Source organism: Vibrio sp. Vb1337 (genome assembly GCF_033338715.1).
In the GTDB taxonomy this organism is placed as follows: Bacteria; Pseudomonadota; Gammaproteobacteria; order Enterobacterales; family Vibrionaceae; genus Vibrio; species Vibrio alginolyticus.
Genome location: NZ_JAWOTD010000003.1, coordinates 114,119 through 171,789, shown reverse-complemented (window position 1 = coordinate 171,789; position 57,671 = coordinate 114,119). Strand labels below are relative to the sequence as shown.

Below are 57,671 nucleotides of genomic sequence, written 5' to 3'. Positions count from 1 at the left end.
GTTACGTGTTCCTCACTAATGAACAAGGCCAGATTCAAATACACCGCCAACAAGGTAAGAACCAAACTTCTATCACTAAACTATTTGGTAGTGACGCAAGTGCGCTGTTGAACAAAAATAGCTTCAACCTAATTAATGTGGAGTTTGAAGGGCAGGATACTTTTGTTTCTAGTTTGTATGTTCCTTCAATGAACTGGTTTGTTATTGGCGTGGTTCCCGTTGATGAAGTATTCGCAGACCTGAATGCGACAGCTAAAAAAATGCTGTTTACGACCATCATTGTTGCCGTTGTATTCATCCTCATGGGCGTATGGTTGGCAAACAGCATTACGAAACCAATCCGACTGATTGCCGATCGTTTTACCGACCTTGGGCAAGGTGAAGGCGATTTGGCGCAGCGTATTGAAATTAAGGGTAATGATGAAATTGCTCAGCTTTCAAAAGGCTTTAATGGATTTATTGAGAAGATTCATGCCACGATGAAAGAGGTTGCTTTAACCAGTGGCTCATTAAGTCAAGCGGCAGAAAGTGTGTCAACGAAAGCAACATCCACACACGACAACAGCCAAGAGCAGCGTGATCAAACCATTCAAGTAGTTGCAGCTATCAACCAAATGGGTGCGACCATCAGTGAAATTGCATCGAACGCTGCTACCGCTGCTGATACGGCAAATCAGGCTTCAGATAACACTCAAACTGGTCGAGAAGTTGTGATGAAAGCAAAAGAGGTGATCAGCCGCCTAGCCGATGATGTTGAAACAACCAATATTGTTGTTACGCAGTTGGCATCGACAACCAAAGATATTGGCTCGATTCTGGGTGTAATTCGTGACATCTCTGAACAAACGAATTTACTTGCGCTAAACGCTGCAATTGAAGCTGCTCGTGCTGGTGAGCAGGGACGTGGTTTTGCGGTTGTTGCTGATGAGGTAAGAAACCTAGCTTCACGCACGGCTGATTCTACAGAAGAGATTCAGCGCATGATCAATCAGCTTCAAAGTGACGCACAAGACGCGGTAAGTGCTATGGAAGCGGGCAAAGCGGTCACCATAGAGGGGGTTACTTCTACCGATGAAGCAGTCGAGGTATTAATCAGTATTTCTGAACGAATCACCGACATCTCTGATCGTAATACACAAGTTGCAACGGCGACGGAAGAGCAATCCACGGTGGTGCATACCATTAATCAAAATATCGAAGAAATCAACGCGATAAATGAAATGACAACCGCGACAGCAGAAGAGTTGGCGGATGCAAGTCGCGATCTTCAAGCGCTCTCTTCTCGTTTAGACAAGATGGTTGGTAGCTTCAAGTTATAGAGTTGGATAGAATAGGCGAAGTTTAAAAGTTCAATCATTAATTTTAGGTAAGTACTATGAATGACTTCGAAAAAGAACTAGAGCAAATTTCTCAAGAAACCGCTCAGGAGCCAGAAGTAAAACTGCCGTCGCTAGAAGAGCAAAAAGCGATCGTCGCTGAGCTGAAAAAGCTGGAAGCGGAAGGTAAGCTGACGCCAGAAGTGTTAGAACAACACTTTGGTAAGTTTAACCAAAAAAACGCAGTTCCAATCCACTAAGTTAGGTGGTGTTTTGCCTCTAACGTGCGTGATTAAATCACCTGCTCAAACACAAAAAGGGAGTTTATACTCCCTTTTTTAATGTCTGAAAAATGCTAATACCTCTCACATACTTGCCACTTAAAAATTATTGACACTTCAATGAGTTATTAATTAGTACTAGTGATTTTCATACTTGACAATACTACCGCTCTATCTAAATCTATTGCGTATTTCAATAAAAACGACCAAGGGAATGCGATCAGGATGGAGCAGCAAAAAAAAAGAAACGTTATTTTAATCACGGAGGGAAGTCTACAGTCATCTCTGTTGAAAGATGTATTGGAGACCAAACTCGGTATTAGTGTTGCTCTAATCACGCCAGATAATCTGATTCACGGAGTGTTACATGAGTCTCTTGCATCAGCCATTATTGTTGATTGCAGCGTGATCACGGATGAAATTTTTCGCCGTTATGCGGAGTTTAAAGCGGCCAAGCAGAAAGACACGCTTGAAATCTTAATTAATTGTGAGCAATCCATATCGACAGAAGATCTCTTTGCTTGGCGTACTTTGGCCGGTATTTTCTATACCTCTGATGATATAAAAACGTTGCAAGTTGGTATTGGTAAGGTGCTTCAAGGAGATATGTGGTTCAGCCGTAAGTTTTCTCAGCAGTACATTACTTACCTTCGTCGACATTGCAAACCTATAAATAAGAATGTTTCCGCTATTCTGACCAAACGAGAGCAACAAATAATTACCTTTCTTTCCATGGGGGCGTCCAATCAACAAATCGCCGAACAATTATTTGTCAGCGAGAATACGGTAAAAACGCATTTACATAATATTTTCAAGAAGATTGATGTGAAAAATAGAGTTCAAGCACTTATTTGGGCAAAGGAAAATATTTCAGACAACTCGTTAACGGTGTAATGCTATTGCAATATTAGGTTGCCTAATTTAGTAAACTCTTAATAATTTCTGTGACCTGAATGTGTTAAAAGTGTTTCTTTTATGAGAAACACTTTTTTTGATTCTCTTTTTAATAACTTTAGAATTTAAAAAAGTAGCAAATAACTTTACTCTGTGAACTAGCACTTACATATCAAACTAAGTGCTGACGATTAACTACTAATTTAAGAATGTTAAGTCACTGAAAGTATGAGAAACATTATGGAACAGTATATGGAAAAGCCTGAAATCCTAATGCTCACTCAACAAAGTTTACAGAGTGAAAACTTTAAGGAAATGCTTTCTAAAAATACAGAAACTAAAATAACGATCATTGATACTAAAAACCCTAGCTATCATGAACTCATTCCGGAACGCTACTTTTTGCTTGTTGATTTTTCAGTTGAGATTCCTTCCGAAACTTTAGTTTATTTAAAAGATAGTAATAAAGTGCTAGGAACCATAATGCTTAATCTAGGTTATGACTTAGACACAGAAGAACTCGCTTCTTGGCCTCATGTAAAAGGTATATTTGGTCCAGGAGATTCAATGGACAAGGTTTGTCAGGGATTAAAAGCAATAATAAAAGGGGATAACTGGCTGTCTCGAAGATTACTTGATCAGCTAGTAAATTATTATCGAGGTAGAGAAGCAAATAACATTATCGAACCTGCTATTGAGGTTGAGCTTACTCGGCGTGAAGTTCAGGTTTTAAAAATGTTGAAAGAAGGTGGTTCAAATATGGAAATCGCTGATTCTTTATTTATCAGCGAGCATACTATTAAATCACATCTATACAATATTTTTAGAAAGTTAGAAGTAAAGAACCGTACGCAAGCTACAAGTTGGGCTAAGAGAAACCTGTAGTACTAGTATTAACTTGCTGTAATAAAAAGAAAATACTCTATAAAGTACTAAATTTTATATTTATTATTAAAATGTCAGTCTGAAATATCATCCCATATTCAAACTTATTCCTATTCAGTTGACTATTAGACTTCTCATGTCGTGACGAATCTAGTCAGACGTGGAACAGAAGGTCTATTCAATTAATAAGCTAAGAGGGAATAAAAATGAGCGCAAGTGACAATGACACGTATTTAGGTGATGCAGGTGTAAATAACCAATTTGCTGATTTCGATGGCGGCGATGATTTGTTTATCGGTTTTGGTGGTAATGACTCGTTTGTTGGCGGTGGCGGTAATGATTATGTGATCGGCGGCGACGGCGATGATCGCCTAACTGGTGGTGCAGGAGATGACATCCTTAGGGCTGGTACAGGAAACGACTACCTCGGCGGTGGTACCGGTAATGACTTGCTGTTGGGTTTGCTGGGCGACAATAAATTAAATGGTGGTGTCGGTGAAGATATTCTTGTTGCTGGTTCTGGTGACAACGTTTTAGTTGGCGGCAGCAATGGCGATAAGTTTGTGTTCACGGATAAGTTTGGTGGCCATGGCGAAGCCAAAGTTGTTGACTTCACCATTGGTGAAGACTCTTTGCACATCATTAGCGACTCTGTCACTGACTTTGGTGATTTAAGCTTTAGCTACGATGCAGTTGGGAATGCAGTGTTTACCGATGGGGCTGATCTAACAGTGAAACTTATTGGCGTGACTGAAACTGACATCAACACCTATGGTGCAGATCTGTTCGTAATCTAAACGACTGAAAATAACTCTGGATGGGAATTAGTTTGCGTGGCTCTGCCATGCTGAGGTGAACTAATCGGACACTCTAGAGCGATTTGAGGTTACCTTAAGCTAGGCGCTAGTATTTCTGGCGCCTACAATTTTCACGTTAAACGGAAGTAGTCGTGCAAAAAACGGTTTTCAAAGAAGTGAAACAAAAACTATGCACGCTTGCGGGCTTGCTGATCGTTTTTAGCCTTTTAATCAACTTATTGGTTCTCTCGATTCCGTTGTACATGCTTCAAGTGTACAACCGAGTGATATCCTCCTACTCAACCGATACTTTATTCTTGCTCACTGTCATCGTAATTGTCGCGCTGTTAACCATGTCCATCATCGACATTGCACGAGCACAAATGAGTAAATCTTTTGGTTATTGGATGGATACAAAACTCTCCGCTTTCATGCTCAAGCGCACGATTCAATATCAATCACATACCGGGAAGAGTTATACCTCGCAAACTCTGAGAGACATTCAGAACATCAAAAGCTTTTTGAGCAGTCAAGCACCTTATCCACTGTTGGATGCGCCCTGGACACCGCTGTTTATTTTATTTGTGTATTTATTGCACCCGATACTAGGTCACATCGCGTTACTTGGATCTATCGTATTGTTTAGCCTAGGTCTACTCAATGAGCTGATGACGCGTAAAACAATGCAAGAGAGCGAAGTCAGAGCGATTTCTCATATCAACAACGCAGAATTAGCCACGCAAAACTCCAATTCAATTCTCGCAATGGGGATGATGAATGCATTTTTAGAGAAGTGGCAGTCGCGCGTGAGTGAAGTGAATGTGCTTGAAGAGCGAGTTGCAGGTAAGTCCATCTACATGGCTAACTTTTCTAAGTTTGTACGTGGCTCATTACAGATATTTTTACTGGGAGGTGGTGCATGGTTAGTTATCCAACATGAGATAACGGCAGGGGCGATGATCGCGAGCTCCATATTAATGAGTCGGGCATTATCGCCGATGGAGCAGGCGATAGGCACGTGGCGAAGCGCGATGTCTGCTAAAGGCGCCTATAAAAGGTTGAAAGAAATCGATGCGATCGTGCGCCAAGATGAATCAGATATGCCACTGCCTAAACCAAAAGGACACTATGAGCTTTCCGGACTGGCCTATCGCCATCCTGGAGCAACTGAACCAGTGCTCTCATCGCTCAGCTTATCGATTCCTCCGGGTGTTGCTGTTGGGGTGATTGGCCCTTCTGGTACGGGTAAATCGACGTTTGCTCGGCTGCTATTAGGTACGGTTAAGCCGTTAGCGGGTAAAGTGACTCTTGATGGAATGGAAGTCTCCGTATGGGCATCTGAAGATCGCGGCGTGCATTTTGGGTATCTCGCTCAAGAGGTGGAGTTATTTCCTGGCACAATTCGAGAGAACATCGCGCGCTTTAAAGAAGAAGACCCGGCTAAAGTCATCAAGGCGGCGCAACTAGCAGGATGTCATGAATTAATACTCAAGAAAAACAAAGGCTATGATTGCATTATTGGTGAAAATGGCCGTGGTTTATCTGGGGGGGAAAGGCAGAGAATCGCTCTTGCAAGAGCCGTTTATGGCGACCCATCTATTGTGATTTTCGATGAAGCGAATGCCAACCTCGATGGTGAGGGAGAGGCTGCGTATCAACGTTTGATTGGCCATTTAAAAGCACAGAGTACAACGATTATCGTCATAGCCCACAATCCGAGTACGTTACGACAAATGGATAGGCTGTTGTATTTGGCTGACGGCCGAGTCAAGTTATACGGCGCTAAAGATGAAGTATTAAAACGTTTGATGGGCGAAGAAAGAACAGATATCCCAAGGGTAAGAAATGAGCAATCAACTGCCAACCGTTAATCAGAGTTCTACCGAGATCGTACATCGTTTTAGCCCCAAAGCGAGACTAAGCTTTCGAAAACCAATTTTACTCGGTGTGGTGACCTTAAGTGTTTTTCTTGGAGGTCTTGGCTACTGGGCTGCAACAGCCAAATTAGAAAGTGCAGCGATTGCTTATGGTGATTTGTCAGTTCTCACTAAGCGACAAGAAATCCAGCATTTAGAAGGCGGTATTATTGAAAAGCTATATGTACAGGAAGGGGATTTAGTCGAAAAAGGTCAGTTATTAATTCAACTTTCTAAGCGTCAAGCTATGGCTAAGTTGGATTCGTTAAGTGGTCGTTTTATCCATACTCTAGCAAAGGAAAACCGTTTAAGTGCGGAGCTTGATGAGCTTCCAACGATTGTATGGTCTGATGATCTTGAGAGCATTCCCCGTGTCGATATCGTCCAAGAAGCACAACTGGTTCAAAACAAGATCTTTGAAGCGAGAAAGCGATTCTTTGATAGTAAACTGAGTATCATTGAGCAGAGTATTTCCGGAGCAAACTTAGAGCTTGAAAACCTTCAGCAAACCAAAGTGATTGAGACGGAACGGCTCAACTTTATTGCTGAAGAAATAGACAGCAACCAAGCCTTGGTGCAAAAAGGTTTCTCGGGAAAATCTACCTTACTTCAACTCAAGCGCCTAGCAGCGGAGGTGAGAAGTACCTTAAGCCAGTTAGACAGGCAATCGCTCACCGTTAGAAAAAGGTTAGATGAGAACCTAGCGCAAATTGAAGAGTTGAAGCTTGAAAGGCTGAATGAGATTGTCGAGGAACTACGAAATACCAAAACGGAAATTGTCGCAATTCGGGAAGAATATCGCTCCGCTCAAGATATTGTCGCAAGAACAACGATCAACGCACCTATTTCTGGTCGCGTAGTCAACATGCAAGTGTTTACCGAAAAAGGTGTGATTGGCTCGGGTGAAACGTTACTAGAACTGGTCCCGCAAGACGATAAGTTGTTAGTCGAGGCTCGTGTTAATCCTCAGGATATTGATTTAGTGAATCCAGGCCAGCAAGCGCATGTTCGTCTGACCGCTCTGAATGCACGGACGTTGGCACCTTTAGACGGTACAGTGCTGACGATTTCTGCCGATAAGCTCTCGCAAGAAAACCAAGAAGATTTTTATCTCGCTAGAATTGCAATTTCACCGGAAGATGTGACAAAACATCGTTTAACCTCAGGTATGAATGCCGAAGTGCTTATTTTATCTGAGCCACGAACGCCATTGAGCTACCTAATAAAGCCAATTACAGAAAGCATGAATCGCGCCTTCAGAGAGGAGTAATTTCAAAAAGACTTGAGTGAGCACGGACAACAGACAAAATAATTTGTTATCGTTAGCTTTTACTGGGCCGTATTTTTATTCGAGGGAGCCGTGGAATGGAGAAAGTGCAGTTAGTTGTCGATTTTCTTCTCACTCATAAATTGATTTTTACCGCACTGATCTTTGCGATTATGTGGTTAATTCGTCGTGCAATTTTATCGATGATTCGTGGTGATCACGCTTTTCTCTCAGAAGATCAGCGTAGTTGGATGTCCAGAACTAAAAATGGCACCTTTGCTGTTACATTACTGATTTTATTTATTTTATGGCAATCAGAAATTAACGAGTTTGCTCTGAGTGTAACGGCGATTGCCGTTGCCATTGTAGTGGCATCCAAAGAAATCATTTTGTGTTTTACGGGTTCGATTCAAAGAGCAAGTTCACGTTCTTTTCGCGTTGGGGACTGGATTGAGGTCGGGAAGTTATGCGGTGAAGTGATTGAGCACAATATGATGGCGACGGTGATTCAAGAGATCGACCTGCATCATGGGCAATATCATTACACCGGCAAAACAGCGACATTGCCTAATAGTATGTTCTTTACCTATCCAGTAAAGAACCTCAACTTCATGAAGCGGTACGTTTACCACAACTTTTCTGTAGTGGTGAAAGACTTCGTCAATTTGTATCCACTGCTACCGATTTTAACTGATAAAATTGAAGAACATTGCAGTTACTTTGCTGATGTTGCACATCGTTACAATGCGATGATTGAAAAACATGCCGGTGTTGACCTTCCTGGTTCTGAGCCACATATGCATATTTCTAGTAACATTAATGGTGAACAAATTCTGCACGTGATGATTTTCTGCCCAACCGATAAAGCGAACCACTTAGAGCACTTAATTCGTAAGGACTTTATGGAACTTTATGAGCAACGTTTTCCTGTAGTGCGAGAAGAATAGAGCATCGTACTTCGCCTTTAATTTCAAACCCCGCTATCAAAATAGCGGGGTTTGTTTTTCTTAGCGTATTTTTAGGCTGTAACAATATTCCCAACTTAGCTGAATTTACTCTTCAGCATTAAAAATAGGAAGTAAGTGCTGCCTATAATAGCGACCAACGTGCCAGCTGCGACCTGACTTGGATAAATAGCGATTTGTCCTAGCCAATCTGCCCACAACATTAGGGTTGCGCCAATTAAGGCACCGACACACAGTTGCTCTTTCACTTTTCTTGCTCCTAACATCATCGCCATATGGGGAGCGACCAAGCCAACAAAAGATATTGGACCAACTGTAGCGGTAGAAAAGGCGCATAACAAAGCAACGATGGTGAGCATAAGCGTATTGGCTACGGTAGGGTTAAGCCCTCGTGCATTTGAGAATTGTCGCCCGATGGAAATTAGTGTTAGCCAACGAGAAATCGAGAATACAGCGGCAAGCAGAGCTATTATGGCCAAACATAGCATCAGTGCGGTGTCGGCTGTGACTCGATAAATAGAACCAGTTAGCCACAATAAAATTTTGTAACTGTCACCTGAGCCTTGAGCTAGCGAAAATTGAACGAGGGCTTCTAATAGTGCCGTTAGTGCGATGCCGGACAACACGAAGTTAGATGGATTAAAATGGCTTCGTTTTCCGATAATCAGCAATAACATCAATACGGACATACTTCCGAAAAAAGCGATACCCCAGCTAAATGCGGAGAGAAGCGACCCAGCGATGACTCCTGTCGTAATAATGGCAAACGTGGCTCCGGAAGACACACCGAGAATATCGGGACTTGCCAGAGGGTTATAAACAATGCGTTGCAAAATGATTCCGGCAACGGATAGCGCAATACCGACAGAAAGTGCGGTTAACATTCGCGGCCAACGCAATTGCCATTGGAACTCACCTGGCACAGACCATTGAATTCCGTTTATACCATGGGTAACGAATGAGTAAGCTAGAATCCCAACCAGACTGAATAGCGCAATGCTGCATACCGCGCGTTTAGAAAGCGCCGTTTTTCCTTGGCTCATTGAAAGGTTAAGTTGATCGGTTGCCGTCAGCTTTTTACGAGTAAACCAAATTAAAGCGGGAGCGCCAATAGCTGCAGCCGCTACGCCGCTAGGAATGGTTTCCTCTAACCATAAGCTCAGCGAGATAGCGGCAGAGTCTGTGATGATTAGTAGCATTGCGCCCAAAAGCATGCTGCTGATCAATTCGTCGCGCGGTGTTCTTGCCCCCATCGCTCTGGCAATATTGGGTGTCAGTAATCCGATGAAGCTGATAATGCCAACTGCGGTGATTGAGGCAGATACCAGCCAAATACCCATCACCATTAACGCACCAAACGCGGGTAATACCGCTAAGCCTCGGGCTGCTGCGCCTTCTTGTCCTAGTTTCATTAAGGTCAGAATACGTGGTGCGACGATCAAAATTACGATTGCGATAGCGCAGCGAGGCAATAACCACTCAAACCAATCCCAGCTGTATTGAGAAAGGTCTCCGGCTCCCCACATAAAAATATTCTGTGCGAACTGGGCGTTTAAAATAATAATGGCTGTGGCGATAGAACCGAGCAAGATATTGATCACCATCCCCGAAACGACCAACGGCAAACCTGTCATATTACGCACACCGGCAATTGATACGATCAGGCCAAACGCCACTAAAGCCCCAACCATTGCGGCTAATGCAGAGTAATCGGCGACCCAATCGACGAACCAAATGTTTACCACGACTAATGCAAGCCAAGCACCAGAAGAGGTGCCAAGAGTCAACGGCGAGGTGAGGTTATTCTGCGTTAATTGCTGCATTAAGCTGCCGGTGAGACCAAGCATGGCACCAACAAGCAGGGTCATACTTAACCTAGGAAGCTGCGCTTGCGTAAAGAATACGTCACGAAACTCGGTTGCTACCTCTGGTTTTGTTAATAATTGCCATTGTTCGAAAAGTGATAAATTAGTATCAATTTGTAGGCTAAAGACGCTAAGTAACGTAATCAGCGCCAGATAACCAATATAATGTTTCGTTCTCATTGTTCTGGTGCCAACTCTATTAGACTGTCGGTAATCGCTTCAGCGGTGTATTGCAAAGACATGGCACCGCCATACGCCCACACTGCTCTGACTGAATTTACCCGCTGCTTTTTCACAAACGGCATCGCTTGCCAAAGTGGCGACTCTTTCAGTTTTCGTTCTTCTGGGAAAGGTTGTACGTAGAGAACGTAGCTGTTTTGAAGGCTCTGAAGTCGATTGATTCGATCTTGCTTTACTCCCCACGCACGTGGGTCCTCTTTAATTGGAGCCTGTAATCCCAGTTTTCTAACCACGTAGTCAGTGGTGGAGTTTTCGGTTGCAAGTAATACAGTATTCGGGGTTGAAAATCGCATCACAAGAACGCTGAGTGGAGCAGAGTAATAATGGCGAATTCGCTGGCGCATCTGCGCAAATGAAGCATCTAATTTTGCCAATTTCTGTTCAGCAAGTGCCTCTTTATTGAATAGCTTGCCGAGCGTACGAAAGTGACGAATGGCCGTTTCAGCTGCGGCCTCATTTTCAGAAAAATTAGGTAAATAGATTACCGGAGCAATTTGTTTGAGTAACGGAATCAAGTCTTGCTGTGGAGACGCAGCAAGGATGACATCTGGTTTCAAACTGGCTATTTTTTCTAAGTTGGGTTCTGCTCGGGTCCCAATATCTTCAATTGACTCTGGTGCGGTTGGATTGACGACCCATTGGCGGTAGCCTGGTAAATTTGGGGCTGCGATTGGTTCTACGTTTAGCGCCAAAACTTGTTCTAAGATGTCCCAGTTTAAGGCAACAACGCGTTGAGGCGCATGCTCAAAACTATGCTCACCATATTCATCGGTAACGGTGATGACTGCATGTGCATTGGTCATAAAAAATACGAGGAGAAAAGCAGATTGTGTAACCACAGTAAGTAAACGAGCTATTATGCGCATACAACAGCCACCTTTTGGCTCGCTAATGTGTTAGCCGGGCTTGGGTGTTCAATCAGCTTAATTGGTGACTCATATAGTTTAGAAAGGCGTGCCTCGTCTAACAACATGTCGGCGTTGCCTTCAAAGGCAATCTTACCTTTTTTGAGCGCAACAATGTGGGTGGCGTAGCGCAGTGCTAAGTTCAGATCGTGCAGGATCACGATAATGCCTACATTCTCGGTTCGATTCAGTTCTGCCAGCAGCGCCATTAGTTGAAACTGATGGTGAACATCGAGCGCCGAGGTTGGCTCATCGAGAATTAAAATTGGCGATTGTTGAGCCAGTAGCATAGACACCCAAGCACGTTGGCGCTCACCGCCCGATAAGTCATCCGCCAAAGCTTGAGCAAAAGGTGTAACCCCTGTTCGTTCCATAGCCTGCGTGATGATCTGTTTGTCTTCGGTTTTCCAACGACCAAGTGCCCCACGCCACGGAAAGCGACCTAAGCGCACTAGCTCTTCTACCGTTAAACCAGCCGAAGAGGGCAGCTTTTGTGGCAAATAGGCGATCTGTTTTGCCAACTCTTTGGTTTTAAGTGATGAAAGGGAAGTATCGTTTAGTGTTACCGTACCTTTATCTGGCGACATTTGACCAGAAAGCAGGTTCACCAGTGTCGACTTACCTGAACCGTTATGGCCCAAAACGACAGTCAGTTCATTCGTTGGGATGTTAAGTTGGTCGATGCCGAGGATCTGACGTCCACCTCGCACGATCTCAATATTAGACAGTTGAAACATGGATGGCTCTTAGGAGAAAACTCCCCTCAATAGAGGGGAGTAGAAGTACAATTACCAGCGGTAGTTTGCGTTTAGCATAACAGAGCGAGACTGGCCGTAGTAACACCAGTAATCGCAACCTGAAACAAACTCTTTATCTAGGATGTTGTTCACGTTTAGCTGTGCTTGCCACTGTGAAGTGATGTCGTAAGTGACTGACGCATCCCAAAGAGTGACTGAAGGAACCGTTAGGTTCGAGCTCTTAGGGTTATCTTTTGACTCACCTACGTAGCGCACACCAGTACCGATATTGAGGCCTGGAATCAGGCTGTAGGCGCTGTAGTCTACCCATGCAGAAGCTTGGTGCTCAGGAATAAGTGCGGCTTGTTTTTTACCTTGGCCAAAGCTCTCATCTGTTTTCGCTTTAGTGTAGGTGTAGCTTGCCATCAGTTTTAGATCGTCGGTTAGCTGCGCCGTGCTTTCTAGCTCAACACCTTGAGATGTCACTTCACCTGTTTGTGTCGCAATCCATGTTGATGGGTTTGTGACCAATGCATTCTTTTGCGTGATGTCGAACCATGCAAGGTTGATAAAGCCATCCATAAAGCTTGGCTCATACTTCACCCCCACTTCTACTTGCTCGCCTTCCAGCGGTTTGTAAAGTTCATTGGTTGCCGTATCAATAGTGCTGATCACTTCAAACGACTGAGAGTAGTTTGCGTAAGGTGACAGGCCATTGTTTGCAAGGTACATCACACCCGCACTTAGAGATAGCTGACCATCATCACGAGATTCACTTTGATCAACGGTAGCGCCTTTGCCAGAGTTTTCTGTTTTCACCCAGTCGTAACGAGCACCGATGTTACCAATCCACTGTTCATGCAGTTTCAATTGGTATTGTGAATAGAGACTTGCTTGAGATTTCTCAATCTCACGTTTCACGTTGTTGGCAGGATCAAGAGGGGTGAAGTTGCCGTAAACTGGGTTCCACGGATTGATGGTGCCAAATGCATAGTTGTCCTGCTCGTCGCCATCGGTTTTGTGGAATTGCAGATCCATACCGATAAGCACTGTGTGCTCTGCGTTGTCTGTCATCCAGTTGCCGACAGCATTGTTATCGAACGTGATGCTCTGGTTTTTTCCGTCACGGAATACGATGCCTTGCGTTAACTCTTCTTTCGCTGGATCGTTGTTTGAGAACGCGTAAGAGCTGCGCAAGTACAACTCATTCGAACCGTAGTTGAGGTTTTGCGAGAGTGACCACGTGTCATTGATGTCGTGCTCTAGTAAGTAACCTAGAGAAAACTGCGTGCGTTCGTATTTATCGTAGTTTGGCTGACCAAGGTTAGTCGAAGGATCGATTTTGCCAAAGTTAGAACCAATCAGAGTACCTGCTGCCGGGAAGAATGGGTTAGTTGGTACACCGTCATCATGAAGGTAAGTTGCCAAAACGGTCAGCATTGTACGGTCAGAAATGTCGAACTCGACACTTGGCGCTAGGTAGAAACGCTCGTTATTTGTGCCGTCCAGTTCACCATCTTGGCTTGTTATCAAGCCAACCAAACGATAGCGCACAGTGCCTGCGTCGTTTGCTTCGTCAGCAATGTCAAAACCTACGGATTGGTGTTGGTTGTTGCCAACTTCGACTTTTACTTCGCCTTGAGGCGTAAACGTTGGTTTTTTCTGAACAGCATTCACGATACCGCCTGGTGCCGATTCACCAAACAGAATAGCCGATGGACCTTTAACGACTTCTACACTTTCTAGGCCGTAAGGTTCGACCAACCATGTGTAGTAACCATCGCGGAATAGGCGGTTGCCGTTTAGGTAAGTCGCTGCATCAAATCCACGAACTTTGAACCAATCAGTGTCGTTGTCTGCGCCATAAGGCTGAGCGGTTACACCAGACGTGTAGCGTAATGCTTCATCTAGCTTTTTCGGTGCACGAACACGAAGTTCATCTTCAGAAATGATAGATACGCTGCGCGGCGTTTCTGCTGCCGGGGTTTCTACTTTAAGTGCTTGCGCGGTGACCGTTATGGTCTCCATGGCAATCACGTCATCTTGTACGACGTCTTCTTGAGCTTGTGCTGTGAATGCAACCACTGCTGTAGGTGCTAAAGCACAAACCAACGCGTTGCGGATAGCGATGGTCAGTGAGTTATTCTTTTGCATAAATCTATTCCCGATAATTATGATTAACGCTAAGCTTAATTGTAATTATTATCATTTGAGCTTTTGTTTCGGTATTTTACTGACTTTTGTATCAAAAGATAGTAAAACGTTCGCAAATTCATTCGCGGTACCTAAAGTCATTGTTATGTTCAATTGGTTTGAAAAGCTGACCCAACCCTTTCCCCAGATGGAAACCGAAAAGCCACCGAAGACGCTATTTGGCTTTTGTCGTTTTTACACTCGTGGCTTTGAAGCCCCTTTACTCGTTATGGCTGTGTTCAGTGCGCTTATTGCCATTACTGAGGTGACGCTGTTGCGTTATATGGGCGAGCTCGTCGATATTCTCTCTAATCAAGATCGCGCAACATTCTGGCAAGACCAGGGTGAGCGCATGCTAATGATGCTGTTCTTAGTGGCGGTTGTGATGCCAGCTCTCGGTTTTGTCCACTCAATGGTGATGCACCAAACGTTATTGGGTAACTACCCGATGTCTATCCGTTGGTTGATTCACCGTTACTTGCTAAAACAAGCGGTTGGATTTTTCCAGCGTGACTTTGCAGGCCGAGTTGCGACCAAAGTGATGCAAAGTGCGTTAGCGGTACGAGAAACGGTCATGAAGCTGGTGGATGTACTGGTTTATATCAGCGTTTATTTTCTTTCGATGCTTTGGATGATGGGCGAAGCCGATGGTTTGCTAATGCTACCTATTGTGATTTGGATAGGAATGTACGCGGTTATCCAGTTCTACTTTATCCCTAAAATGAAACAAGTAGCGACGGAGCAAGCGGATGCTCGTTCTGTAATGACTGGGCGCATTGTCGATTCTTACACCAACATATCTACCGTAAAGCTATTCGCGCACTCGCAACGAGAGTTGGAATACGCAGAAAGCAGCATGAAGCAATTTTTGGTGACGGTTTACCGCCAAATGCGCATGGTGACTTGTTTACTGTTTAGTGTGGATGCCATCAACTATTTGCTGCTGATGTCTATTAGTGCCATTTCGGTTTATCTATGGCTAGATCACGCTGTAACAATTGGTGCTATTGCGATTGCCATCAGTATTGCATTGCGCGTACAAGGTATGTCGAAGTGGATCATGTGGGAAGTTAGCGCGCTGTTTGAAAACATTGGCACGGTAGTGGACGGCATCAATACGATTTCAAACGATGTTGAAGTGAAAGATGTACCAAATGCTAAGCCTTTGCAAATCTCCCAAGGTGAGATCTGCTTTGATCACGTAGGTTTTAACTACAGTGATGAAAAGGCAGTATTTGAGAACTTGAATCTGACCATTAAACCGGACGAAAAAGTCGGCATTGTCGGTCGCTCTGGGGCAGGTAAATCCACGTTGGTTAACTTGTTGCTGCGTTTTTACGATGTGAATACGGGTAAGATTTGTATTGATGGACAGGACATTTCTCAAGTTGAACAAGAGTCTCTTCGCCAACACATCGGTATGATCACGCAAGACACCTCTTTGCTGCATCGTTCAATTAAAGAGAACATTCTTTACGGTGATCCAGATGCTTCAATGGATGCCGTTATCGCAGCTGCTGAGAAAGCACATGCTCATGATTTCATTCAATCTCTACGAGACGAGCAAGGTAACGTTGGCTATGACGTTGAAGTGGGTGAACGCGGTGTGAAGCTGTCTGGTGGTCAGCGTCAACGTGTGGCGATTGCTCGCGTTCTGCTGAAAAACGCGCCAATTTTGATCATGGATGAAGCAACGTCTGCACTTGATTCAGAAGTAGAATCGGCAATTCAAGAAAACCTTGAAGTTCTGATGGAAGGAAAAACAGTGATTGCGATTGCTCACCGTTTATCAACGATTGCCGCGATGGATCGTTTGATTGTAATGGATGACGGCAAAATCATTGAGCAAGGCTCGCATTACGAGCTGCTGCAATTGGGTGGTGTTTACGCTCAGTTGTGGAAGCATCAAACCGGCGGATTTTTGTCTGAGCAAGGTGATGCTAAACTGCAAGTCATCTAATATGACGCTACACGAAAGAGGAGCAAATGCTCCTCTTTTTTGTGTCTGTCGTTTATACCGAGTAAGTAGGCGTTAATGGGCAACGTTAACTTGTGATTATTCATTGAGTTAGGCCAACTTAATGATGATTATGTTTATAACTCACTGTCGTTATTGAATTTTTTACGCTTTTTTTACGCGAACTCCGAATGGGCTTTTGCTAAAGTTTTCTACATCGAATTTTGGTTGATGTATTTTATGTTTGTTCAATGGCGAGATAACACCTTTCTCTTTTCTACTACCGTGATTGTTGGCGCGGTTGTCGTCTCATGGTTGTTAGACCAACTGTTTGGCTCTACAGCCGCAGTCCTGCTGATTTTACAGTTAGCGGTCGTGGTGGTGGCGTTTCAATGCAACTCGCGATTCGCTTATGCGGCGGCGGTGATCGAAGCGTTGAGCTTCAACTTCTTTTTCACGACGCCTCGTTACTCTTTGCAGATGTTTCGTCCGGAAGACATTTTTAATTTAGTCGTGTTTATGGTGGTGGCATTGATCACCAGCACCTTTGCGGATCTTTATCGTCGCCAGCAGGGCGAGTTAAAACAAACCAAGCTGCAAAACAGCATCCTGCTATCGGTGTCCCATGACCTACGCACGCCGCTGGCAACCATTATTGGAACATTGACCACACTCAACGAGTACATGCCCAAGCTCAATGACTTAGAGCGCAAAGAATTGCTCGACAGTGCGACTTCAGAAAGCCACCGTTTGCACCAATATATCGAGAACCTTTTACAGGCGACTAAGCTCCAGCATGGCACATTAAAAATTACCAAAAAAGATGAGCTGATTGCAGATATTGTGCGGGATGCGGTTTCTCGTTTGCCGAATTACACCGAGAAAGTGTCCATGAATATGGATGATTCCGTTGGTTATTTATCCGTAAGTCGTTCGCTCATCGAACAAGCTATTTTTAATGTGTTGGATAATGCCATGCGATTTTCACCAGAGAATGAATCTGTTGAGGTTTCTCTTTCTAAGCAGGGTTCGTCGTGCGTGATTGATGTTCGGGACATCGGGATTGGCATCAAAGCTGAAGATGCGGAAAAAATATTCAACCTTTTCTATTCCGGTGTGAACAACAAATCGGCCGATTCAGGCACCGGAATGGGACTCGCGGTTGCCAAAGGCATCATCACCGCACACCGAGGATATATTCAATCTATGCCAGTATCAGAAGGGACGCTGATCCGCATTCGACTTCCACTCAATCAAGGAGCAGAGCAGGCGTGAGTTACAAAGTTTTAGTCGTGGACGATGAGCCTCGCATTCATACCTTTATTCGAATTTCGCTGTCTGCTGAAGGGTTTGATTACATTGGCGCGAGTACCATTGCAGAAGCCAAAGCGTGTTTCGAAGCGTATTCGCCGCACGTCATTCTGCTAGATTTAGGCTTGCCCGACGGCGATGGGGCGGAGTTTCTCACTACGCTTCGTCAGACGTATAAAACGCCAGTGCTAGTGCTGACAGCTCGCGATCAAGAAGAGGAAAAAATCCGCCTTTTAGAAGCGGGCGCAAATGATTACTTGAGCAAGCCTTTTGGCGTAAAAGAGCTCATCGCGCGCATCAAAGTGTTGGTTCGAGATTTGGTGGATGAGCAATCCATCGCTGATGAGCTGGTGGCTGGCCGAGTCAAAATCATCAAAAGTACTCACCAATTTTGGTTAGATCAGAGGGAAATTCCACTCACCAAGAAAGAGTTTTCATTCATTGAACAGTTGATTCTCAAACCGGGAAAACTCATTGAGCAAACTCATTTGCTAGCGGTGATTTGGGGAAAAAGTCATGTCGAAGATACTCACTACTTACGCGTGTTAGTGAGTCAACTACGCAAAAAACTGAACGATAGTGCTGACGAACAGCGGCTCTTAAAAACCGAGCCGGGGCTGGGTTATCGTTTAGTGCTAGAGGCGTCCAAGCACCACTAAATTCCAAATTTAATCAACGTTAATGCCAAGGTTTAGTGCTGGTTATCGGCACTCGAACAGGATTCGTGTTGCCTATTTTCCGTGACGGAAAATCAGTCTAGCCCTTAACGCATTAGCATTTTCTATACATAAAACACAGTTAGGTATTGATATGGCTCACTTTACAGTAATTGGTCTAGGGCGATTTGGCGTTGCCGCCAGCTTAGAACTTATTCATCTTGGACACACCGTAACGGGGGTGGATAGCGACCCGAAAATCGTCGAAAAATACGTCGAGGAGTTAACGCAAGCGGTCATATGTGACGCAACAGACGAAGGTGCACTCAGAGAATTAGCGTTAGCGAACAGTGATGTGGTGTTGGTGGCGATTGGCGAAGACATGCAAGCCAGTTTGTTGTGTACGCTGGCGCTGAAAAATCTGGGTGTGAAATCCATTTGGGTCAAAGCGAGCACCAAAGCGCACCACACCATCGTGTCTAAGCTTGGTGTACAACGCATTATTCATCCGGAAGAGGAGATGGGCGTAAGAGTCGCGCAGGCACTCAACTATCCGATGGTGAACAACTATTTGGAAATGGGTCATGGTTTGTATGTGGTGGAAATCCACGTTAAATCCAATCTGCACGATACACCGCTTTCTAAGTTGATCAGCCGAGGCAGTTACAACATTCAGCCTATCTTGGTGAAGCGCGAAGAAGCCGTCTACACCAATATCAATGATGAGTTTGTGCTTAATGAGTTCGACACGCTGTTGCTTTGTGGTAGTCGCGCTGAGCTGAAATACGTCGCTCCAAGGTTGGTGTAACATGGTTTTGTGGCATCCCTCTATTATCCCGATCGAGCGAAAACCCAAAGCGGGCAAAAAATTGTTGGGCGCACCGCCGCTGATACTTAGCCTCAGCTTTGCGTGCTTGATCATGCTCGGCACGATCTTACTCAAACTGCCGATTGCCACCACAGAGCCCATCACTTGGATTCAAAGCCTGTTTACTGCGACATCGGCCATTACGGTGACGGGATTAGTTGTGGTGGACACGGGCACGGCGTTTACGCCTTTTGGGCAAGTGGTTATTGCTTTCCTGATTCAATGTGGTGGCCTAGGTTTGATGACGTTTGCCATCGTGACCTTGCTGGCTCTGGGCGGAAAAATTGGCTTTTTGGAGCGAGCCGTCGCGAGAGAGGCGTTCAACCAAACTGACTCGTCGACACTCATTGCCACTGCTAAATCTGTATTGATGTTCGCTCTGCTCGTTGAACTTATTGGTTTCACTATTTTGAGCGTTTATTGGAGTGAAGAGCTGGGCTGGGAAACCAGTTTGTTCCATGGTTTCTTCTACACCATCAGTGCGTTTAACAATGCAGGTTTTGCGTTGAGTGCCGATAGCTTAATGCCTTACGTGGACGACCCGGTCGTTAACTTCACCATTACCAGTTTGTTCATTATTGGTGGTTTAGGCTTCTCGGTTTGGATTGACTTAAAACGCAATCGCCGTTGGCATCGACTCACCGTTTACAGTCGAATGATGATCTTAGGCACGATGATCATTAACGTGGTGGCACTTATCGCGATTTATCTGATTGAATATGACAACCCCAACACGCTTGCCCCGTTGAGCGAAGCAGGGAAATGGTGGGCATCGTGGTTTCAAGCGGTGACGCCAAGAACGGCAGGGTTCAACACTTTAGCTATCGATCAGTTGGAAGATGCCACAACGGCGATCATTCTGGTGTTGATGTTTATCGGCGGTGGTTCATTGAGTACGGCAAGTGGCATTAAAGTTGTGACATTTATGGTATTGGTCTTGGCAACTTACAGCTATTTGCGTCGCGATGAAGCAACCTATGCATTTCAACGCGAGATTCCCAAAGAGACCATCAGCAAGGCATTGGCGCTGACTCTGATCTCGGTGGGGGTGACTTGGTTTGCCATATTCACGCTGTTACTGACAGAGAAAGCGTCTATGTTAGATATTATGTTCGAAGCGGTCTCGGCACTGGGTACGGTTGGGTTATCGCGAGGCTTAACGGGCAGTTTGTCCGAACCAGGTGAGTTAGTGATCATCTTCATGATGTTTATGGGACGATTAGGGCCTCTTACATTAGCGTACTTCTTAGCCAGTCCAAGAAAGAAAAAAGCGCGTTACGCGAGTACTAAACTGGCAATAGGGTAAATGGGCTAACTCGTACAAAGTGAGCAAAAGGCTAGGCAAAAGAGGAGTAACTGCTCCTCTTTTTGTGCTTGTTGTAGCCACGAAACTGTATACGGCAGTCTCTCTCACAACAATTTATGATTCATCTCTATTTTTTATCATTTATAAATTGTCGTTTTTGAGGTGTTGTCCAGAATGGCATTATCCACGTGCAACATAAGATTGCCGGGAATAAAAATAATTACAATACTGCCTTACTGGAAGATACATGAAAATCAAACCTCTCCCACCTTTAAATAGCCTCGTTGCGTTTGAAGCGTCGGCGCGGCACTTGAGTTTTACGTTAGCCGCTGACGAGCTAAACGTGACCCAAGGTGCTATCAGTCGCCAAATTAGACAATTAGAAGAATACTTAGGCAAGGCTATGTTCACGCGAGCCAATCGAAGCATTAATTTAACGCCTACAGGTCTTCAATATTATCAAGCTGTCAGCCAATCTTTGCTCGATATTGCTCAAATCACGGGTGAAGTGAAGAAGTGGCAGGGCGAACAAAAGATCACGGTTGCGACGACAAATGCAATGGCAGCCTTGTGGTTGTTGCCTAAGGTTGCTCAATTTCAAAATGAACATGATGACATCGATATAAGAATATTGGCCTCAGATAATGTGTTGGACTTACGCCGATTAGATTGCGATATAGCCTTGTTTTATTGTCGCACTCCACCTGCGGAAATGGACGTGACAACGCTATTTTCAGAAGAGGTATTCCCTGTGTGTAGCCCGCTTTATTTAGAGAAAATCGGCCAGCCTAGTGAGCCAGAAGAAATCTTCAATAAAACGTTACTCTATCTGGAAGAGTCTCAAAGAGATTGGGTGAATTGGGAGCAGTGGTTTGCGAGTGTAGGATTGCCAAATATTTCGCCTCGTAATCGCATGAACATCAATAACTATCCAATGCTGTTACAAGCGGCAATTAATGGTCAGGGCATCGCGTTAGCCTGGGGGTCATTAGTGGACGACTATTTACAAAGCGGTGCTTTGGTTAGGCCAGTCGAACACGTGCTTTCAACACCTTCCAATTTCTCTATGCTTGAACCTAAAAATAGAGGTTTAATCCCAGCAAGCGTCAAGCGTTTTAGAGAGTGGCTTTTGCAACAGTTGCCAGATGAGGTAGGTGATCGAGGTTTAGCCTAAATCAGTAAGCAGAGAAAATAACAGAGTTTGGTCATGTTAAAAAAGCGGGAGTACTAGTTCCCGCTTTGTTTTTATTGATTTATGAAACGACGCACTAAGTGAGTGCTGGTCCTTGATTGAGTGTGGAATCATCTTTCAGCGAGGATGTTGAAGCGATAGGCTCGGAAGCCACAGTTTTGCTTTCAACAAGCGGTTCAACAGGACCATCAAGTTTCTCTTGCTCTGGGTGAACATGCTCAGGAAGCATTGCCCATGGCTTAGGTTCGCGTCGAATACTATGGAACAGCGTTAAGCTCATCACCGCGATAAAAATCGCGATAGGGAAACCGGCAATAATGGAGGCCGTTTGCATTGCTTTTAACCCTCCGGCGTATAGAAGCACTCCCGCAATGGCGGCGATCATGATCCCCCACAATACGCGTATAGAGGTAGGAGGCTCACTGTGCCCAGCGGCATCGAGGGTACATAGAACCAAGGTACCCGAGTCTGCGGAGGTAATGAAATAAGTACCGAGCAATAGACACGCAAGCACGCTAAGGAGTTTACCAAACATACCTGTATCTAGATTGTCGAATAGCGTAAACAAAGCGCGCGTCGTATCGGCTTTAGTCGCTTCAAGAATCGGGCCGCCAGAAAAATCCGCAGGTGGTATTTGTTTGGCTTCTTGTGCCGCAGTGACTTGCTCTTGATGAGCAAAACGAGCGTCTTGCTCTACCTTCAACGCTGCACCACCAAATACTGAAATCCATAAAAACGTGATTAGCGTAGGTACGATTAATGCGCCACCGATAAGTTCACGTATTGTGCGTCCTTTAGAGATACGAGCCACAAACATGCCAACGAAAGGTGCCCAAGTCATCCACCAAGGCCAGTAATAAGCCGTCCACCAGTTTTGCCAGCCAGAGTCATTCTGTGCATCGCTCCATAAGCTCATACCGACAATGTTTTGTGCATAAAGCCCCGTACTTTCGAGTAGCGTATTTAAGATATAGCGAGTTGGACCAATGTAAAGTACGACTAGCACGAGTGCGAGTGAGAGCAGCATGTTCCATTCTGATAAACGGCGAATACCTTTTCCTACACCAGATAGCACCGACGCAACCGCACAAGTACAAAGGGAAACGATAATAAAGAGTTGAATCCCCAAACTAATATCTAGACCAAAGGCTTGATTCAAACCAGAGTTTATTTGGATAACTCCCATCCCCAAGGTTTGAGAGATACCGAAAGCAGTCACCGCGACTGTTAGGATATCAACCGTGTGTCCGATAGGCCCATAAATACGATCACCAATCAAAGGGTACAAGATAGAGCGTAGGGTAAAAGGCAGATCTTTACGGTAGGAAAAGTAAGCTAATGCGAGTGCAACAATGATAAAGACAGACCAAGGATGTAGACCCCAGTGAAAGAATGTCAGTTTCATTGATGTTGTTGCGGCTTCATTGGTCAGGCCTTGAGTAAATGGGTTGTCAGCGTAATGCCACATCGGTTCGGCGACCGACCAGAAAATTAAGCCTATCCCCATGCCTCCGGAAAAAAGCATGGATACCCAAGACAAATAACTAAACTCTGGTTTTTCGTCATCTTTACTCAAACGAATATGCCCATATCGACTAACCATAAGGTAAAGAAGAAAACCGACAACGAGTGAAACAAGTCCGATGTAAAACCACTTCATATTCTGTAGCAAAATACCGGAAATCGTTTCGAAGTATTGGCCCGCTTGATTGGCGAGAATGGCGCAGAAAAGTACAAAACCGATAACGACGATCTTTGATGCGATTGTCACAGTCGGATTGAGTCCTTTCAATATCCCAGATGTTGCTCTCATAGGCATCCCTCACAGTGCGTTTGTTTTAGCGTTATTGTTTGTTGCGTTATTGTTAATTTTTGAAAGAGAGTAGAGAGAGGGCTTTTGTGTTTCAACTGATTAATACTCATCGGTTAATGAGTATTAATCATGACAAGAAGATTATTGTTAATTAAAAGGTTATTTTTTGTTTGAGATCAATGCATGAATGACAAAAACTCATCCAAGCCCGGCGAAAAAGTCGTTTGTTTGTTGCCGGGTTGTTAATCAAAATCATCTCCACTAACACAACACGATGTTGTACGCACTGGATGCAACTCGACTCTCGGAGATAAGAATATGAGCAATGTCAACCAAACCATTATTCCTGTTGAACTTGTTGATAATGTACTGAACCCAATCAGTGAAGCAACAGGAATGCCGAATCAGGCCTACACCAGCGAAGAGTATTTTACTTTTGAGCGTGATCAGGTGTTTGGTAACACTTGGGTATGTATTGGTTTTGCATCAGACCTGCTTAAAAATGGTTATGTGATGCCACTTGATTTCATGAATCTTCCACTACTCATGATGAGAAATCGCCAAGGTGAAGTCCAAGTTTTCCACAACGTATGTAGTCATCGTGGTATGAAGCTGGTTCATGAGGCAGGCGAAGTTCAAGGCATGATTCGCTGTCCTTACCATTCATGGACGTACGATCTTGACGGCAATCTAAAAGGCACACCACACATTGGTGGTATCGCAAAACATAAAGATGATCGATTTAAGTGTGAAAAGCACGGCCTTAAGCCACTTCGTTCAGCCATTTGGATGGACATGGTATTCGTCAACTTATCGGGCAATGCAGACAGCTTTGAAGACCATATCGCGCCGCTAGAGCAACGTTGGCAGCAATTCTTAGGTGAAGAAGGATTAGGGCTTCTTCGCCGCGTGAACATGGGTGGCAACTTAGAGATAGAAGTGAAAAGTAACTGGAAGCTTGCCGTAGAAAACTACTGTGAAGCTTACCACTTACCTTGGGTGCATCCGAGTTTGAATAGTTATTCTCGCCTAGAGGATCACTACAACATCATGTTTGCAGAGCGTTTTGCTGGCCAAGGTAGTCTCGCATACAACCTCTCTGATACTGCAGGAACACACTTACCTAAATTTCCAAGCTGGCCAGAAGATAAACTGCGTCATGCAGAATACGTTGCACTCTTTCCAAACGTGTTGCTTGGTATTCAAGCCGATCATGCCTTTGCGATGATGATTGAACCAATCACTGCGAATAAGAGTGTTGAGCACCTACGTGTTTTCTATGTGGGTGATGAAGCAACGAAAGATGAGTTCGCTGCGTGCCGTACTGCTACCGTTGAGTCATGGCGAGTCGTATTCGGCGAAGATATTGGAGCGGTCGAGGGCATGCAGGAAGGTCGTTACTCACCTGGCTTTGGTGGTGGTGTGTTCTCACCAGAAATGGATGTTCCGACGCATTTCTTCCAAACCTGGTTGGCAAAGCAAGTGAAAGCGGCACTGGAGCAGTAAGATGATGCATTACCTTAATTATATTGATGGTGAGTGGTGCGATTCAGAGCAAGCGCTGACCGTCATGAACCCTGGAACAGCCGAAGCGTATGCGACGATTGCAGAAGCCACTATCATCGATGCAGATCGCGCAATGGCAGCGGCACGTCGAGTAGTCAATCAAGGTCTTCTTTCGGACGTTCGTCCAGCCGTCAGAACCGAGTGGATGTTAAAAGCCGCCGCGGCTATTCGTGAAATGGTTGATGAAGGTGGGTTAGTTGCCTGCCGTGAAAATGGGAAATCTTTGCAAGATGCCAAAGATGAGTTTTTAGAATCGGCACGTTACTTCGAATACTACGCTGGCATGGCCGACAAGCTGGAAGGCTCGTCAATTCCGTTGGGTAAAGATTATGTCGATTTCACCCAATATGTGCCGGTTGGTGTGTCAGTGCAGATTGTGCCGTGGAATTTCCCAGTTTCTATTTGTGCACGCTCATTAGCTCCTGCATTAGCTGCTGGTAACGCAGTGGTGATCAAATCGCCAGAGATTTCCCCACTCGCTATGACGTTGTTGATTAAAGCGATTGAAAAAGCGGGCTTCCCAAAAGGCACGATTAACTTGCTATGTGGCAAAGGCTCAGTCGTTGGCAGTCATTTGGTGCAGCACCAAGAGGTCGATCAAATTGTCTTTACGGGTTCTGTTCCAACTGGCCAACGCATCCTGCAAGATTCAGCGCAACGCGCCACACCATCTGTGATGGAGCTGGGTGGTAAATCGGCCGCTATCGCACTGAAAGATGTGAGCCTCGAAACACTTTTGAAAAGCGTCCAGGTCGGTATTTTCTTTAACGCTGGTCAAGTGTGCTCGGCAATGTCTCGTTTGCTGATTCAAAAAGAGCGTTATGAAGAAGTAAAAGCGGCGGTAGTGGAAATGGCAAAAAGCCTAACTATTGGTCAAGGCGAAAGCCAGCCGGACATCACACCCTTGGTATCGGCTGATCAACAAGCGCGCGTGCTTGAAATGATAGAACAAGCAAAAGCCGACGGCGCGAATATCCTAACGGGTGGCTACGCACCTGATTTATCGGGTTACTTTGTGGCACCAACGGTGATTGAAGCCTCACCAGATATGCGTATTGCTCAAGAAGAAGTGTTTGGTCCTGTACTGGTAATTACACCGTTTGAAACCGATCAAGAGGCTGTTGAAATCGCGAATGGCACCGATTTTGGCCTAGTCGCTGGTGTCTTTGGTGAAAGCCTAAACCAAACATTGCGTGTGGCACAGCAACTGCGTGGTGGACAAGTGTTCATCAATGAATGGTTTGCTGGTGGCATCGAAACACCATTTGGTGGCGTGGGCTTGTCCGGGTTTGGGCGAGAAAAAGGACAAGAAGCGATTTATAGCTACGTCCAGACACGCAATATTGCCATTCGTTTGCAGCAAGACAGCAACGTATAGCTACCGTGTAACTGTATTTTCATCACCTCGTACCGGCTTGGATTTCAGACCACAAGCTAGGGCGAGGTTGATGGAATCACAACAAATCTGACAGCGGTTTGTAAACACGGAAATTCTGAACAAGGTAGTTGGAGTATAAGTGATGAGAAAGTGGCTCTGTATTATTTGCGGCTTAATCTATGATGAAGCACAAGGTTGGCCATCCGATGGCATTGCACCAGGAACAGCATGGGAAGATGTACCGGATGACTGGTTATGTCCTGACTGTTTAGTGGGTAAGGCCGATTTTGAAATGATCGAAATTACCGACGATGCGCCACTAGAAGAGGTTGCAGCGGTGTCTTCGGTGTCGGTAGAAGCGTCTGTTCAGCCAAATACGGCTCAGCCTCTTCCATCTGAAGTTACTCAACCTGTATTCTCAAATGACCCTATCGTTATCATCGGTAGTGGCCACAGTGGTTACCAGTTGGCGGCGGCACTTAGAGCACAATCCGAGACGGTTGCTATCACCATCTTTACCGCTGATGATGGCGCTTTGTACAGCAAACCAGCATTGTCTAATGCACTGGTCATGAATAAAGACGGCGACGCGCTACAAAGTGAGAGCGCGTTGGAGTGGGAAAGCCGTCTCAATATCCGAGTTTACCCGCATACCCGTGTTGAACAGATCGATCGTGCCAATTCAACGTTACATACCTCCATCGGTAAATACGCCTACAGCCGCTTGGTACTGGCAACAGGTGCATCACCGATTGAAATCCCAATTGAGGGCGATCGCTCTTGGGTTATGAGTGTGAACGACTTAGTTGATTACCGCCGTTTCAGAGCGGAGCTGCAAGACAAAAAGCGCATCGCGATCCTAGGTGATGGCTTAATTGGCTGTGAGTTCGCAAATGATCTGATCGAAAGCGGTTATGAAGTAACAGTTATCGGGTTGGGTCAATGGCCAATGGAGCGTTTGATCCCGCAACAGTTGGGTGAATCATTACAAAGCGCACTTGCCGATCGAGGCGTGCAATGGGCTCTACAAGACAGTATCACCAGAATCGAACCAAGGTCGGAATCTAGTGCGGTTTTACATCTAAACAGTGGCAAGCAGATTGAAGCAGATCTAGTGCTGAGCGCGGTTGGACTCAAGCCAAATGTTTCTCTGGCTGAGCAAGCAGGGCTCGAAGTGGGCCGTGGCATTAAAGTGAATCAATTCGGCCAGACGAGTGATGAGAATATTTACTCGCTAGGTGACTGTGTTGAAACTGAGCAAGGTTGGCAGCCCTATATTGCACCGATTAATCAAATGATCCCTTCTGTAGCGAAAAGCTTGCTAGGCGATGTCGCCCCTATCTCGTTAACACCAACTCCAGTGATTGTAAAAACGCCGATTCTTCCACTCACGATTTTCCCGGTAGCCGCTGAAGAACAGGGACAATGGTACATCGAGAACCAAGCAGATGAATTGACCGCTGCGTTTTATTCACCAGAAGGAGCAATGCTCGGTTTTGCGTTGCTAGGAAGAAAAGTACAGTCATTACGCGGCCCTTGGCTAGATCAATTGTCATTGAAACTGTCAGCAGCGTAGCGGAGAAAAAAGATGATTCATTTACCCAATGATGACGTGACGTGTGGTTGGTACCATGCGTTGCCAAGTATTCCAGAAAAATCGGCGTTAAAAGGTAAACAAAGTGCTGACTATGCCGTGTTAGGTGCCGGTTTCGCAGGCCTAGCTATGGCAAGACGTATAGCTGAACTTATGCCTAATGCACGAATTATACTGATTGATGCGCAACGTATCGGCCAAGGGGCTTCAGGAAGAAATTCGGGCTTTGTTATCGATTTGCCTCATAAGTTTTCACTTGAGCATCCCGACCCTGAGCACAAGCAAAAGTTATTATCACTCAACCGTTCTGCGATTGCTCAGCTAAACACTTTAGTGTCGAAGCACAGTATTTCTTGTCAGTGGTCAGCAAAGGGCAAATATCAAGGAGCCGTAGGGGCGCGCGGTGAAGCGTATCTCGATCACTTTGAGCACCTAATGAAAGACCTTGGCGAACCATACTTCCATGTTAATGGCAGTGAGCTGGCGAGAGTCTTGGGAACAAACTACTACAGCCGCGCAATTTACACGCCAGGTGGTTATTTAATGCAACCTGCTGCTTTGGTGCGTGGGCTAGGGGAAAGCCTTCCAGAGAACGTCGAGGTGTTAGAGAACTCGCCAATCCGCAAGCTCAGTAAAGAAAACGGTTGCTGGGTATTACATGGAGATAGTGGCTCTGTTGAAGCCCCTGAACTGCTGCTTGGGACCAGCATTTTTACTCGGGAGTTTGGTTATCTTAAAAACAGACTACTTCCAGTGATGACGTTTGCAAGCTGGACGCGTCCATTAACCGACGCAGAAATGCAACGATACGGAGGTGAGTTGAATTGGGGGTTAACTCCAGCTGATCATGCGGGAACGACGTTACGTATGACCGCCGATCGACGTATTTTGATCCGCAATACTTACAAACACGTGCCGAAATATGGCTCAAGCTTGAACGATAAAGTCAGAGAACAAATTCGCGACGATCATCGTCAGGTCTTTCTGGCGCGTTATCCCGAGCTGGCCGACGTACCATTTACTCACACATGGGGTGGGGTGTATGCAATCTCTCGTAACTTTACTAACTTTTTCGGTCAATTAGATGAAGGTGTTTATGCCAGCGCTTGTGACAATGGTGTTGGTGCTGCGTGGGGAACCATTTCTGGAACACTGTTAGCTGACTATGTCGTTGGTGCGACATCTAAATCATTGGATGACATACAGCAAGTGACAGGAATGCCTTGTTTGAATCCGCCAGAGCCTTTTTTAGGTTTGGGAGTAAAAACGCGTATCCAATTAGCAAAATGGCAAAGCCGGAGTGAATTATGAAGCCAGTCAAACTTGTTGATAGTAAAAGTCTAGATTTCAATGTTCGTGGTGATACGCCAGGAATGGCGTATGTTGCCAGGGCGTTAAGCCCAGAAATTTCACCAAACATAGGCGTAGGCTTTGCTAAATGGGAAGGCGCTAAAGTGGCTTGGACAGTGCTTTATGATGAGGTTATTTTCGTGATTGAAGGCTGTTTCGAGCTGACCGCAAATGGTGAAACACATTTTGTGCACCCAGGTCAGATGCTGTGGATACCGGAAGGGACTGAATTGGTTTATGGTGGGCATGCTCTGTTCGGCTATGTGGTTCATCCAGGAAACTGGAAAGAGTTACATGGTATTAAATGACTTTTATCATTTAGTTGTGTTTCGGAAAGGCAAAATAAAAATCTGATTTTTAACCATAACTTTTCGCAAAAGAACTTAATCTCAATGGAGCAAGGGTTTCATACTTGCTATGTTTCTTGGTCACGTTTCCAGACGTGTTAGACCTTTCTCAATTGCTATTTTATCTATCAAAAAGGGAAGCCTTGGCTTCCCTATAATGAGTCTTCTTTTGGCTTGGCTAAATCTTTCATTTTAGCTCAAATTTACCCTGCATGATTGCCCAGTGACCCGGGAACGAACAGAAGAATGAATAGTCACCGCCGGCTTTCATTTTCTCAGTACTGAACGTAATGCTGGTGCTTTCACCGCCACCAATTACTTTTGTGTGAGCGTAGACGCGATCATCATTTGGTTTTACGTAGTTATTTTCTGCTCCAGCTGCCATGCCATCAGTACCGACTGCTTGTAGGTTGGCTGTGTCAGAGATGACCACGTTGTGACCCATCGATTGCGCTGGCATCTTACCTGTGTGATTCAGCGTTAGTTTTACCTCTTTACAAGTGGCTGGTACGCTCAATGTTTTAGTAGAAAACTGCATCATATCGTTAGCATCTAATGACACTTCACACTCGGCACTGGCTTGGGCACCAAAGCTCATTCCTACTAATGCGAAGGTTGTTGCTAATAAACGTAAAGACATATAACACTCTCCATTTTGTATTTTAGGCTGACTTGGATTGATCTTATCCAATAGTTCTCATTATCAGCCAATTTTCACTCCAAAAACGTGCTTCAATCGGTATATTGACGTTTTGTTGCAAGCTTGTACTGGTCAGTTCCGCTATTTGATCACTCAAATGCCTTATTTCATGCGATTGCGTGAGTTAAATCAAAAGTCGTGATTAGCCAGAGTTAAGGTGAAAATAATCTCTCTAAACGGGTGGCAGAATTGTTTGGTTTTACGGTATTGGAGAGGTTTCAAGAAAGAAGCTCAGCTAAATTGCTGAGCTTCTAGATAACAGACGACAAGTAGGCCTAGCGAGTTTGCTTTAACGTGTGCAACACATCATGCAGTGAAGGTGCGACAGTATGGCCTAATTGCTTTATTTCGTCACAAGGCTCAACCAAATCAGGAATTTGATAAGTGATCATGTTCGCTGCTACCGCAGCACGTACGCCATTATTTGAATCTTCAAAGGCGAGACATTTGGTTGGATCTACGCTTAGACGACTTGCTGCAAGCAGGTAGATCTCTGGATCAGGTTTGCCGTGTGACACTTCACAGCCTGTCGTTAAGTTGTCGAAATACTTGCTTAGGCCCGCTAACTCCAACTTCTTCTGTGCCACTTCTTTTGCTGTAGAAGTGGCGACTGCAATTGGCAACCCTTGGCCTTTCAACCACTCAAGCAGCTCAATCACCCCTTCTTTTACCGGTATCGCTTGGTGCTTAACCACAGCGTCGTAACGGTCGCGCCACTCTTGGTGTAAGCGGTCAAGATCATCCCCATAAGCTTTACGAAAAATCACTTCAATGCCCGCTGCATTGCGACCAATGATTGAAAGGTAAACATCTTTATAGAAGGGTAGGTTCTGGGCTTCACATGCTTCTTGGAAAATATGCATACAGACGCGCTCAGTATCAAGGAGCAAACCATCCATATCAAAAATAGCAGCTTGGTAGTTCATTACATTAAGACTTTTTGGTTGGGATGGCGCATTTTGACACAAGCAGATCGGTTTTTCTTCTAAAAATTAGAACTTGATTTTGATCCTATGAGTTCACATTGCCTCTGAACACACTATACACAGAGTCTATAAACTAGGTGTGAAATATAATGTTTTTAAAATTAGAAAAATTTCAGTTAAATAGATAAAACTCTATCTTAATATAAGCTAGAGTTTTATTAATATTCTATTGTTATTTTAACTATTGGATAATTTATTAATAGTTGAAATTAATAATAAAATAATACCAAGTCACGATTGTTTACGACTGCATGAGTGTACCAGCTCTTGACTTCAGATATTTGTTGCTCTGATAAGCCTCCGAAGTCAACGTTATCTTGGTGAATATCTTGATTTTTTATCATAAAAACAACAGGGAAATCGTCAGGGAATGGGAATTTTATAGGATAATCGGTATTAGTGAATGGAATATCGCAGAAATCGTTTACATCGCAAGGATACCAAGAGTTATTGGATAAGTAATAACCAGTTATCTTACATATAGCTTCAAGCAAGTAAGCATAGGCGTAACCTAAGTGACTGTATTTTATCTCTTCAGACAACATTTGCATAAGAAGCTCTTCAGCTCGGATGCTTTCGCCACTACTTTCCAGCATTTCATTAATCACTTTAAAGGAGTCTTGACACCTTTCCATGATGGCTTTTTCTAGCTCTGGATTACGCTCATTCTTTAGTACGTTAAAAACCTTTTCAGTATCTAATGAATATACTGTCGCCCCATATCCCATATTTTATTCTCCTCACTTTTATACAGTTAAATTCATTTAAGTGTTTTTATCGAAGGGATTATATTTTGATGTTTTTTGAAGGTAAAGTGTATATATAGAGGTTGTATTTATTATGATGAACTTTGAAAGTTTAAATTCTTAAAATAAATACTATATATTTAATTTTATTAGATCTAGCTCATAAAAATACCTTAACTATTATTGTGTTTATTGTTAAGGGTTATTAAATCTGTGAGGTGGTTCAAGACAATAAAATTTAGAAGAAAATACCGTCAAACTTAGGTGGCTATTCTATCTGAGCACTCAGCTCACTACTTATGGTGGGCTGAGTGCGCGGTTGGGCATCAGGCACATTATTTGGCGATGAATATGCCATATTAGGTGATATTCGTTAGTGTCTATTTTATCCCTAGGCGTTTTGCTAACCGGTGTAAATTACCGTTATCTAATTCAAGCTGACGTGCCGTTGCTGCCCAGTTGCCTTGGTTTTCTTCCAGTGCTCGAACAATCATCGCTTTTTGGAAGGCGTCTGTGGCAGGCTTTAATCCACCTTCTGGTAGCTCAAGCCGAGAGTTTTGCTCCGTTTCTTCAACGTTCTTGATGTTCTGATTCGGCGTTCGAATATCAAAATCTTGCTCAACCAACTCAATGTCCATGGCGTGAGTACGTGCTTTTGCCAAAACACCGGCACGTTTAATTACATGCTCAAGCTCTCGCACGTTGCCTGGCCATGAATAGTCTTTGAGTGCTTGCACTAAAGTGGGGGACAAACGAATGCTGTTCAATCCCAATTTGCTTCTTAAGCGTTCGGCAAAAAAGCCTGCGAGTAATACCACATCGTCTTCACGTTCACGAAGAGGTGGAACATGAAGCGGGAAGACACTTAAACGATGATACAAGTCGGCTCGGAAGCGACCAGCAGTCACTTCTTCATGCAATATACGGTTTGTGGCGGCGACGATGCGTGTGTTGACTCGAATATGGCGGTCATCACCCACACGTTGAATGTCTCCATATTGTAGAGCTCGAAGTAACTTGGCTTGCAGCTCTAACGACAGTTCGCCGACTTCATCCAAAAATAGTGTGCCGCCATCGGCTTGTTCGAACTTACCTTTACGATTGCTGATTGCGCCCGTAAATGCGCCTTTGATATGTCCGAACAACTCGCTTTCCGCGACCGATTCGGGCAGCGCTGCACAGTTGAGGTAAACCAAGGTATTGTTCGAGCGGCTAGAACGATGGTGAATAGCGCTGGCAACCAACTCTTTACCTACGCCCGTTTCGCCCATGACCAGCACGGACAATTCCGTATCGGCGACTGCATCAATCTGCTCTTGAAGATTCTTCATTCCCTGAGAGTTGCCAATGATTTCGTTGCTCAAGGTGCGTTTCTCAGCGTAAGAGTCACGTGGCAGGCTCGCTTGTGTCTCTAGTTGTTCTAGTAGGAGTGCAGTGTGTAGGCCACCTGCTGCCAACGCGCTGACAAAACGTAACTCTTGGTTGCGTAGCCCATCAAATTGATTGGGGTCGAAGGCGTCAATCGTAATGGCACCAATCAGTTGATCGTCGATCAGCAGAGGTAAACCAATGCAGGAATGGACATGCAGTTTGTCATCGTGGTTTGGAATCAAGCCATCGTATGGATCAGGTAAGTCGCTGTCGGAGGGAAAGCGCACGATATCGCCTGCTCGGGCAATGGCTTCTAATCTTGGGTGCTGCTCAATGGAAAAACGGCGTCCAAGCACTTCTTTCGCCAATCCATTGATCGCTAAAGGTTTAAAGTGCTGGTCTTCATACAAAAGAAGGGCAGAAGAGTCACACTTCAATACATCTCGAATCGTGGTTAATAACGTATCGAAGCGAGCCTGTTGAGTGAGCGCCGAGTTAAGGTCTTGCGTGATGTGTAGCCATTGTGCGATTAAAGAAGTCATAGCCAATACCAGTTGTGTCAATATGACTATTGTAGTGTCTTAATGACAATTTTCAACTGTGTCTAAATGACACTTGTTAAAGTTGATTTTTAATTAAGGTTTTGAAATATATAGTAATTAAAAGTTGGCACGCCCAGTGCAATACAAGAAGAAATTATTTTTGTTTATCCCGTCATTCAAGGTAGTAATTATGACAATTCACGTAAAAAACAACATTCACTGGGTAGGTCAACGCGATTGGGAAGTTCAAGACTTCCACGGTACAGAATACAAAATGACAAAAGGTACCAGCTACAACAGTTATCTAATTCGTGAAGAGAAAACCGTATTGGTTGATACGGTCGATCATCGATTCAGTCAACAATTCATCCAAAATTTAGAAATGGAAATCGACCTTAAGTCTATCGACTTTATCGTAGTAAACCATGCTGAAGAAGATCACTCAGGCGCATTGTCGGCATTGATGGAGAAGATTCCGAACACGCCAATTTACTGTACAGAAGCGGCGATTGATTCGATTGTGGGTCATCATCACCATCCTGAGTGGAACTTCAAAACCGTAAAAACGGGCGATAGCATTGATATTGGTAACGGTAAGCAATTGGTCTTCGTGGAAGCGCCGATGCTGCATTGGCCGGACAGTATGATGACTTACCTAACGGGCGATGCAGTGTTATTCAGTAACGACGCATTTGGTCAGCACTACTGCGATGAACGCTTATTCAATGATGAAGTGGATCAAAATGAGTTGATGGAACAGTGTTTGCGTTACTACTCAAACATCTTAACGCCATTCAGCAGCTTGGTAACCGCTAAAATCAAAGAAGTGCTGAGCTTCAATTTGCCTGTCGACATGATCGCCACGTCACACGGTATTGTATGGCGCGATAATCCGGTTCAAATCATCGAGCAATACTTAGCATGGGCAGACAATTATCAAGAAGATCGCATTACGATTTTCTACGATTCAATGTCAAACAACACTCGAATGATGGCCGATGCCATTGCGCAAGGCATTCACGATGTCGACCCTGGCGTGGCGGTCAAAGTCTTTAATGTCTCTAAGCATGATAAGAATGAAATTCTCGCCAACGTATTCCGCTCAAAAGGCATCTTGGTTGGTTCTTCTACCATGAATAACGTCATGATGCCGAAGATCGCAGGCATGCTAGAAGAAATTACCGGTCTGCGCTTTAAGGCGAAGAAAGCCGCTGCGTTCGGTAGCTACGGTTGGAACGGTGGTGCGGTGGATCGTATCCATGCTCGATTGACTGACGCAGGCTTTGAAACCGCAGTGAGCTTGAAAACAAAATGGCGACCAGATGGTAAAGCGATGCGTGAATGTCGCGAACATGGTCAGAACATCGCGAAATTGTGGGCAAAGCATGACCTGACTAGTCCTGTTCTTGCTCCGGCGATTGCTGCGTCTGCACCACAAGTTCAATCACAACCCGCTGCACAAGTAGCAACACAAGCGGTAGTAGATGCTGCTCCTAGCAACCCTAGTGCCGAGGCGCATCCTGCAGATTGCCAATGCATGGTTTGCACCGTTTGTAATTGGGTATACGACCCAGCTAAAGGCGAGCCTAATCAAGGCGTTGAACCGGGTACGGCATGGTCTGAAGTGCCAGATTACTTCTTGTGCCCAGAATGTCACTTGGGTAAAGACGTCTTTGTCGAATACAACGGGTAAGGGGGCGAATATGCAAGCACCTATTGTGATTATTGGTAGCGGCTTTGCGGCTTACCAATTGGTGAAAACAGTGCGTCGAATGGACGCACATATTCCGCTGCAAGTGTTTACTGCTGATGATGGCGCGGAATACAACAAGCCTGATTTGAGTCATGTATTCAGCAACAAGCAAACCGCCCAAGACTTGGTAGTTAAAAGTGGTGAGGCGTTCGCACAGGAACACAACATCGAACTGCTCGCCCATACCATGATTGAGCATGTCGACGTGCAAGCTCAGCAAGTGGTCGCCAACGGCCAAACCTATCCTTACTCCAAACTGGTGTTTGCGACAGGCGCGAAAGCTTTTGTGCCGCCAATATCTGGCGATGCAGCACCTGAGGTGATAACGCTGAACTCGCTACAAGAATATCAATTAGCGGAAGAGCAAATCAGCCGTGCGGAACGAATTCTAGTAATGGGTGGTGGTTTGATCGGCGTCGAGATCGCCATGGATCTCGCAACCAGTGGTAAAGCGGTTACGGTGGTTGAGCCAAATTCCCGTTTGCTCGCTAACTTGATTCCTGAATTCATCGCATTGCCGCTCGAAAACCAACTTAAGCAGCAAGGTATTCAACTTGCCTTGGAGACTGGGGTAGTTGCGATCAATCACTCAGATGATTCGCTGGTGGCAAGCTTGAGCAAAGGTAAAGCAATCGAAGCCGATGTAGTGATTTCAGCGGCGGGTTTACGTGCTAACACTTGGTTAGCGAAGGCTTGTGGGGTGAGCGTGAACAAAGGCATCGAGGTGGATGCTCGATTACAGACATCAGTAGCTAATGTATTTGCATTAGGCGATTGTGCTGAGATCCAAGGTCGAATGATGCCGTACCTCCAACCGATCGTGCTAAGTGCCAATGCTTTGGGCAAACAGCTACTAGGGCAAGAAGCAGAGCTGAAACTACCGCCTATGATGGTAAAGGTGAAAACGCCGAGCTACCCAATTCAATTGGCAGGCGATTTTAGTTCGGTGACGAACTGGATCGTGCAGATTTCTCAAACAGGCATTGCCGCTAAGGCAGAAGATGAAAATAGCCGACTTATGGGCTTCGTCGTGACGGGAGAGCAAGTTACGCAAGCATTTCCATTACTTCGAGAGTTGTCTCAAGCCGCGCAGGCTTAACCGATTTAAACGAAAAGAATTGTAATTAGAGAGGGTATCATTATGTCGCATCTACGAATTCCCAAAGACTGGACTGTTCAACGTTCAACGCCTTTCTTCACTAAAGACAATGTGCCAGCAGCGCTGCTGACTCATCACAATACCGCTGAGGGAGTGTTTGGACAGCTGTGCGTCATGGAAGGGCAAGTGACCTACTACGGCTTTGCTGATGAACACGCAACAGAAGCAGAAGTAGTGGTGGTGATTAATGCAGGCCAGTTTGCTACCAGCCCACCGCAGTACTGGCACCGTATTGAGATGAGCGATGATGCTCAGTTCAACATCAATTTCTGGTCGAATAAAGACAAGAGTGGGCAAGCGATGTTCCACGCTAAGCAGTAGTGAACCTTTGTAAGTGCTTTGACTGTTACGCTAATCGTCAAGTAAAGGGGTGTAGAAGGCGCAATAAACGGACTGCAATGCAGGATCATCGAGACCGAGGAAAGAGAAATCACGAGTAATGATTTCAATTCTTTAGTAGCATGTTACGAAACATTTCAGTCAGGTGAACTAAGGGAAGCGTGCAATGGAAAAACAACGAGTAGCATTTATTGGTCTGGGTGTGATGGGATACCCAATGGCTGGTTACCTAAGTAAAGCGGGCTTTGAAACCAAAGTATACAACCGCACAAAAGCGAAAGCCGACAAATGGGCTGAAGAATACCAAGGCGTAGCTTGTGAAACACCACGTGAAGCGGCAGAAGGCTGTGACATCGTTTTTACCTGTGTGGGTAATGATGATGACGTTCGTAGCGTTGTTTACGGTGAAGAGGGCATTCTGGTCGGCTTGAAAGCGGACGCAGTGCTAGTCGATCACACGACCACTTCTGCAGACCTAGCGGTTGAGCTGGCTGAAGCGTGTGCTAAGTATGGTAATCACTTCATTGATGCGCCAGTTTCTGGTGGTCAAGCAGGCGCAGAAAATGGTGTTCTAACCATCATGTGTGGTGGTGAACAAAGCATTTTTGACCGTGTGTCTCCGGCGATGGATGTGTACGCGAAGCAGATGACGCTACTGGGTGAAAACGGTCAGGGTCAACGCTGTAAGATGGTAAACCAAATCTGTATTGGAGGCGTTTTACAAGGTCTGAGTGAAGCTTTGTTGCTGGCACAAAAATCAGGCTTGGACATCGCTCAAGTTGTAGAAACGCTTAAGCATGGCGCTGCAGGTTCTTGGCAGATGGAAAACCGCGCAAATACGATGGCTGAAGACAAGTTCGATTTTGGCTTCGCTATTGATTGGATGCGCAAAGACTTAGGTTTCTGTCTGCAAGAAGCTGAGCGAGTGGGTCTAGAACTTCCACTGACTAAGAAAGTGGATGAGCAATACGCAGACCTTCAACGTGATGGTTTAGGTCGCATGGATACATCAGTACTGATCAAAGCGGTAGCTAAAAATCAGTAGTTGATGAATCAGTAATAGATAAACAGTTCTTTGGTATCAAAGAGCTTAAAGAAATCTAAGTTAATCATAATGAATCTCCTTGAGCATGGTTTGTGACTTGTGATTAAGGATTAGTGATTTGAAATCAGGAGGTGCTGTAGAGCACCTCCTTTTTTCGTCTTTAAATCACGCAGTGTAATGATTGCAGCGTTCGCTTACTTGTTTAAGCCTAGTGCAATTTCAAGACCTTTGCCGTACGCTTCGTCCGCTTGGTATGCGTGTTGAACGTGGCGCTGTTGGATGAACTCTGGCACACCGTCCATTGCGCGAGCTGTGTTATCGAACAGAGTTTGACGTTGCTCTTCGCTCATCAGACGGAATAGGTCACCCGCTTGGCTGAAGTAGTCTTCGTCTACACGATGATCGTAGTGATCAGCGTTGCCATTGATGCGTAGAGGTGGCTCAGAGTAATCTGGTTGCTCTGCCCATTCTTGTTTGTAGTTTGGCTCGTAACCCAGTGTTGAACCAAAGTTGCCATCAACGCGCATTGCGCCATCACGGTGGTAGCTGTGAACAGGGCAACGAGGTGCGTTCACTGGGATTTGATGATGGTTCACACCTAGACGGTAACGCTGAGCATCGCCGTAAGCGAACAGACGACCTTGTAGCATCTTATCTGGAGAGAAGCCGATACCAGGTACAACTGCTGCTGGGTTAAACGCTGATTGCTCAACTTCTGCGTAGAAGTTTTCTGGGTTACGGTTCAGTTCGAACTCACCAACTGGGATCAGTGGGTAGTCTTTTTGAGACCATACACGTGTTAGGTCGAATGGGTTGAAGTTGACTTCATCCGCTTCTAACTCAGGCATGATCTGTACGTACATCTTCCATTTAGGGAAGTCTTGACGCTCAATCGCTTCGTAAAGGTCACGGTGATGGCTTTCGCGGTCTTTACCTACGATGGCTTCTGCTTCTTGGTCAGTCAGGTTCTTGATGCCTTGTTGAGTTTTGAAGTGGAATTTCACCCAGTAACGTTCGTTTTCTGCGTTGATGAAGCTGAATGTGTGGCTACCAAAACCATGCATATGACGGTAAGAAGCTGGGATACCACGGTCACTCATTACGATAGTCACTTGGTGGAATGCTTCTGGTAGTGATGTCCAGAAATCCCAGTTGTTGGTAGAGCTACGCATGTTAGTGCGAGGGTCGCGTTTTACTGCGTGGTTTAGGTCTGGGAATTTTAGTGGGTCACGTAGGAAGAATACTGGTGTGTTGTTACCAACCAAGTCCCAGTTACCTTCTTCAGTGTAGAATTTTAGTGCGAAACCACGGATGTCGCGTTCTGCGTCTGCTGCACCGCGCTCACCAGCTACAGTAGTGAAGCGAGCGAATAGTTCTGTTTTTTTGCCGATGTCAGAGAAGATCTTAGCGCGAGTGTATTTTGTGATGTCGTGCGTTACTGTGAACGTACCGTAAGCACCAGAACCTTTTGCGTGCATACGACGCTCAGGGATCACTTCGCGGTCAAAGTGTGCCAATTTTTCAAGGAACCAAACGTCTTGTAATAGTTGAGGGCCACGAGGACCTGCAGTCATAACGTTTTGGTTATGTGCGACAGGGCAACCTGCTGCTGTAGTCAATTTCTTGTTTGTCATTTTTCTTCCCCCTCCAGGGTTCAATACCTTAGAAACTGTAGAGGAGGTTATTACGGAAAAGCTGGGGGAGAAAACTGATATTGCTTATCAATTCAATAGATGGTGACTATGGTCGAAACTATATTAGAATCAGAAATTTACTACATTAGCTTGATTGACATAACAATCGACGTTATCGAAAGCGATTGACTGGGGGGAGCGCTATCCAGTTAGCGTGTCTGCGATGCTAGTAATATCGCCCCTTAAATGAAGTTTTACGTGTCATCAAAGGGGCGAAAGGGGGGAAGTAATTAAGAGTACTTCACTTCAAGTTGTTCAGCTTTTGCAAATGCTGGGTGTGTCGCGAGCTGTTTCCCATAACGTTCAATATTAGGGAAGTGATTAACTAAACCAAACTTTTGAACCAATTCGACAATGAAAGACATCATGATGTCTGCGCCAGTCAGACGCTCTTCTACTAGGTAAGTTTTGCCTTCTAAGGATTGCTCGAAGTAGCCTAGTACATTCATTGCTTCCTTGTCGGCATAGCCTGATAAAAACTGAGTTTCATTTGGCTCTTTGCTTACGAAGATTTTTAGCAGCATAGGTAAAATTGCAGAGCTTTCTGCAAAGTGCATCCATTGCAAATATTCTGTGTGTGCTTTTGTACCACGCTCAGGAGCAAAGGCTCCGTCACTGTATTTCTCAATCAAATATTCGGTCATTGCACCTGACTCAATGATAATCTCGCCGTTATCTTCAAGAACAGGTGACTTTCCTAATGGGTGAACACTTTTTAGTTCTGGCGGTGCCATGAAGGTCACGGAATCACGGACATAGGGTACAATCTCGTAATTTACATCTAGCTCTTCAAGTAACCAAATGATGCGCTTTGAACGAGACTGATTGAGGTGGTGAAGTTTAATCATTTACATATCCCTTTTTATAATGGGTCGTTAATCTGTACTACAAGTTTGCCGAAATTCTTACCTTCCAACAGACCGATGAATGCTTCTGGCGCATTATCCAGTCCTTGTACTAGATGTTCGCGGTATTGGATCTTTCCTTCTGCCAACCATTGATTAATATCTTGCGCAAATTCACCGTAACGATGTCCGTAATCATCAAAAATGATGAAGCCTTGCACCTTGATTCGTTTGGTCAGGAGCTTACCCATTAGTAATGGAAGGTGGTCGGTACCTTCAGGCAGCTCTGTCGCGTTGTACTGAGAAATCAAACCACAAAGTGGGATACGCGCATTTGTATTCAGAAGTGGCATTACAGCCTCGAATACTTTGCCACCTACGTTTTCGAAGTAAACATCGATACCTTTGTCACAGGCATTTTTCAGTTGTTCTGCAAAGTCTTCAGCTTTGTGATCAATACACTCATCGAAACCAAGCACCTCTTTAGCGTAACGGCATTTTTCTTCTCCGCCTGCTATACCAACAACTCGGCAACCTTTGATTTTACCAATTTGACCAACTGTTGCGCCTACAGGCCCCGTAGCAGCTGCTACCACGATGGTTTCCCCTGGTTTTGGCTGACCAATGTCGAGTAAACCCATGTACGCGGTAAATCCTGGCATACCTGCAACGCCTAACGCGTAAGAAGGGTTTTGCGGTTCTTTACCAAGTTTAATGACCATCTCACCAGTTGAGATAGCGTAGTCTTGCCAGCCAACAGTGTAGGCAAGAACCCATTCACCCGCTTCGTAATCTGGGTGGTTTGATGTTTCTACCTGACAAACTGTACCACCGACCATTACGTCATCAATTGCAACAGGGTCAGCGTATGATTCGGCATCACTCATGCGACCACGCATGTATGGATCTAGAGATAAATAAACCGTTCTCAATAGCATTTCACCCTCTTTCGGAGTCGGTTTCGTTACCTCTTCTAAACGAAAGTTTTCTTGTGTCGGTGCACCATGGGGACGTGACGCGAGTACGATTCTGCGATTTGTTGCGTTAGTCATATCTATCTCACTTGTTGATTAGACCGGTCGTCTAGTATTTATTTCAAAATATCCCGCTTATTTAAAGCGGGAAGGTTTACTGTGTTAACACTGACGCTTTTTCTGACAGTGAAACGTGTGTAGGGTGTTCATTCTCTTCCACGCCGCCCGTTATGGGCAAGTGCGTGTATTCTGCAGTAAGTGTTGAGTATAGGTCAGACTTTGCGTCAATGCTGCCTGATCTTGATAAAGTTTGTTCAGCAAGCTAGCGCCATTCCAAAGGTAGTATATCTGCCTTGCTAATAACGCACTGTCACCATTGGGGATTGAGCCATCTTGAATGCCGATGTCAATGCAATCCGCTATCGCTTGAATGGTTTTGTCTGCTCCTTGGCGTAATGCCAAGCGCATTGACTCAGAGAGATCGGAGACTTCTGCACTTAACTTAACCAATAAACATTTGTTCGCATTACACACGTCGTCTTCTACTTTGACCATTTCTTCGAAATAGCTCATTAGGCGTTGGTAGCCACTCAGTTCAGTATTGGTAAAGCGTGCGTTTAAACGCTCAAAATACTTAGTAAAGTAGTCTTGAATCATCGCTTCACCAAATTGTTCTTTGGATTTGAAGTAATGATAAAACGAGCCTTTTGGCACTGCGGCCTTTTTTAATAGCTCTGAAAGACCAACACTCGTGAACCCTCGGTTTACGATCAACTCGTATCCGACGTCGAGAATATGTTGGCGTGTGTCATTCGTCTTTGCGTTCATGGAGTGTACTATAGAATGAATTAGACCAGTCGTCTAGTATTTGTTGTGGGTTATTTAATCAGCTCATACTCAATAACAAAGAGCGTGTCGGTATTTGGGTAGATTTCTCGAATTAACTGCTTGAGTTTTGGTAGTTCGATGGCTTCTTGTTCTGCATGAAACTCATTAATATCTTCAAAGTGAAGTGGTTCTACAGAACGTATCTTGATATCGCAGACTTTACGATCCGTTTCTAAGGTAAAAACTTCGACTTCTGTATTGGGAACGTAATGGCTTTCTGATTCATCTCGAATCGTTATCGTCTTTTTGCCTGACGTGATCAACGGGGTTAAGAATTCAAAAAAAGTAATCTTGGTTGGATGAGATGGCATGATGTACTCGTTAGTCTGGTTGTTTGGCGTAATTATATACCCAAATCCCCCAGAGATTCCTGTATTACTAGAACGATCGAGTGCGGATGAAGCGAATTAACTTGGCACTAAAGTAACCTGAGATAACGCCTATCCAGTTGGTGCTGAGATCATCAAAACTAAATGATCGATTTGGAATAAAAAGTTGGCTTATTTCTTCCATTGAAACGATAGCCAACAGCAGTAGCAAAAGACGAATCCCAAAAACGTCGGTTTTATTCGAGCTCACCAGAGAAGGGAACGTGAAGACCGATAAAAAGCCGATCAATAAACTGAAAGTAAAGTGAAGCGTACTTGATCCGCCTAAGTAGGTTTCCATTTGCAGGTAAGCAGTATGGTGTAGGTCAGAGCTTTTCCACAAAGAGAGTGAAGCGGTTAGCATCAGGACTAAAACAAAACTCGTGCGTGCCAGTATTAAAGCCATAATTAACCTATTGGAAAGAAGCCTAAGTAACGTTTTACAAAGTACAGTGCAGCTAAATTCTGGATAGCCATGCCAATTGCCATTGCCCACGCTGCACCAATCACCCCAAACATTTGGCAAAGCGTAACAAGTAGGCAGATGGACACCGTACCGGAGGAAATTGTAATGTATTTCATGGTTCTCTCATGACCACTCATTAATAATAAAAAACCTACTGAACCAGTCGCAACATTGACTAACTGCCCCAGAGAAAGGACGACTAATAGTGGCGCCGCGGCGAGAAACTCCTCACCAAAAAACTGCATTACAAACTCGGGGAAGAGGGTGCAAATAATTACGGGTACAATCGCTAAACCAACATTAGCTCGGCACGCCAAGCGGCTCAGGTTCTGCAGTTTGCGCATTTGACGCTCTTTGTAGAGAGAGGCAAACATCGGGGCGACCACAAAGTTAATGGTAATCAGCACGAAGCCAATCAGTAGTGATGTACGTTGGGCTGCGGCTAACAAACCGAGTTCCGCTGTTGAGATAAAAAAGCCCGTAATAACAAGGCTTCCCCATTGAAGAACATTCGTGAAGATACTGCCAACCCAGACTTGCTTGGCAGAAGAGACCATTTTTTTGTTTGGTACGAAAGCCGATGTTTGATATTGATCTGAGCCAAGCCAATTGGCACTAGATATGACCGCGACACCTATGCTCGCTAAAAGCAGTGCGGTCATTAGATTGTTGATATTTTGCTGACCGATATAGTCTAGGGCAAAGACAAAAATGACCATCAACATGCTTACCCCAAGCTGCAACGCAAACAGAGATGATACAACTTTTCTACATGCTTGAAGCACCCGACTGTTGGTTTGCGCAAGCACCAAGAAAGGTATGCAAAGCAAGCATAAAGTAATCGCATACATTGGTGATTGAGTCTGGTTTAGCTGTTCTGGAAACAGATTAAACCCTGCCAACAAAACGCCTATGGCGAGCAAGCAAAATGCCATACTTCGATAAAGTGCGGTTTTATAGTTTTGGCTTTGTTCAAGCTTCTCTTTGTTATTAAAAGCGATCGCATTGTAACGAACTAACGAGACATCAAAACCTAGCTGAGAAACGATAGCGAGTAGCGAGACTAGGTTGAATAAAAAGAAAAATTGACCGGCCGTCGAAGCGTCACTGGTCTTCGATACAATCAGAGTCAGTAAAAAAGCAAATAGCGCACTCAACACACGCGTGATTGCGGTTTTTAATCCGGTAGATAACAAGCTTTTTTTACCGCTGGGCATCAACAGTAATTTTTGTTGAACAGTGTGAAACATAGGGGCATTTAACCGTAAAGTTTATTGAGTGCGAGGCGCTGCTTTTCTTCACTGAAGGCATCGTTTAATTCTGCTGTATACTGGCGAAAATCGATCTCTTCATAATGATTGACACAATGCGCGATCTGCTTGGCCATTTCTTCAGGTGTGAGCGCTAAAAACGGGTAGTTGAGATCTTTGGTTGCGCCGATGGTCCGAATAACCATAGGAAGATGTAACTTGGATGCTTCTAGAATGGTTAACGGCATCCCTTCCCATGCTGCAGTGTGTAGATAAAGGTCTGACCCCTTGAGCTTTTCAACTACCTCATCGCGAGGCAGCATACCCGTTACATCCACATTTTCAGTACGTAATTTCTGTTCGAGTACTTGGTCACCGCCACCTATCCATGTGATCTCTATCGGGCGGTTAAGCGCATACCGATTAAGGAACTGCAATGTGCTGATAAGAAACTGAGGATCTTTTTGGGGCGCGACACGACCAAGTACAACGAGCTTCAGCGCTTCTTGCTTGTTTCGCTCTATACGATCTTCACTTTGATAAGACACGTAGTTGTTGAGCAGTTCGGCACGTTTCGCACCAATGCTAATGGCTAGGTCACACTCTCGTTGGCTACAGCCTGCAACCACATCAACTTTGCTCAGTTTTACTTTCTCTAGTGCTTTATAGATCTGGCGTGCAAGCTCTGAGATATCTTCACGTTCGAAGGCATAACAGTGCGGTGTGTAAACCAAGCGTGCCTTGCCAAGCTTTAGAAATCGGCCGAGAAATCCTGCTTTACTCGAGTGCAAATGCACGACGTCGGGACCAAGTGATGCAATCATGTGGTTTGCATCGCGAATAAATTGAAGCAAGCCGCCTTCTACCCACTTTGTCTGTACGAAAATGTGGTGGTTGTTCTCATTGGTCAAGTCGTTTTCTCGGGCTCTGGCTAGCAAGAAATGCTGATAAGGCTCGTCTCTGGATGAGTGAACATAACTATAGAGAGCAGTTTGAACGCCACCTCCAAATGCTTCTGTAACATGGAGCACTTTCTTCATGATGATTTTGTCCCTGGTGTTTGCATCCATTTGTGTTTAAAAGCATCACGCTCTTGCTCTGAATAAACGTGGCGATACAAGGGAAGATCGTACATATAGAACAGTTTTGAGAAGTCGTAGTGATTCTTAAAGTGTTGGTGGATATTGGAGTACCACTTGTTTTTCGCTTCGTTACTGTTTTTCAGTACGAAGTCTTGCAACTCAAGAAACTCACCGATTTCTTTATCAAGAGAACTGAGCTGTTCGCATTTGATTAGCATGACGTTGGCCTGATCGTTCTGGAATGTGAAGAAAGGTTGAGTGTTGTCCAGCTCTTGGCGCATCACATCGATATTGAAATTACGCTTTAACTCGTTGTCGAACCAGTCCGCAAAATAGTTGAGATTGATATAGTTATCAAAACAATGCTCGAGGTGCTGATACGTGACTTCCATATCTCGGTGAATTGCATCGTTCTTTTTGCCTTCGATAAATTGCAAATGGAGATCTTGAAAGAAGCGAGAAAAGACAGTTGCGATTGGATCGCGGACCAGAGTAACGATTTTAATCTGCTCGCGTTTTTGTAAGATACGTTTTCGCTGCTTGAGCACTAAGCGATAGAGTGCGCGGTTTCGGAAGTCGAAGAATTTACTCACGTCTTTTTTATTGTGATACATGTGAAATTCTTCGTGATCATCAAAGGTGTGGATGTGATAGCTCGGGATATTTTTCTCCCCTAGCGTGTGCTCAATTGATGAGGAGCCAACTTTGCCCATTTGGTAAACTAAAACAAAATTATCAGCTTGGAGTTCTCGGTTCTTTTCAAATTGTCGAGAGATTGAATACTTCATCTATCCTATCCTTGATTATTCATATTCGTGGTGATGGTTTACCGGAAAAGTATGAGCAATGGCCCTTGAGTCGTTGCTCATGCTGATCATGACGGGTAACAAGAGTATTAAAATTATGGTGGTGTTTACCGCAACGAAAAACACCATGATGAGGGCGTATATCGCAAGTAATAGGCTTTTTCTGTTTTCATTAAGGCTGCGGAAGCAAAAGCGAATAAAAAGAAAATAACCACCAAACAGCAGACCGATACCAAGCAATCCGTATTCAATTGCGGTATCTAACACAAAGTTGTGGGTGTAGATCGCCAGCTCATCATAGTTAAAGTAACTGATCATAAAGTTGGGTAACATTTTCGCGCCGACACCTAACACTGGGTGTTGAAGTAAAATATCTAGCCCATTGGCAAGTAAAAGTTTTCTATGAAGATTCGATACCCAGCGCGCTTCACTTTGGTTGGCAAATAAGACGTCTTCTTGGGTTATTTCCAATGTGTCTGCTAGCGTTTCAAACCCAACGTAGAGTGTGGTTGTGACGGCAGTAAACACAATGAAGCTCAAGGCTAATAAAATTGTCCACGTGTACGTTTCGCTGAGCGATTTTCTCATTAAGTTTTTTACGAGCAGTTGGTCAAAGAAGAAAAGCAGACAAAAACCAAGTAGCGCTTTTCTTTCTTGTGACAACACCAGTAATACTAAAGCTACGAGCATCAAAAGGTGGAAAGCGCGAATTTTATCTCGATAAAGGTACAGTAGCGAGCACAGTACACCGAACCCGTATTTACTTACCCCGAGTAACTTAAACCCGCTTTGATAGCCCTGAGCAAAGTGCCATAAGGCAACGAGCGTACAGATGAAAAACAACAGATACGTGAAATAAACCATTACCCGTTCGTCATCAAACACGCCATAGGCGTACATTAGGCTCAGTAGGCACAAAATCGCTAACCATTGCACAGTTTCTATAACTAGCGGCATTAAAGGGACGCGATTTAGCAGACCATTTATGAACACATACCCAGTGAACAATATGAGGAACCCCATACAGGGATGCATGAGTTTTTCAGCTTTTCCTTCCAATACCACTAATGCAGTAAAACCAATGGACAAAAGGCTTGCGATGTCAGATGGGGCTAGCGCTATTCCTCCAGCACGAAACTTCATAGGAATAAAGAACAATGCTAATAGGCATGCTGCAAGCAATGAGGCGCGATGGCTCGATGGCACGGAACTATTTGTTGGCGCAAAGCTGCTGGTAGATTCCATAGTAACCTTCACGAAATTTATCGATGGTGTAGAGAGAGGCCCTATTGACTGAGTATTGACTTGCAGCGTCGTACCGCTCAACACTTTCACACAGCTGGAGCACTTTTTGGCTCAGTTCAGTGGCGTTACCAACTTGAAATAAATATTCGGCACGTCCGGTGACGTCATCCAAACCAGGTACGTCCGACGATAGTACGGGTAAGCCTGCTGCCATTGCCTCAACCGCCGCCAAACCAAAGCCTTCGACGTGCGACGATTGCACGTAAATATCCATGTCGTTCAAAAAGGCTGGAACGTCAGAAACTACGCCATGAAAGTGAACACGTTGCGCGACGTTGATTTTTGTTGCCAATTCTTGCAGTGACGATTTTTTTTCTCCATCTCCCGCAAGGTGGAGTTCGTATCGTCTTGGTAAATGGATAAGTGCTTGGATAAGCGTTTCATGATCTTTATGTTGGTGAAGTCGGCCCACCATTCCAATCTTGATAACTGGTTTGTCGATTAGGTGGCTGGCGCATCTTGGCGTCATAGAAAACCTTTTTAAATCAACGCCATTGTGCACCACGTGATATTTGTGTTGGTAACGAGGCATGAACTTCACCAGTTCATCTTGTACTTTTTCACTAATACTGACCGTCAAGTCGTGGCCCCAATATAAGACGTATTCCATGAACTTAAACAGCGGATAGTCACGTCGACGGTTATAAGAACAGTGCTCAGTCTGGATTCGTTTTTTACCTACCGCCAATAGCGCTAGGTAAATGGAAGGGTAGAGGTGCCCGTGAACGACATCCGGCCAACGCAGCAAAGAGAATTTCTCACTCAATGACAAAGTGCGCCAGTTAAAACACTCTATCCCTTGGGCGGATAGCATTGGTAAGTAATCATTTTCATCACACAAGACCAAAATTTTGATTTCGTATTCAGGCTTATGTTCTAAAACAAGGTCGACTAAGAACTTCTGAGCACCGCCGTTCTGAGAAAGATCATTAATAATATGTAGAATCTTGGTTTTCATGATTAATTGGTCAGATATTGCTGTTTAAGGTCGATGATTTCTGCATTTGAGAAAAAGTGCTTCGTCAATTTAGAATTCAGCATTTCTTCAACGTACTCGGGTGTTGGTTGAAATTGCGTTTTGAATTCTTTCAGTAGTGGCGAGTACCATTTGTTGTCTGATTGATTTTCATAAACAACATCCACGGGGTAACCTAAAAAGTCTTCAACTGCAGAATTAGCCTTCGCTAGCTTGTCACTTCGAATCACCAACAGTGAGAAGTTATTGTTATGGTATGTTTGATAGCCTACTTCGTGATTAAAAGACTCGTTAAACACATCAATCCCTGTTAGTTGTTTGATCTCGTTGTCAAACCACTGCAGCGCATATTGATGATTCATGTGCTTATCAAATGCTTCTTGGAGTAATTGCGGTCGTTCGGTACGTATTGCGCTGTCATCCTTTAGATATTTGTCCGCCATCCAAAAAGGAAGTGCTTGAAAGAACATTGAGACATTTCGTCCGATCGGTTCTCGCACCAGCGAGATAATTCGAACTTTTTTTTTGCGCTTTAACATATGGCTCATCGTTATACGCTTTAGTCGTCGCTTTAACGCATTGATCTGAGGTTTATGCAATTGCGCTCTAACGGGGGATATTTGTTTTTGCGCATCGACGGTCATAAGGTCGTGCAAGTGAATCGAGTTAGGAATGGAATGCTCTAATGCACTCGAACCTACTTTGCCCATTTGATAGATCAATACCGGCTGTTCTTGGCTTTTCAAGGTTTGGTACCAAGATAGGTTTACGTTAGTAGGCGTATTTCTGGACATAAAGCGTCTCTCCTTCCTTGGCCTTGGCTTGTGTGATTAAGACGCCAAGAGATGGAACTGAGTGTTGTATTTGTTTAGATAACGCAAGGTTAACCAGTGATGATTTTGTTGATTCTGAGCGAATGACGGTAATCAGACCATTGGCATATTGACCAAGAATAAGTGCGTCACTCACTGACAGTAGGGGCGGCGTATCGATAATGATCCGGTCATACTTATTTTGAAAATGTTCGAGCAACTTTTTAAAGCGATCAGAAGCCAGTAATTCCTGTGGGTTTGGCGGAATTAGGCCGGCCGATAATACATCTAAGTTGGCTTCTTTTATATGTGTAACACAATCTTTGATTGGCGTATCCATCGTCAGGATATGCGTTAAGCCAGGGCTTGATTCAGCAATACCGAATCGCTTTGCGATGGAAGGTCGACGTAAATCGCAGTCGATGATCAACACCTTTTCCATTTTTGAAAACGACACCGCCATATTGATACTGGTCGATGTTTTTCCTTCTTCTGGAATAGCAGAGGTAAAGGGCAATATCTTTTGCTTCGTGTTGGTTAATCTGAGCAGAAGCGAGGTTCTGACGGAGCGGCAAGCTTCACTAAATAGCTTTTCTTCATCATCTAAATACGCGGTATAACTGACGCCGTTTTTACGCAAATTGCGTTTTTTGACCATAGGAATCACACCTAAACACGTAACACCAAGTTTTTCCTGCACATCGGCTGTGCTTCGGATAACTTCTCGCATCGTTTCTAAGATGATGACTAGAGCGCAAGCAATGGCAAAGCCAAAAAAGGTGGCAATCAGTACCAGTTTGATTCGTTGTGGTGCCACCGGGAATAGAGGAATGATGGCTTTATCAGTAAAGCGAGCAGTGACATTCTTGTAGTCGCTGGTGGCGTTGGTCTCTTTCTCACGATTTAAGAACGCTTCATAGAGTGCCTTATTAGATTCAACCTCGCGTTTTAACTGTTCGTAACGCGCTTTTTGTGACCCTAACGATTGGAAGTCTGACTTTTTGTTATCGAGTTCTGCTCGAAGCATGTCCTCTTGCGCTTTTGCAGCAAGAAGGTCTTGTTGCTTACTGAAAGAAATGTCACGGATGAGTTGCTGGGTTCTTGATTGAATTTCAGCAAGCTGTGCTTTCGCCTGAATCATTCGATCATGTTTAGGTCCGTAGCGCTGTGCCAGCTCAGAGAGATTTTTGGCTGCCTGTGCTTCCGACAATTTTAGATCGCGGATTTGCGCTTGATTAGCGAATTCATCAATTGACAACAAGCTGTCTAAACTTTGCGAAGATTTACGTCGTAACAGTTGGATTAACGTCTGCGCTTCAATACGCTTATTAACAGCGATATTCAGCTTGCGAGTGAGTTCTTCTAGCTCATTTGCGTAAATTTCATCAATACCGTTTATATCGATCAACCCTTCTTTTAACAAGAATTCTTGCAGCGCTTGCTCCGAGCTACGTAATCGCTCCTCCAATTTTTGAGAGTTATTTGTCAACCAAGTAGCCGCATTTTGTGTAACGACCAATTTGGCTTCAAAATTTGCGTCAATGTAGGCTTGGCCGACCGCGTTGGCGATTGTCGTCGCAAGCTTAGGATCGGTAGAACGAAAGCGAATTCTGACTAATTGGGTGTTACGTACTGGCTCAATATCGAGTTTACTTCTGAAAGCTTGAAGTGCCTGATAATAGGACTCTGAAAACTGGGCGGTTTCTTTTGGGCTTGGTGCCACATTCAGTAGGTCTTGAACAAAAGGAATCGACTTTATTTGGTCGATTTTTTTATTTAACCCCCCTGAGCTTGTGAATTCAGGTAATTGGGTGAGGTTCAGCTCTCTAATGACCTTATCTGCAATATGATTCGATTTTAAAATGGCGATTTGCGTTTGAAAGTACTCTTTTTTTGTCGTGTCGACGCCATATACTTCCTCGATTGAAAGGGCGCTTTTTTGCTCCTCTTGGATGAGTAGCGTAGCTGTAGCTTGGTATATCGATGCTTTGGAGTAGATATACCAAGTACAAGTTAATGAGAACAGAAGCGTGAATGCTGCGATGCTTAGCCAATTCTTTTTAATCGCTTTGAAGTGATGGCCAAAACGAATCAGTTCTACTTTGTTCATCTGGAGATTATTTGGATGAGTCCCGTTCATTTGATTCCCTGTCACTTAAAAGAAGCTCTGGTCAATAAATACAATGTCACCAGGTTCAACGTTGCGGTGCATACTGACCCCTTCCATCGTTTGACCCGTCTTATGCTTGGTGAGGTTAATGCCTTTGCGTGAGGCTCTGTCGGTCAAGCCACCTGCTAGAGCGATGGCCTTCTCTATGGTTAACCCTGGACGGTACTCAAATCCACCAGGTTTCCTGACTTCGCCATTAACGTAAAATAGACGAAAGTTATTGATGGTGACCATCACTTTTGGATTGATGAGATAATCGCCTTTTAAGCCCGTTTCTATTTCGTACTTGAGTTGTTTTGGTGTTTTTTTGATTGCTTTAATTCGGCCAAGGTAGGGGTAATCAAAGTAGCCATCTGACGTTATTAGAATATTTTTAATCGTAAGATCTTCTTCACCATAGACCTGCACGGAAATGGTATCGCCAGTATCGAGTAAGTAATCTTCCTCGTTTGAGTCAGCGTTGACCAAAGTGCTAAATAGCAACAACGCTACACTCATGAATTTGATGAATGCCTTCATTAATAATCCTTTTTACAGAGAAAACTGTGCGCTTAAAGTCCAAATGTTTTGTTCGAAGCTATAATCCGATCGGCTAGAGTTTTTATCTTGGTATTGCCAATCGGCTTGCAGCTGTATCCAACGTTTGATCTGATAATCGATACCAAAAGATAGAGTGTACCGATCGTCGTTTCTGGAGATTCCCGTGTAATCATCTTGTTGATAAACAGCACCTAAGCGAGTTGCAAGGTAACTATTCCAATCGTGCTTCAGGTTCAGTCGGTAACGAGTTTGTAGGTTGTAATCGCCATCTTGATCGGGGTTAACCGCCGCTTGAGTGGTTTTCACGCTGACTAGAGTTTGTTCTTGAGGCAACCATTCAAAGCCGATATCCCAACTAAAGCCTTTAAATGTCTCTCGTTGAGCGCTGTCAAAATCTTTGATTTGATAACCGAGTCGAGCGATGCCTTTGGTTTTTCCTGTGACTTCCCATTCGGCACCGGTGTAATAGAAACTGGTGTTGTTATCTTTCGATGGCTGCGCAGAATTTCGGTGCTGATACTCGGTTACGATTTGGTTTGTTCCGACTAACCAATAGGTTCTTGGCGTCGCTCTTAAATAGAACTCCAAATGTGCATTGGGAGCTCGAAAATCGTTGTATTTAGTTTTCGCGTTTGGGCGCCCAGGCAAGCCGTCACGATAGTTTTGATAGGTTTTATCACTATAGCCTAAACCGAATTCGAGTCTGCCTTTGGCACCGTTAGATCCAAAGACATAATTGGTTTTTACATCGTTACGGTTGAACTCTATTGGTGAGTCGATTGCGCTACCATTACCTTCGGTAATATCTTCTCCTCGAACTTCATGCTGGGCGCGAAAACGGTAATCAACCACTAAACGATGACGATGATTAAATTCGAAAAAGTTGGAAAACTGAAAAGTGTGGTCGTCGAAGTCGTTGCGATCGTCAGATGAAAAGCCCGCTTTTAACTTATATAAAATATCTGCGCGATAGCGATTCCGTTCTATACGTGCTAGTAAGCTTGGTTCTATACCCCAAATATTGACCGATTCTACATTGCCGGATTTTTCCGCTTTATTGATGTTGTCATCTCCCTCGTAGAAAGTTTTTACGAGGGGAATCAACTCTATACCAGACTCGGTTTGGTAAGCCATCGGTTCTGCGAGCAAGTCAGTAGAAAACAGACTCAATGCTATTGCCATTGTCAGTTTCTTCATAATCTCAACCTTAGTAAGCGTTAGCACCAGTGAAGCCTTTGAAAACGGTCATAAAGATGATTTTGATGTCCATCCAAACCGACCAGTGGTGGATGTAATCCAAATCAAATTCGACTCTCTTTTCCATTTTTTCTAAGGTGTCGGTTTCGCCGCGATAACCATTAATCTGCGCCCAGCCAGTAATGCCTGGTTTTACTTTGTGACGTAGCATGTAGCGATCCACGATCTGACGGTATTCTTCATTGTGTGCCACGGCATGAGGGCGTGGGCCGACAATAGACATGGTCCCTTGCAGTACATTGATAAATTGAGGTAGTTCGTCCAAAGAGGTGCGACGTAGAAATCCGCCAAAAGGCGTAATACGAGGATCGTTCTTTGTCGCCTGTTTCACGTTGGAACCTTGATCCATGGTTGTCATTGAACGGAACTTCCAGACTTCAATCTTGCGTCCATCAAGACCGTAACGATGTTGTTTAAAGATGACAGGGCCTTTAGAAGTTGCCTTAATGCCAATCGCAATGACGAATAGAATAGGGGCGATTAAGACCAAAATAATGCTCGAAAACAAGATGTCTTCAAACCGTTTTACCCAAGAATAAATTCCAGCAAAAGGTGTATCAAAGACACTTAGTGTTTGAACTTGGCCGATCTGCGCCCAACGAGAATGTAAAAGGTTATAAGTGAAGAAGTCGGGAATCAGATACGTATTTGCGGTGGTATCTGAGAATTGGTTAAGAAGTGACGCAATGCGCTCTTTTGCGTGCATTGGCATCGCGATATAGACGTAATCTACTTCCCCTTTTTTAGCTCGCTCAAGGGCGTGGTCAACAGCTCCTTTAATAGGATAATCAGAATTTGGCAATCTGTCGGAAGATCGTTCGTCGTAAAAGCCATCAAAAAGCACGCCGTGTTCTGTGTGGTTTTGAATTTCGTTAGCTAGGGTAATGCCGTGAGGAGTTTGGCCGATGATGATCGCAGTGCGAGTGTTGAATCCTTTTTTTCTCAAATAGGCTAATCCGGTACGGAATGTTACTCGCCATGCCAAAAGCAGAGCGGGCGTAATCGCAAACCACAGCGCTAAAATTGTGTTATCAAATAAGGTATGGACTTCAGAAAAATACAGCACAGTAAAGATAAGTGCAGAAGTCACCGCCCAAGCAACACAGACAATAAACATCTGCTCTTTAAACGAACTGGTTCGCCAAGAGCGATACAGATTGCCGCTTTCTGCCATAAATAGAAAAGAGATGCCTCCAACGAAAGCTAATATGACGTAATCTTTCCCCATCGCTGTATTCATGTCTTTGAACACTAAAAGCAGCATAAAAGAGACAATGACAGCAAGATCTGAGATGCGATATAAAAAAGCGAACTCCACCTCATGAGAGCGGATAAGTCCTTTTTGTTTCATGACTCAGTTTCCCTTCTGACACGCTACCGCCCTTGGGTGTCTTCCCCAATTGCCGTGTCGTGAACGTTATTAGTAGTTAGTGCACAGAGCATTCTGTGGAATGCTGCTGAGTTTTTTGTCACGTGTAATTTCGTTGATAAGTGTAAAAATTTGCGTTGTTGAGGTAAGTGGAAATAAGAATGATATTTAGCCCTTTGGCTAAGTTTGGCGGGTTAGGAAAAAGCTGGTACTTACTTATGAGGAATGAGGAAAAGTATTAAAAATGAAGTATCAGTACAAAGACAATGGTTTATGTGAGGGTAGAAGAAACGGGTGATTTGATTCGTTAACGATTAATGATTTAGTATCGAATTGCTGATATTTATTAAGATAAAAAAATCCCTCTCAAGTGAGAGGGATTTTTTTGAGTAAGGACGAATGAACTATTCGACTTCTACGCCGTTTTCTTTGTATAGGCGGCGGCATGCGCGACCATCACTGTGGAACAGGTGACAACGATGAGCTGGAATACCGATCTCGATTTTATCGCCAGTGTCGACTGCAAGCGTGTCAGGCTGACGGAAAATAACGTCGGCGTCCGCACCTTCTAGGTTTAGGTATACTTGAGTTTCGTTACCTAGCTTCTCAACAATCATCACTTCACCGTGAATACTTGCATCAGCTTCAGAAGCGGATAATAGGTGCTCAGGGCGAATGCCTAAAGACATTCGGTCGCCGCGGTTAACTGTTGTACCATCCACCGGAATCCAGAAAGATACGCCGTTAGATAGTTGAACTTTGACGCGCTCTGCTTCTACTTCATCAATGAATACGCTCATGAAGTTCATTTTCGGAGAACCGATAAAGCCAGCTACAAAGCGGTTTTGTGGGTAATGGTAAAGCTCAAGCGGCTTACCAACTTGCGATACATAACCGCCGTCTAGTACAACGATTTTATCTGCCATTGTCATCGCTTCTACCTGATCGTGCGTTACGTAGATCATGGTACAACCAAGTTGGCGCTGAAGTTTCGTGATTTGTGCACGCATGTTTACACGCAGTGCCGCATCCAAGTTTGATAGTGGCTCGTCTAGAAGGAATACATTTGGCTGCGATACCAATGTTCGGCCAATCGCCACACGTTGACGCTGTCCACCAGAAAGTGCTTTTGGTTGGCGCTCAAGCAAGTGGCCTAGTTGTAGGATTTCTGCTGCTTGTTCAACACGCTTGTCGATTTCTGCTTTGTCTGCTTTTGCTAGTTTCAAGCCAAATGACATGTTGTCATATAAGTTAAGGTGCGGGTAAAGAGCGTAAGACTGGAATACCATACCAACACCACGTTTGGATGGTTCGACGTCATTCATGCGCTGGTCACCAATATACAAATCACCTGAAGTAATGTCTTCAAGACCGGCAATACAACGTAAAAGGGTAGATTTACCACAACCTGATGGACCTACGAAAACAACAAATTCACCTTCGTTGATTGTTAGGTCTACGTTCTTAGAAATCAGTACGTCGCCATACGCTTTACAAACATTTTTTAACGTGACACTCGCCATGTAGCTCGTCCTCGATCAATTTTTTATTATTCACCGCTCATCATTATATGAATTATCTAGCGAGCAGTAACAGTAGGAATCGGTAAGTTCTTGCGGTTGGTAAGAAAAGTAGGGTAGCACTTCAATAAAATGTCCTAAATAGAAGTGCTACCCATCATAGCCAAGTACGAGTTTCTCTCCCCCACATTATTCGTATTGTCTCCCCCGTGAAATAATTACCACAAACAACACTAATAATGACATTCCACTCGTCTGGCAATGCAAAACCAGCAAATCTTTTTCCTAATACGTAGGCACTGCTGGGAAAGGGTTCTTACCATCCACTCTTGGATGACTGCAGTTTCTAAGATTGTGCGTAGTGCGACATCCTCCTAATAGAAATAATTGTAGGGGGAGTAGAAAGGGAGGAGTAAAAAAGGAGGAGGAAGAAAGCAGTTGGTCGGAAATCACATTATTGCACCACCTAAAGTTGAAACCGATCACAGGAACTATCCATTTTGTGATTTGAGTCTCTTACCCTTGGCGATTTAGATCACGAAAATACGTCATAATTGTAAGGGCGTAGGGATTAGGAGGATGAGACATATTGGATTATTTCAGATGATATATGTCGAAATACGGCTGAACCTCAATGGACTAGCCCTACATCAAAAATATAAAAAGGATACGAACATGAAAAAGTTAAGCGCTGTAGCACTAGGTACTCTTGTTGCTTTGGGTTCTTTTGGTGCTAATGCTGCCATCGAAGAAGGACAACTTACTATCTGGATCAACGGTGATAAAGGCTACAACGGCCTTGCTGAAGTTGGTAAGAAATTTGAAGAAGACACCGGCATTAAAGTGACTGTGGCTCACCCAGATGGCCTTCAAGACAAATTCCCTCAAACTGCAGCGACTGGCGACGGTCCTGATATCGTATTCTGGGCTCACGACCGTTTCGGTGGTTACGCAGAAGCTGGCCTGCTAGCAGAAATTAAACCTTCTAAGAATATTCAAGAAGGTATCGTTGATTTCGCTTGGGATGCAGTACGTTACGACGGCAAATTGATCGGCTATCCAGTTGCGGTTGAGTCTCTATCTCTAATCTACAACAAAGACCTAGTTCC

The 57,671-nt window shown here is 44.4% G+C and carries 50 protein-coding genes and 1 pseudogene (2 of these 51 running past the window's edge); 25 read left to right on the top strand and 26 right to left on the bottom strand.

All coding sequences use genetic code 11. The features are described from left to right. From R7E42_RS04530 to R7E42_RS04495, 8 genes are all read left to right on the top strand, one after another. On the top strand, nt 1-1,319 hold the 3' portion of the coding sequence (locus R7E42_RS04530) for a methyl-accepting chemotaxis protein (RefSeq protein ID WP_017821859.1). 598 nt of this gene lie to the left of the window's left edge; only the last 1,319 of its 1,917 coding nucleotides appear in the window; its start codon lies off the left edge, out of view; its stop codon occupies nt 1,317-1,319. A gap of 56 nt (nt 1,320-1,375) precedes the next feature. Further along, a complete protein-coding gene (locus R7E42_RS04525) occupies nt 1,376-1,576 on the top strand; it encodes a restriction endonuclease subunit S (protein WP_005375165.1) in 201 nt (66 codons plus the stop codon). 246 nt (nt 1,577-1,822) lie between these two features. Beyond that, the gene (locus R7E42_RS04520) at nt 1,823-2,491 is read left to right on the top strand and encodes a LuxR C-terminal-related transcriptional regulator (protein WP_021707603.1); all 669 of its coding nucleotides are present in this window, start codon (nt 1,823-1,825) and stop codon (nt 2,489-2,491) included. A 228-nt stretch (nt 2,492-2,719) separates the two neighbouring features. Continuing rightward, nucleotides 2,720-3,376: a LuxR C-terminal-related transcriptional regulator gene (locus R7E42_RS04515; RefSeq protein WP_005383910.1), complete on the top strand. Its 657-nt coding sequence runs from the start codon at nt 2,720-2,722 to the stop codon at nt 3,374-3,376. A gap of 206 nt (nt 3,377-3,582) precedes the next feature. After that, complete coding sequence (locus R7E42_RS04510; RefSeq protein WP_005375168.1) at nt 3,583-4,173, top strand: calcium-binding protein; 591 nt, start codon at nt 3,583-3,585, stop codon at nt 4,171-4,173. A 152-nt stretch (nt 4,174-4,325) separates the two neighbouring features. Further along, a complete protein-coding gene (locus R7E42_RS04505; protein WP_318072381.1) occupies nt 4,326-6,044 on the top strand; it encodes a type I secretion system permease/ATPase in 1,719 nt (572 codons plus the stop codon). Next, complete coding sequence (locus tag R7E42_RS04500; protein WP_318072380.1) at nt 6,019-7,359, top strand: HlyD family type I secretion periplasmic adaptor subunit; 1,341 nt, start codon at nt 6,019-6,021, stop codon at nt 7,357-7,359. The genes R7E42_RS04505 and R7E42_RS04500 overlap by 26 nt, the downstream gene beginning before the upstream one ends. A 95-nt stretch (nt 7,360-7,454) precedes the next feature. After that, nucleotides 7,455-8,303, top strand: a complete 849-nt coding sequence (locus R7E42_RS04495; RefSeq protein ID WP_005375171.1) for a mechanosensitive ion channel family protein — start codon at nt 7,455-7,457, stop codon at nt 8,301-8,303. Between the two features lie 95 nt (nt 8,304-8,398). Here R7E42_RS04495 and fhuB read toward each other — a convergent pair whose 3' ends face one another. The 4 genes from fhuB to R7E42_RS04475 are packed head-to-tail and all read right to left on the bottom strand — an operon-like array spanning nt 8,399 to nt 14,222. Next, a complete protein-coding gene (fhuB, locus tag R7E42_RS04490) occupies nt 8,399-10,366 on the bottom strand; it encodes a Fe(3+)-hydroxamate ABC transporter permease FhuB (RefSeq protein ID WP_318072379.1) in 1,968 nt (655 codons plus the stop codon). Beyond that, entirely contained in the window at nt 10,363-11,292 is a 930-nt protein-coding gene (locus R7E42_RS04485; protein WP_258513848.1) for an iron-siderophore ABC transporter substrate-binding protein, read from the bottom strand. Before R7E42_RS04485 ends, fhuB begins: the two co-directional genes overlap by 4 nt. Next, entirely contained in the window at nt 11,283-12,068 is a 786-nt protein-coding gene (locus R7E42_RS04480) for an ABC transporter ATP-binding protein (protein WP_318072378.1), read from the bottom strand. Before R7E42_RS04480 ends, R7E42_RS04485 begins: the two co-directional genes overlap by 10 nt. A 51-nt stretch (nt 12,069-12,119) precedes the next feature. Continuing rightward, on the bottom strand, nt 12,120-14,222 hold the full coding sequence (locus tag R7E42_RS04475) for a TonB-dependent siderophore receptor (RefSeq protein ID WP_318072377.1): 2,103 nt from the start codon (nt 14,220-14,222) through the stop codon (nt 12,120-12,122). Nucleotides 14,223-14,367: 145 nt separating this feature from the next. Between R7E42_RS04475 and R7E42_RS04470 the strand changes: the two genes are divergently transcribed. The 6 genes from R7E42_RS04470 (at nt 14,368) to gcvA (ending at nt 21,533) form a co-directional block, all read left to right on the top strand. Next, nucleotides 14,368-16,221 (top strand): ABC transporter ATP-binding protein, encoded by a 1,854-nt coding sequence (locus R7E42_RS04470; protein WP_318072376.1) that lies wholly within the window; start codon nt 14,368-14,370, stop codon nt 16,219-16,221. A gap of 237 nt (nt 16,222-16,458) precedes the next feature. Then, nucleotides 16,459-17,493 carry a DUF4118 domain-containing protein gene (locus R7E42_RS04465; protein WP_318072375.1) on the top strand — a complete coding sequence of 345 codons (1,035 nt, stop codon included), beginning with the start codon at nt 16,459-16,461 and terminating at the stop codon, nt 17,491-17,493. After that, the gene (locus R7E42_RS04460; protein WP_258497754.1) at nt 17,490-18,188 is read left to right on the top strand and encodes a response regulator transcription factor; all 699 of its coding nucleotides are present in this window, start codon (nt 17,490-17,492) and stop codon (nt 18,186-18,188) included. The genes R7E42_RS04465 and R7E42_RS04460 overlap by 4 nt, the downstream gene beginning before the upstream one ends. Before the next feature lie 151 nt (nt 18,189-18,339). Beyond that, the gene (locus tag R7E42_RS04455; protein WP_005375180.1) at nt 18,340-18,993 is read left to right on the top strand and encodes a potassium channel family protein; all 654 of its coding nucleotides are present in this window, start codon (nt 18,340-18,342) and stop codon (nt 18,991-18,993) included. 1 nt (nt 18,994) lies between these two features. Continuing rightward, nucleotides 18,995-20,359, top strand: coding sequence for a TrkH family potassium uptake protein (locus R7E42_RS04450; RefSeq protein WP_017635308.1), 1,365 nt, complete (start codon nt 18,995-18,997; stop codon nt 20,357-20,359). Nucleotides 20,360-20,606: 247 nt separating this feature from the next. Then, on the top strand, nt 20,607-21,533 hold the full coding sequence (gene gcvA / locus R7E42_RS04445) for a transcriptional regulator GcvA (RefSeq protein ID WP_047103923.1): 927 nt from the start codon (nt 20,607-20,609) through the stop codon (nt 21,531-21,533). Between the two features lie 94 nt (nt 21,534-21,627). On the opposite strand, the gene R7E42_RS04440 is transcribed toward gcvA, so the two are convergent. Further along, entirely contained in the window at nt 21,628-23,364 is a 1,737-nt protein-coding gene (locus tag R7E42_RS04440) for a BCCT family transporter (RefSeq protein ID WP_318072374.1), read from the bottom strand. Nucleotides 23,365-23,682: 318 nt separating this feature from the next. Here R7E42_RS04440 and R7E42_RS04435 point away from each other — a divergent pair, with 318 nt between their 5' ends. The 6 genes and pseudogenes from R7E42_RS04435 to R7E42_RS04410 all read left to right on the top strand — a co-directional run bounded on the left by R7E42_RS04435 (nt 23,683) and on the right by R7E42_RS04410 (nt 29,560). Then, nucleotides 23,683-24,870 carry an aromatic ring-hydroxylating oxygenase subunit alpha gene (locus R7E42_RS04435; protein ID WP_191116089.1) on the top strand — a complete coding sequence of 396 codons (1,188 nt, stop codon included), beginning with the start codon at nt 23,683-23,685 and terminating at the stop codon, nt 24,868-24,870. A 1-nt stretch (nt 24,871) separates the two neighbouring features. Then, nucleotides 24,872-26,308: an aldehyde dehydrogenase family protein gene (locus R7E42_RS04430; protein ID WP_191116088.1), complete on the top strand. Its 1,437-nt coding sequence runs from the start codon at nt 24,872-24,874 to the stop codon at nt 26,306-26,308. Between the two features lie 142 nt (nt 26,309-26,450). Next, nucleotides 26,451-26,612, top strand: a pseudogene (locus R7E42_RS04425) (rubredoxin); the annotation flags it as partial. Then, a complete protein-coding gene (locus R7E42_RS04420) occupies nt 26,601-27,884 on the top strand; it encodes an NAD(P)/FAD-dependent oxidoreductase (protein WP_238842803.1) in 1,284 nt (427 codons plus the stop codon). The pseudogene R7E42_RS04425 and the gene R7E42_RS04420, both read left to right, overlap by 12 nt. A 12-nt stretch (nt 27,885-27,896) precedes the next feature. Then, the gene (locus R7E42_RS04415; protein WP_169628847.1) at nt 27,897-29,213 is read left to right on the top strand and encodes an NAD(P)/FAD-dependent oxidoreductase; all 1,317 of its coding nucleotides are present in this window, start codon (nt 27,897-27,899) and stop codon (nt 29,211-29,213) included. After that, nucleotides 29,210-29,560 carry an ethanolamine utilization protein EutQ gene (locus R7E42_RS04410; protein WP_033906751.1) on the top strand — a complete coding sequence of 117 codons (351 nt, stop codon included), beginning with the start codon at nt 29,210-29,212 and terminating at the stop codon, nt 29,558-29,560. Before R7E42_RS04415 ends, R7E42_RS04410 begins: the two co-directional genes overlap by 4 nt. 226 nt (nt 29,561-29,786) lie before the next feature. On the opposite strand, the gene azu is transcribed toward R7E42_RS04410, so the two are convergent. From azu to norR, 4 genes are all read right to left on the bottom strand, one after another. Next, nucleotides 29,787-30,239, bottom strand: a complete 453-nt coding sequence (gene azu, locus R7E42_RS04405; protein ID WP_005375211.1) for an azurin — start codon at nt 30,237-30,239, stop codon at nt 29,787-29,789. Between the two features lie 335 nt (nt 30,240-30,574). After that, on the bottom strand, nt 30,575-31,225 hold the full coding sequence (locus R7E42_RS04400) for an HAD family hydrolase (protein WP_005385872.1): 651 nt from the start codon (nt 31,223-31,225) through the stop codon (nt 30,575-30,577). A 269-nt stretch (nt 31,226-31,494) separates the two neighbouring features. Next, entirely contained in the window at nt 31,495-32,013 is a 519-nt protein-coding gene (locus R7E42_RS04395) for a hypothetical protein (RefSeq protein WP_005375218.1), read from the bottom strand. Between the two features lie 398 nt (nt 32,014-32,411). Next, a complete protein-coding gene (norR, locus tag R7E42_RS04390) occupies nt 32,412-33,944 on the bottom strand; it encodes a nitric oxide reductase transcriptional regulator NorR (protein ID WP_169628848.1) in 1,533 nt (510 codons plus the stop codon). A 190-nt stretch (nt 33,945-34,134) separates the two neighbouring features. Here norR and norV point away from each other — a divergent pair, with 190 nt between their 5' ends. The 4 genes from norV to R7E42_RS04370 all read left to right on the top strand — a co-directional run bounded on the left by norV (nt 34,135) and on the right by R7E42_RS04370 (nt 38,240). Next, the gene (norV, locus tag R7E42_RS04385) at nt 34,135-35,637 is read left to right on the top strand and encodes an anaerobic nitric oxide reductase flavorubredoxin (RefSeq protein ID WP_169628849.1); all 1,503 of its coding nucleotides are present in this window, start codon (nt 34,135-34,137) and stop codon (nt 35,635-35,637) included. Between the two features lie 10 nt (nt 35,638-35,647). Then, nucleotides 35,648-36,796: an NADH:flavorubredoxin reductase NorW gene (gene norW, locus R7E42_RS04380; protein WP_169628850.1), complete on the top strand. Its 1,149-nt coding sequence runs from the start codon at nt 35,648-35,650 to the stop codon at nt 36,794-36,796. A gap of 42 nt (nt 36,797-36,838) precedes the next feature. Further along, entirely contained in the window at nt 36,839-37,177 is a 339-nt protein-coding gene (locus R7E42_RS04375; RefSeq protein ID WP_054701793.1) for a DUF1971 domain-containing protein, read from the top strand. A 184-nt stretch (nt 37,178-37,361) separates the two neighbouring features. After that, on the top strand, nt 37,362-38,240 hold the full coding sequence (locus R7E42_RS04370) for an NAD(P)-dependent oxidoreductase (protein WP_005375233.1): 879 nt from the start codon (nt 37,362-37,364) through the stop codon (nt 38,238-38,240). Nucleotides 38,241-38,434: 194 nt separating this feature from the next. Here R7E42_RS04370 and R7E42_RS04365 read toward each other — a convergent pair whose 3' ends face one another. The 17 genes from R7E42_RS04365 to malK all read right to left on the bottom strand — a co-directional run bounded on the left by R7E42_RS04365 (nt 38,435) and on the right by malK (nt 56,565). After that, nucleotides 38,435-39,874, bottom strand: coding sequence for a catalase (locus tag R7E42_RS04365; protein WP_017821260.1), 1,440 nt, complete (start codon nt 39,872-39,874; stop codon nt 38,435-38,437). 290 nt (nt 39,875-40,164) lie between these two features. Beyond that, nucleotides 40,165-40,782: a glutathione S-transferase family protein gene (locus R7E42_RS04360; protein WP_005375238.1), complete on the bottom strand. Its 618-nt coding sequence runs from the start codon at nt 40,780-40,782 to the stop codon at nt 40,165-40,167. Between the two features lie 14 nt (nt 40,783-40,796). Next, on the bottom strand, nt 40,797-41,831 hold the full coding sequence (locus tag R7E42_RS04355) for an NADP-dependent oxidoreductase (RefSeq protein WP_005375239.1): 1,035 nt from the start codon (nt 41,829-41,831) through the stop codon (nt 40,797-40,799). A gap of 150 nt (nt 41,832-41,981) precedes the next feature. Beyond that, complete coding sequence (locus tag R7E42_RS04350; RefSeq protein WP_005385858.1) at nt 41,982-42,581, bottom strand: TetR/AcrR family transcriptional regulator; 600 nt, start codon at nt 42,579-42,581, stop codon at nt 41,982-41,984. Nucleotides 42,582-42,631: 50 nt separating this feature from the next. Beyond that, on the bottom strand, nt 42,632-42,952 hold the full coding sequence (gene yqfB / locus R7E42_RS04345; RefSeq protein WP_005385855.1) for a N(4)-acetylcytidine aminohydrolase: 321 nt from the start codon (nt 42,950-42,952) through the stop codon (nt 42,632-42,634). Nucleotides 42,953-43,019: 67 nt separating this feature from the next. Further along, on the bottom strand, nt 43,020-43,415 hold the full coding sequence (locus R7E42_RS04340) for a VanZ family protein (protein WP_053350073.1): 396 nt from the start codon (nt 43,413-43,415) through the stop codon (nt 43,020-43,022). A gap of 2 nt (nt 43,416-43,417) precedes the next feature. Further along, nucleotides 43,418-44,725: an oligosaccharide flippase family protein gene (locus R7E42_RS04335; RefSeq protein WP_021707644.1), complete on the bottom strand. Its 1,308-nt coding sequence runs from the start codon at nt 44,723-44,725 to the stop codon at nt 43,418-43,420. An 8-nt stretch (nt 44,726-44,733) separates the two neighbouring features. Next, nucleotides 44,734-45,765 (bottom strand): glycosyltransferase family 4 protein, encoded by a 1,032-nt coding sequence (locus R7E42_RS04330; protein WP_169628851.1) that lies wholly within the window; start codon nt 45,763-45,765, stop codon nt 44,734-44,736. Further along, nucleotides 45,762-46,595: a putative capsular polysaccharide synthesis family protein gene (locus R7E42_RS04325; RefSeq protein WP_005375258.1), complete on the bottom strand. Its 834-nt coding sequence runs from the start codon at nt 46,593-46,595 to the stop codon at nt 45,762-45,764. The genes R7E42_RS04330 and R7E42_RS04325 overlap by 4 nt, the downstream gene beginning before the upstream one ends. 15 nt (nt 46,596-46,610) lie before the next feature. Beyond that, entirely contained in the window at nt 46,611-47,858 is a 1,248-nt protein-coding gene (locus tag R7E42_RS04320) for an O-antigen ligase family protein (RefSeq protein WP_169628852.1), read from the bottom strand. Continuing rightward, entirely contained in the window at nt 47,824-48,876 is a 1,053-nt protein-coding gene (locus R7E42_RS04315; RefSeq protein WP_033906763.1) for a glycosyltransferase, read from the bottom strand. The genes R7E42_RS04320 and R7E42_RS04315 overlap by 35 nt, the downstream gene beginning before the upstream one ends. 2 nt (nt 48,877-48,878) lie before the next feature. Then, the gene (locus tag R7E42_RS04310) at nt 48,879-49,688 is read right to left on the bottom strand and encodes a putative capsular polysaccharide synthesis family protein (RefSeq protein ID WP_169628853.1); all 810 of its coding nucleotides are present in this window, start codon (nt 49,686-49,688) and stop codon (nt 48,879-48,881) included. Then, nucleotides 49,666-51,846: a GumC family protein gene (locus R7E42_RS04305; protein ID WP_169628854.1), complete on the bottom strand. Its 2,181-nt coding sequence runs from the start codon at nt 51,844-51,846 to the stop codon at nt 49,666-49,668. Before R7E42_RS04305 ends, R7E42_RS04310 begins: the two co-directional genes overlap by 23 nt. 15 nt (nt 51,847-51,861) lie before the next feature. Beyond that, nucleotides 51,862-52,395: a polysaccharide biosynthesis/export family protein gene (locus tag R7E42_RS04300; protein WP_005375265.1), complete on the bottom strand. Its 534-nt coding sequence runs from the start codon at nt 52,393-52,395 to the stop codon at nt 51,862-51,864. Between the two features lie 12 nt (nt 52,396-52,407). Next, nucleotides 52,408-53,613: an outer membrane beta-barrel protein gene (locus tag R7E42_RS04295; RefSeq protein WP_017635284.1), complete on the bottom strand. Its 1,206-nt coding sequence runs from the start codon at nt 53,611-53,613 to the stop codon at nt 52,408-52,410. Between the two features lie 10 nt (nt 53,614-53,623). Then, complete coding sequence (locus R7E42_RS04290; RefSeq protein WP_169628855.1) at nt 53,624-55,024, bottom strand: undecaprenyl-phosphate glucose phosphotransferase; 1,401 nt, start codon at nt 55,022-55,024, stop codon at nt 53,624-53,626. A 422-nt stretch (nt 55,025-55,446) separates the two neighbouring features. Beyond that, entirely contained in the window at nt 55,447-56,565 is a 1,119-nt protein-coding gene (gene malK, locus R7E42_RS04285) for a maltose/maltodextrin ABC transporter ATP-binding protein MalK (RefSeq protein WP_005375271.1), read from the bottom strand. Between the two features lie 672 nt (nt 56,566-57,237). Here malK and malE point away from each other — a divergent pair. Then, a protein-coding gene (gene malE / locus R7E42_RS04280) for a maltose/maltodextrin ABC transporter substrate-binding protein MalE (RefSeq protein ID WP_005375272.1) crosses the window boundary here: on the top strand, nt 57,238-57,671 show its 5' portion. Its footprint extends 745 nt past the window's final position; only the first 434 of its 1,179 coding nucleotides appear in the window; it begins with the start codon at nt 57,238-57,240; its stop codon lies off the right edge, out of view.

What these genes read in the sequence shown, in the direction of transcription:
- R7E42_RS04525 (WP_005375165.1), top strand. Translation starts at nt 1,376, where the DNA reads ATGAATGACTTCGAAAAAGAACTAGAGCAAATTTCTCAAGAAACCGCT.
- R7E42_RS04520 (WP_021707603.1), top strand. Translation starts at nt 1,823, where the DNA reads ATGGAGCAGCAAAAAAAAAGAAACGTTATTTTAATCACGGAGGGAAGT.
- R7E42_RS04515 (WP_005383910.1), top strand. Translation starts at nt 2,720, where the DNA reads ATGAGAAACATTATGGAACAGTATATGGAAAAGCCTGAAATCCTAATG.
- R7E42_RS04510 (WP_005375168.1), top strand. Translation starts at nt 3,583, where the DNA reads ATGAGCGCAAGTGACAATGACACGTATTTAGGTGATGCAGGTGTAAAT.
- R7E42_RS04500 (WP_318072380.1), top strand. Translation starts at nt 6,019, where the DNA reads ATGAGCAATCAACTGCCAACCGTTAATCAGAGTTCTACCGAGATCGTA.
- R7E42_RS04495 (WP_005375171.1), top strand. Translation starts at nt 7,455, where the DNA reads ATGGAGAAAGTGCAGTTAGTTGTCGATTTTCTTCTCACTCATAAATTG.
- fhuB (WP_318072379.1), bottom strand. Translation starts at nt 10,366, where the DNA reads ATGAGAACGAAACATTATATTGGTTATCTGGCGCTGATTACGTTACTT.
- R7E42_RS04485 (WP_258513848.1), bottom strand. Translation starts at nt 11,292, where the DNA reads ATGCGCATAATAGCTCGTTTACTTACTGTGGTTACACAATCTGCTTTT.
- R7E42_RS04480 (WP_318072378.1), bottom strand. Translation starts at nt 12,068, where the DNA reads ATGTTTCAACTGTCTAATATTGAGATCGTGCGAGGTGGACGTCAGATC.
- R7E42_RS04475 (WP_318072377.1), bottom strand. Translation starts at nt 14,222, where the DNA reads ATGCAAAAGAATAACTCACTGACCATCGCTATCCGCAACGCGTTGGTT.
- R7E42_RS04470 (WP_318072376.1), top strand. Translation starts at nt 14,368, where the DNA reads ATGTTCAATTGGTTTGAAAAGCTGACCCAACCCTTTCCCCAGATGGAA.
- R7E42_RS04465 (WP_318072375.1), top strand. Translation starts at nt 16,459, where the DNA reads ATGTTTGTTCAATGGCGAGATAACACCTTTCTCTTTTCTACTACCGTG.
- R7E42_RS04455 (WP_005375180.1), top strand. Translation starts at nt 18,340, where the DNA reads ATGGCTCACTTTACAGTAATTGGTCTAGGGCGATTTGGCGTTGCCGCC.
- R7E42_RS04450 (WP_017635308.1), top strand. Translation starts at nt 18,995, where the DNA reads ATGGTTTTGTGGCATCCCTCTATTATCCCGATCGAGCGAAAACCCAAA.
- gcvA (WP_047103923.1), top strand. Translation starts at nt 20,607, where the DNA reads ATGAAAATCAAACCTCTCCCACCTTTAAATAGCCTCGTTGCGTTTGAA.
- R7E42_RS04440 (WP_318072374.1), bottom strand. Translation starts at nt 23,364, where the DNA reads ATGAGAGCAACATCTGGGATATTGAAAGGACTCAATCCGACTGTGACA.
- R7E42_RS04435 (WP_191116089.1), top strand. Translation starts at nt 23,683, where the DNA reads ATGAGCAATGTCAACCAAACCATTATTCCTGTTGAACTTGTTGATAAT.
- R7E42_RS04430 (WP_191116088.1), top strand. Translation starts at nt 24,872, where the DNA reads ATGATGCATTACCTTAATTATATTGATGGTGAGTGGTGCGATTCAGAG.
- R7E42_RS04420 (WP_238842803.1), top strand. Translation starts at nt 26,601, where the DNA reads ATGATCGAAATTACCGACGATGCGCCACTAGAAGAGGTTGCAGCGGTG.
- R7E42_RS04415 (WP_169628847.1), top strand. Translation starts at nt 27,897, where the DNA reads ATGATTCATTTACCCAATGATGACGTGACGTGTGGTTGGTACCATGCG.
- R7E42_RS04410 (WP_033906751.1), top strand. Translation starts at nt 29,210, where the DNA reads ATGAAGCCAGTCAAACTTGTTGATAGTAAAAGTCTAGATTTCAATGTT.
- azu (WP_005375211.1), bottom strand. Translation starts at nt 30,239, where the DNA reads ATGTCTTTACGTTTATTAGCAACAACCTTCGCATTAGTAGGAATGAGC.
- R7E42_RS04400 (WP_005385872.1), bottom strand. Translation starts at nt 31,225, where the DNA reads ATGAACTACCAAGCTGCTATTTTTGATATGGATGGTTTGCTCCTTGAT.
- R7E42_RS04395 (WP_005375218.1), bottom strand. Translation starts at nt 32,013, where the DNA reads ATGGGATATGGGGCGACAGTATATTCATTAGATACTGAAAAGGTTTTT.
- norR (WP_169628848.1), bottom strand. Translation starts at nt 33,944, where the DNA reads ATGACTTCTTTAATCGCACAATGGCTACACATCACGCAAGACCTTAAC.
- norV (WP_169628849.1), top strand. Translation starts at nt 34,135, where the DNA reads ATGACAATTCACGTAAAAAACAACATTCACTGGGTAGGTCAACGCGAT.
- norW (WP_169628850.1), top strand. Translation starts at nt 35,648, where the DNA reads ATGCAAGCACCTATTGTGATTATTGGTAGCGGCTTTGCGGCTTACCAA.
- R7E42_RS04375 (WP_054701793.1), top strand. Translation starts at nt 36,839, where the DNA reads ATGTCGCATCTACGAATTCCCAAAGACTGGACTGTTCAACGTTCAACG.
- R7E42_RS04370 (WP_005375233.1), top strand. Translation starts at nt 37,362, where the DNA reads ATGGAAAAACAACGAGTAGCATTTATTGGTCTGGGTGTGATGGGATAC.
- R7E42_RS04365 (WP_017821260.1), bottom strand. Translation starts at nt 39,874, where the DNA reads ATGACAAACAAGAAATTGACTACAGCAGCAGGTTGCCCTGTCGCACAT.
- R7E42_RS04360 (WP_005375238.1), bottom strand. Translation starts at nt 40,782, where the DNA reads ATGATTAAACTTCACCACCTCAATCAGTCTCGTTCAAAGCGCATCATT.
- R7E42_RS04355 (WP_005375239.1), bottom strand. Translation starts at nt 41,831, where the DNA reads ATGACTAACGCAACAAATCGCAGAATCGTACTCGCGTCACGTCCCCAT.
- R7E42_RS04350 (WP_005385858.1), bottom strand. Translation starts at nt 42,581, where the DNA reads ATGAACGCAAAGACGAATGACACACGCCAACATATTCTCGACGTCGGA.
- yqfB (WP_005385855.1), bottom strand. Translation starts at nt 42,952, where the DNA reads ATGCCATCTCATCCAACCAAGATTACTTTTTTTGAATTCTTAACCCCG.
- R7E42_RS04340 (WP_053350073.1), bottom strand. Translation starts at nt 43,415, where the DNA reads ATGGCTTTAATACTGGCACGCACGAGTTTTGTTTTAGTCCTGATGCTA.
- R7E42_RS04335 (WP_021707644.1), bottom strand. Translation starts at nt 44,725, where the DNA reads ATGTTTCACACTGTTCAACAAAAATTACTGTTGATGCCCAGCGGTAAA.
- R7E42_RS04330 (WP_169628851.1), bottom strand. Translation starts at nt 45,765, where the DNA reads ATGAAGAAAGTGCTCCATGTTACAGAAGCATTTGGAGGTGGCGTTCAA.
- R7E42_RS04325 (WP_005375258.1), bottom strand. Translation starts at nt 46,595, where the DNA reads ATGAAGTATTCAATCTCTCGACAATTTGAAAAGAACCGAGAACTCCAA.
- R7E42_RS04320 (WP_169628852.1), bottom strand. Translation starts at nt 47,858, where the DNA reads ATGGAATCTACCAGCAGCTTTGCGCCAACAAATAGTTCCGTGCCATCG.
- R7E42_RS04315 (WP_033906763.1), bottom strand. Translation starts at nt 48,876, where the DNA reads ATGAAAACCAAGATTCTACATATTATTAATGATCTTTCTCAGAACGGC.
- R7E42_RS04310 (WP_169628853.1), bottom strand. Translation starts at nt 49,688, where the DNA reads ATGTCCAGAAATACGCCTACTAACGTAAACCTATCTTGGTACCAAACC.
- R7E42_RS04305 (WP_169628854.1), bottom strand. Translation starts at nt 51,846, where the DNA reads ATGAACGGGACTCATCCAAATAATCTCCAGATGAACAAAGTAGAACTG.
- R7E42_RS04300 (WP_005375265.1), bottom strand. Translation starts at nt 52,395, where the DNA reads ATGAAGGCATTCATCAAATTCATGAGTGTAGCGTTGTTGCTATTTAGC.
- R7E42_RS04295 (WP_017635284.1), bottom strand. Translation starts at nt 53,613, where the DNA reads ATGAAGAAACTGACAATGGCAATAGCATTGAGTCTGTTTTCTACTGAC.
- R7E42_RS04290 (WP_169628855.1), bottom strand. Translation starts at nt 55,024, where the DNA reads ATGAAACAAAAAGGACTTATCCGCTCTCATGAGGTGGAGTTCGCTTTT.
- malK (WP_005375271.1), bottom strand. Translation starts at nt 56,565, where the DNA reads ATGGCGAGTGTCACGTTAAAAAATGTTTGTAAAGCGTATGGCGACGTA.